This is a genomic window from Umezawaea endophytica (assembly GCF_025061645.1).
Taxonomy (GTDB): Bacteria; Actinomycetota; Actinomycetes; order Mycobacteriales; family Pseudonocardiaceae; genus Umezawaea; species Umezawaea endophytica.
In genome coordinates this window covers 189,178-244,584 of sequence record NZ_JANYMP010000016.1, presented here as the reverse complement: position 1 = coordinate 244,584, position 55,407 = coordinate 189,178, and the positions used below count along the sequence as shown (strand labels likewise).

At 71.1% G+C, this 55,407-nt stretch carries 40 protein-coding genes and 1 pseudogene (1 of these 41 only partly in view); 35 read left to right on the top strand and 6 right to left on the bottom strand.

Annotated features, from left to right (window positions below; translation table 11 throughout):
- Positions 1–566: HAMP domain-containing protein (locus NZH93_RS30225; protein WP_259626638.1), on the bottom strand; the 566-nt coding region annotated here is incomplete at its 3' end.
- 103 nt (positions 567–669) lie between these two features.
- Here NZH93_RS30225 and NZH93_RS30220 point away from each other — a divergent pair.
- Positions 670–2,139 carry a PP2C family protein-serine/threonine phosphatase gene (locus NZH93_RS30220; RefSeq protein WP_259626637.1) on the top strand — a complete coding sequence of 490 codons (1,470 nt, stop codon included), beginning with the start codon at positions 670–672 and terminating at the stop codon, positions 2,137–2,139.
- 243 nt (positions 2,140–2,382) lie between these two features.
- Here the strand turns inward: NZH93_RS30220 and NZH93_RS30215 are convergent, their stop codons facing one another.
- Positions 2,383–2,538 carry a hypothetical protein gene (locus tag NZH93_RS30215; RefSeq protein WP_259626636.1) on the bottom strand — a complete coding sequence of 52 codons (156 nt, stop codon included), beginning with the start codon at positions 2,536–2,538 and terminating at the stop codon, positions 2,383–2,385.
- A 721-nt stretch (positions 2,539–3,259) separates the two neighbouring features.
- Here NZH93_RS30215 and NZH93_RS30210 point away from each other — a divergent pair.
- The 10 genes from NZH93_RS30210 (at position 3,260) to NZH93_RS30165 (ending at position 10,658) form a co-directional block, all read left to right on the top strand.
- On the top strand, positions 3,260–3,931 hold the full coding sequence (locus NZH93_RS30210) for a hypothetical protein (protein WP_259626635.1): 672 nt from the start codon (positions 3,260–3,262) through the stop codon (positions 3,929–3,931).
- Positions 3,921–4,460 (top strand): ClpX C4-type zinc finger protein, encoded by a 540-nt coding sequence (locus tag NZH93_RS30205; protein WP_259626634.1) that lies wholly within the window; start codon positions 3,921–3,923, stop codon positions 4,458–4,460. Before NZH93_RS30210 ends, NZH93_RS30205 begins: the two co-directional genes overlap by 11 nt.
- A 133-nt stretch (positions 4,461–4,593) precedes the next feature.
- Positions 4,594–5,391, top strand: coding sequence for a CoA transferase subunit A (locus NZH93_RS30200; protein ID WP_259626633.1), 798 nt, complete (start codon positions 4,594–4,596; stop codon positions 5,389–5,391).
- 20 nt (positions 5,392–5,411) lie between these two features.
- Entirely contained in the window at positions 5,412–6,134 is a 723-nt protein-coding gene (locus NZH93_RS30195; RefSeq protein ID WP_259626649.1) for a CoA-transferase subunit beta, read from the top strand.
- Between the two features lie 10 nt (positions 6,135–6,144).
- The gene (gene pcaH, locus NZH93_RS30190; protein WP_259626632.1) at positions 6,145–6,876 is read left to right on the top strand and encodes a protocatechuate 3,4-dioxygenase subunit beta; all 732 of its coding nucleotides are present in this window, start codon (positions 6,145–6,147) and stop codon (positions 6,874–6,876) included.
- On the top strand, positions 6,869–7,429 hold the full coding sequence (gene pcaG, locus NZH93_RS30185) for a protocatechuate 3,4-dioxygenase subunit alpha (protein WP_259626631.1): 561 nt from the start codon (positions 6,869–6,871) through the stop codon (positions 7,427–7,429). The genes pcaH and pcaG overlap by 8 nt, the downstream gene beginning before the upstream one ends.
- Positions 7,404–8,756, top strand: coding sequence for a 3-carboxy-cis,cis-muconate cycloisomerase (gene pcaB, locus NZH93_RS30180; protein WP_259626630.1), 1,353 nt, complete (start codon positions 7,404–7,406; stop codon positions 8,754–8,756). Before pcaG ends, pcaB begins: the two co-directional genes overlap by 26 nt.
- Positions 8,753–9,523: a 3-oxoadipate enol-lactonase gene (gene pcaD / locus NZH93_RS30175; protein WP_259626629.1), complete on the top strand. Its 771-nt coding sequence runs from the start codon at positions 8,753–8,755 to the stop codon at positions 9,521–9,523. Before pcaB ends, pcaD begins: the two co-directional genes overlap by 4 nt.
- Complete coding sequence (gene pcaC / locus NZH93_RS30170) at positions 9,523–9,891, top strand: 4-carboxymuconolactone decarboxylase (RefSeq protein WP_259626628.1); 369 nt, start codon at positions 9,523–9,525, stop codon at positions 9,889–9,891. The genes pcaD and pcaC overlap by 1 nt, the downstream gene beginning before the upstream one ends.
- Positions 9,888–10,658: an IclR family transcriptional regulator domain-containing protein gene (locus NZH93_RS30165; RefSeq protein WP_259626627.1), complete on the top strand. Its 771-nt coding sequence runs from the start codon at positions 9,888–9,890 to the stop codon at positions 10,656–10,658. Before pcaC ends, NZH93_RS30165 begins: the two co-directional genes overlap by 4 nt.
- 146 nt (positions 10,659–10,804) lie before the next feature.
- On the opposite strand, the gene NZH93_RS30160 is transcribed toward NZH93_RS30165, so the two are convergent.
- Positions 10,805–11,344: an MOSC domain-containing protein gene (locus tag NZH93_RS30160; protein WP_259626626.1), complete on the bottom strand. Its 540-nt coding sequence runs from the start codon at positions 11,342–11,344 to the stop codon at positions 10,805–10,807.
- Positions 11,345–11,547: 203 nt separating this feature from the next.
- Between NZH93_RS30160 and NZH93_RS30155 the strand changes: the two genes are divergently transcribed.
- The 21 genes and pseudogenes from NZH93_RS30155 to NZH93_RS30055 all read left to right on the top strand — a co-directional run bounded on the left by NZH93_RS30155 (position 11,548) and on the right by NZH93_RS30055 (position 48,501).
- Complete coding sequence (locus NZH93_RS30155; RefSeq protein WP_259626625.1) at positions 11,548–12,549, top strand: LacI family DNA-binding transcriptional regulator; 1,002 nt, start codon at positions 11,548–11,550, stop codon at positions 12,547–12,549.
- A 96-nt stretch (positions 12,550–12,645) separates the two neighbouring features.
- A complete protein-coding gene (locus NZH93_RS30150; RefSeq protein ID WP_259626624.1) occupies positions 12,646–14,313 on the top strand; it encodes an ABC transporter substrate-binding protein in 1,668 nt (555 codons plus the stop codon).
- Positions 14,310–15,356 carry an ABC transporter ATP-binding protein gene (locus NZH93_RS30145; protein ID WP_259626623.1) on the top strand — a complete coding sequence of 349 codons (1,047 nt, stop codon included), beginning with the start codon at positions 14,310–14,312 and terminating at the stop codon, positions 15,354–15,356. Before NZH93_RS30150 ends, NZH93_RS30145 begins: the two co-directional genes overlap by 4 nt.
- A complete protein-coding gene (locus tag NZH93_RS30140) occupies positions 15,353–16,333 on the top strand; it encodes an ABC transporter permease (RefSeq protein WP_259626622.1) in 981 nt (326 codons plus the stop codon). The genes NZH93_RS30145 and NZH93_RS30140 overlap by 4 nt, the downstream gene beginning before the upstream one ends.
- A gap of 2 nt (positions 16,334–16,335) precedes the next feature.
- Entirely contained in the window at positions 16,336–17,229 is an 894-nt protein-coding gene (locus NZH93_RS30135; RefSeq protein WP_259626621.1) for an ABC transporter permease, read from the top strand.
- Entirely contained in the window at positions 17,226–18,254 is a 1,029-nt protein-coding gene (locus NZH93_RS30130) for an ABC transporter ATP-binding protein (protein ID WP_259626620.1), read from the top strand. The genes NZH93_RS30135 and NZH93_RS30130 overlap by 4 nt, the downstream gene beginning before the upstream one ends.
- Positions 18,251–19,618 carry a GH1 family beta-glucosidase gene (locus NZH93_RS30125; RefSeq protein WP_259626619.1) on the top strand — a complete coding sequence of 456 codons (1,368 nt, stop codon included), beginning with the start codon at positions 18,251–18,253 and terminating at the stop codon, positions 19,616–19,618. Before NZH93_RS30130 ends, NZH93_RS30125 begins: the two co-directional genes overlap by 4 nt.
- A 488-nt stretch (positions 19,619–20,106) precedes the next feature.
- Positions 20,107–20,484: pseudogene (locus NZH93_RS51305) on the top strand (GNAT family N-acetyltransferase); the annotation flags it as partial.
- 24 nt (positions 20,485–20,508) lie between these two features.
- Positions 20,509–21,228 carry a hypothetical protein gene (locus NZH93_RS30120; protein ID WP_259626618.1) on the top strand — a complete coding sequence of 240 codons (720 nt, stop codon included), beginning with the start codon at positions 20,509–20,511 and terminating at the stop codon, positions 21,226–21,228.
- A complete protein-coding gene (locus tag NZH93_RS30115) occupies positions 21,225–22,343 on the top strand; it encodes a LuxE/PaaK family acyltransferase (RefSeq protein ID WP_259626617.1) in 1,119 nt (372 codons plus the stop codon). The genes NZH93_RS30120 and NZH93_RS30115 overlap by 4 nt, the downstream gene beginning before the upstream one ends.
- Entirely contained in the window at positions 22,340–24,868 is a 2,529-nt protein-coding gene (locus NZH93_RS30110; RefSeq protein ID WP_259626616.1) for an acyl-CoA reductase, read from the top strand. The genes NZH93_RS30115 and NZH93_RS30110 overlap by 4 nt, the downstream gene beginning before the upstream one ends.
- Complete coding sequence (locus tag NZH93_RS30105) at positions 24,865–26,133, top strand: phenylacetate--CoA ligase family protein (RefSeq protein WP_259626615.1); 1,269 nt, start codon at positions 24,865–24,867, stop codon at positions 26,131–26,133. The genes NZH93_RS30110 and NZH93_RS30105 overlap by 4 nt, the downstream gene beginning before the upstream one ends.
- Before the next feature lie 118 nt (positions 26,134–26,251).
- Positions 26,252–27,598: a lysine N(6)-hydroxylase/L-ornithine N(5)-oxygenase family protein gene (locus tag NZH93_RS30100; protein ID WP_259626614.1), complete on the top strand. Its 1,347-nt coding sequence runs from the start codon at positions 26,252–26,254 to the stop codon at positions 27,596–27,598.
- Positions 27,599–27,669: 71 nt separating this feature from the next.
- A complete protein-coding gene (locus NZH93_RS30095; protein ID WP_259626613.1) occupies positions 27,670–28,701 on the top strand; it encodes an iron-siderophore ABC transporter substrate-binding protein in 1,032 nt (343 codons plus the stop codon).
- A gap of 22 nt (positions 28,702–28,723) precedes the next feature.
- Positions 28,724–43,606, top strand: a complete 14,883-nt coding sequence (locus tag NZH93_RS30085) for a non-ribosomal peptide synthetase (protein ID WP_443742667.1) — start codon at positions 28,724–28,726, stop codon at positions 43,604–43,606.
- Positions 43,603–43,812, top strand: a complete 210-nt coding sequence (locus tag NZH93_RS30080) for an MbtH family protein (protein WP_259626612.1) — start codon at positions 43,603–43,605, stop codon at positions 43,810–43,812. The genes NZH93_RS30085 and NZH93_RS30080 overlap by 4 nt, the downstream gene beginning before the upstream one ends.
- A 90-nt stretch (positions 43,813–43,902) precedes the next feature.
- Complete coding sequence (locus NZH93_RS30075; protein WP_259626611.1) at positions 43,903–44,370, top strand: pyridoxamine 5'-phosphate oxidase family protein; 468 nt, start codon at positions 43,903–43,905, stop codon at positions 44,368–44,370.
- Positions 44,371–44,589: 219 nt separating this feature from the next.
- Positions 44,590–45,351 (top strand): AAA family ATPase, encoded by a 762-nt coding sequence (locus NZH93_RS30070; protein WP_259626610.1) that lies wholly within the window; start codon positions 44,590–44,592, stop codon positions 45,349–45,351.
- A 62-nt stretch (positions 45,352–45,413) separates the two neighbouring features.
- The gene (locus NZH93_RS30065) at positions 45,414–45,878 is read left to right on the top strand and encodes a hypothetical protein (RefSeq protein WP_259626609.1); all 465 of its coding nucleotides are present in this window, start codon (positions 45,414–45,416) and stop codon (positions 45,876–45,878) included.
- Entirely contained in the window at positions 45,875–47,170 is a 1,296-nt protein-coding gene (locus NZH93_RS30060; RefSeq protein ID WP_259626608.1) for a M48 family metalloprotease, read from the top strand. Before NZH93_RS30065 ends, NZH93_RS30060 begins: the two co-directional genes overlap by 4 nt.
- Before the next feature lie 173 nt (positions 47,171–47,343).
- Positions 47,344–48,501, top strand: coding sequence for a coiled-coil domain-containing protein (locus tag NZH93_RS30055; RefSeq protein ID WP_259626607.1), 1,158 nt, complete (start codon positions 47,344–47,346; stop codon positions 48,499–48,501).
- Here NZH93_RS30055 and NZH93_RS30050 read toward each other — a convergent pair.
- Both NZH93_RS30050 and NZH93_RS30045 read right to left on the bottom strand, forming a co-directional pair.
- Positions 48,498–50,249, bottom strand: coding sequence for an ABC transporter ATP-binding protein (locus NZH93_RS30050; protein ID WP_259626647.1), 1,752 nt, complete (start codon positions 50,247–50,249; stop codon positions 48,498–48,500). The two genes, NZH93_RS30055 and NZH93_RS30050, sit on opposite strands and share 4 nt — an antisense overlap.
- 23 nt (positions 50,250–50,272) lie before the next feature.
- A complete protein-coding gene (locus NZH93_RS30045; RefSeq protein ID WP_259626606.1) occupies positions 50,273–51,964 on the bottom strand; it encodes an ABC transporter ATP-binding protein in 1,692 nt (563 codons plus the stop codon).
- A gap of 101 nt (positions 51,965–52,065) precedes the next feature.
- Between NZH93_RS30045 and NZH93_RS30040 the strand changes: the two genes are divergently transcribed.
- The 3 genes from NZH93_RS30040 to NZH93_RS30030 are packed head-to-tail and all read left to right on the top strand — an operon-like array spanning position 52,066 to position 54,976.
- Positions 52,066–53,100, top strand: a complete 1,035-nt coding sequence (locus NZH93_RS30040) for a FecCD family ABC transporter permease (RefSeq protein ID WP_259626605.1) — start codon at positions 52,066–52,068, stop codon at positions 53,098–53,100.
- Entirely contained in the window at positions 53,097–54,161 is a 1,065-nt protein-coding gene (locus NZH93_RS30035) for a FecCD family ABC transporter permease (RefSeq protein ID WP_259626604.1), read from the top strand. The genes NZH93_RS30040 and NZH93_RS30035 overlap by 4 nt, the downstream gene beginning before the upstream one ends.
- Positions 54,158–54,976 (top strand): ABC transporter ATP-binding protein, encoded by an 819-nt coding sequence (locus NZH93_RS30030; RefSeq protein ID WP_259626603.1) that lies wholly within the window; start codon positions 54,158–54,160, stop codon positions 54,974–54,976. Before NZH93_RS30035 ends, NZH93_RS30030 begins: the two co-directional genes overlap by 4 nt.
- Here the strand turns inward: NZH93_RS30030 and NZH93_RS30025 are convergent.
- Positions 54,963–55,407 carry the final stretch of an endo-beta-N-acetylglucosaminidase gene (locus tag NZH93_RS30025; protein WP_259626602.1) on the bottom strand. The gene runs 1,523 nt beyond the window's last position, so only the last 445 of its 1,968 coding nucleotides appear in the window; its start codon lies beyond the right edge, outside the window; the stop codon is at positions 54,963–54,965. The two genes, NZH93_RS30030 and NZH93_RS30025, sit on opposite strands and share 14 nt — an antisense overlap.

Sequence of the window (55,407 nt, the reverse complement as noted above, 5' to 3'; positions counted from 1 at the left end):
ACCGAGTCGGTCAGGTCCTTCCAGATGCCCGCCACGCCCGGCAGTTCCGCCTGCCCGCCCAGCCGCCCGTCGGTGCCGATCTCGCGCGCCACGCGGGTGACCTCGCCCGCGAACGTCCGCAGGGTCGCCGTCATCGAGTTGAACGTCTCGGCCAGCGCCGCCAGGTCACCGCGCGCGGTGACCTGGATCTGCTGCGACAGGTCGCCGTCCGCGACCGCGGCCAGCACCCGGCTCAGCTCGGTCGTCGGCCGCATCAGGTCTTCGAGCAGGCCGTTCACCGAGTCGACCGCCATCGCCCACCCGGCCTGACCGTCGTCCGGCGCGATCCGCTCGTCCAGCCGCCCCTCCTGCCCGACGGCCTGCCGCACCCGCACCAGCTCACCGACCAGCCACTGGTTGCGCCCGGCTATCTCGTTGAACACGGTGGCCAGCTCCGCGGCCACGCCACCGCCCGCGGGCACCAGCCTGCGGCGGAAGTTGCCGTCGCGCATGTCCCGCATCGCGGCGAGCACGCGCTCCAGCGCCGCGTCGCCCGTCACGTCGGTGTCGTCCAGCCCCGTCGTCACTACAGCCTCCGCGAGAATCGGCGATCTACCCCAAGCCTCCCACGAGCCGGTCCGATAAGTTGAAGACCCGCCACCACCGACCCCGACTCCAGGAGCGCACCCGATGGCCCAGGGGCACCGTGTGGACACGGAGGCACCGGGAATCGCGCTGCCCGCCTGGCGCCGCCTGGTCGACGGCCTCCGCGAGGCGGTGGCCATCGTGGACGAAGACGACGTGATCGCCGTCCTCAACCCGGCGGCGACGACCCTCCACCCGGCCCTCCGACCAGGCACGCCGCTGACCACCCCGGCCCGTCGCCAGGCGCTCGGCGACGGCTGGACGGCCTGCTACCTGGACACCCCGGCCGGCTGGGACCGGGCGTTCCTGGACGAGGCACTGAACCGGCTGGCCTCGGCGACGGACCGCGCCGACACCCTGAAGGCCGTCGTCGAACTGGCGCTGGCCCACCTGGCCGACCAGTGCGCCGTGATCGTCCCGGCCCCGCGCGGCAGGGTCGAGTGGTGGTACGGCGCCAAGGGCACGACGGAGGTGGTCCGCGCCCGCACGACCCGCCAGTCCGCGGGCCTGGTCACCGGCTTGCTGGACGTGCTGGACGGCGCCGTGCCGCACGCGGTGTTCGGCCGTGAATCCACTCCGGACCTCCCGGTCGACTTCGGCGAACCGGGCCACGCCCACGCCGTGCCCCTCGTCAAGGGCGGCACCTCGCTCGGCGCGCTGGTCGTGGTCCGCCGGGTGCCGGGCGGCCCGTTCACCGCCGCCGAGATCGACGCGATCCGCCGCTACGGCGACCACGCCGCCCGCGCGCTGGAAGCGGCGATCCGCCACGGCGAGCAGTCCAGAGTCGTGGACGTGCTCCGCGCGGACCTCCTGCCCAAGCCGCTGCCGGACGTCCCCGGCACCCTGCTGGCCACGGCGTACCACCCGGCGGCCAGGCGGGCGGAGGTGGGCGGCGACTTCTACGACGTCCACCTGCGGGAGGACGGCAGCGCCACCTTCGTCCTCGGCGACGTCTGCGGCAACGGCCTCGAAGCGGCCGTCCACTCGGGACGCGTGCGCAGGTCCCTGCACACCCTCCTCCTGGTGGAGCAGCGCCCGGCGCACCTCCTCTACCTGCTCAACGCCGCGCTGGTCGCCGCGGGCAGCAAGCTCTTCACCACCCTGGTCGTGGGCACCCTCGTGCAGGCCGACGACGGCGGCCTCCACCTCACCCTCGCCTCGGGCGGCCACCCACCACCGATGCTGCTGCACGCGGGTGGCACGGTGGAGGAGGTGGTGGCCAGGGGCGGCATCGTCGGCGTCCTGACCGACGTCCGCTTCCAGGAGACGACGGTCACGGTGAAACCCGGCGAAACCCTCCTGCTCTACAGCGACGGCATCACCGAGGCCCGCGCGGAGTCCAACCGCGAGGAGTTGTTCGGCGAGGAACGCCTGCAAGCGGTGCTCGCCGAGTGCACGGGCCAACGAGCGGACGCCACCATCGACACCGTCCGCCGCGCGGTCTTCGACTGGCTCGGCCCGTCCGAACACGACGACATCACCCTGTTGGCCGTCCAGGCCGTGCCGTCGGGCTGACTCGTTCGATGAGGTGAGGTGGAATACCCACTCACGACCAGGTGAATTCGTTTCGCGCCGGAAATAGCTGTGAGCTGCGGTTCTCCTGATGTGGATCACGATCGCCCTCCGGCGTGGACGAACCGGGGCTGCTACATTTGCCTTGTTGGTGAAACGAATTCCACCGGCTCCGCGATGTGCAGGTGCGGGCCGGAAGAATTTGAGAGCGGGTGGCACGCGGATCGCGTACCACCCGGTCGCGGGCTAGCTGACCAGGTCCAGGATCGCGCTCACGAACTGGATGACCTCGGTCAAGCACGACAGGACGATGACGAGCCGGCCGGAGTTGGCGCTCCAGCCGGGCTCACGTCGCGATTCCGGATCGCGCTGCTCATCGTCCCCTCTTCCAGGGGTGTCCACCGTTCACCTCGCACCGGCTGATCTTCGCGGGGGGCGCCGGTCGTCCCGACCCGATCGGAGTCGGGACGAGGAACGTGTGGCTGGTGAACAGTCCTGGTGCACCGCTCGGACCAGTGGTCCAGGCGGTCGTGATCAGCTAACCAGGTCGGGCGGAATCACGCCTCACCCCGCGACAGACCCCTTGGTCTGTGGCGAAATCCCGGAGCGTCGAGTGGCCACGGGTCTGACCTGGTCGAACGATGTGCGCCTGTGCGGTGACATGGTTGTCATCGAAAGCCGGGCCGGGATTTCAAGATCATTTCCAGGCGGCGACCGGTGGATACGGTCGGCAAGCGGTCTGCGGTGCGTCTGCTTCCTGGTGGGCAAAGTTCACCTGTCTGGATAGCGAACTACCGCTCGTCGACAACAACGGCCCGTTTGTCGTTACCTACAGTGACTTCGGTGAGTCTGGCACGCCCCGATGGTGTCGGATGTGCAGATTTCCTTGCGGTGGACCGCTTTCCGCAGAACAGCGGAAAGTTGCTGCTTCTCGCATTCGATCGAGTTATCTCGGATGGGAATGTCCACAGTGGTGTCCTTATGCGCGCTGTTGCTCTCAGTGACGTTCCAGATCTCGTGAGGCACCACGGCCGACTCGAGGACACCACCCTGCTGACCGTCTAGCACCCATAGACGCCGCCCTTTCCGTCTAGCTACGCTGGACGGTCTGGAGGTGGTCGGGATGGACCCGGACAACACCGTCGTGCGGTTGTGCGGCGAAGGCATGCGGGCCGAGGCCGCCGGGCGGCCCGAGGAGGCGAAGAGGCTCTTCCTCGAAGCGTGGGACGCGGCGGGTGACGACTACGAGGCGTGTGTCGCCGCGCACTACGTCGCGCGGCACCAGGGCACCCCCGAGGACGTCCTGCGCTGGAACGTGGTGTGCCTGGACCGAGCCGACGCGGTGGGTGACGAGCGGGTGCGCGGGTTCTACCCGTCGTTGCACCTGAACATCGCCCGTGCGCAGCGGGACCTCGGCGACCCCGACGAGGCCCGGCGGCACTACCTGGCCGCCGCCGACCGCGTCGCGGACGTGCCCGCCGGGCCCTACGGGGACGGGATCCGGTTCGCGGTTGCGGAGGGGCTGCGGTCGACCGGTCGGTCCGACCTGGCCGGGCCCGCCGACCTGGAGGTGCTGGTGGCGAAGCTGTGCGCTCGCGCCGACCTGAAGGCGTTGGGCCTGCTGCTGCCCGCGCACCTGGGCAACCTCGGTACCGCCGAGGACTGGACGCGGCTGCTCACGGCCGCGCAGATGGTGCACGCGAGCCGGTCGTTGCCCGACGACGAGCAGGACCTGCTGGGCCGCGCGGTGGGCGAGTTGACGGCGAAGGTGGTGGCCTCGACCGGTGGGGCTTGACGAGAGGTTGCTGCGGGCCGCGCGCGCGGCGGCCTCCGAGTGGTTCGAGGCGGTGGGGCGGGCCGAGGTGGTGAAGGCCGACTACCACCGGGCGGTCCGGCACCTGCACCTGGCCGGTGGGTCGATGCGGGAGATCGCCGAGGCGCTGGACGTGAGCCACCAGCGCGTGCACCAGATGATCGAGGAAGCGGGCGGCACCGAGGGGTGGAAGCCGCGGCGGAAGGTGGGGGCGGACCTCGTCTGCTCGTTCTGCGGCGCGGCCAAGACCGAGGTGAGCAGCCTGGTGGCGGGGCCGGGGGTGTTCATCTGCGACGGCTGCGTCGACCTGTGCGGTCGGGTGCTCGGCGAGGCCGACGCGGCGCACGGCCCGTCGCACGTCGACCCGGTGCCCTCCACCAGCGGGTTCAGTTGCTCGTTCTGCGGCAGGGGAGCCGCCGACTCCGCGCGGCTCGTGGCGGGACCGGGTGTCAAGATCTGCGACGCGTGCGTGCGGTTCAGCGCCGAGGTGATCGCGGCGCAGTCCGGCTGATCCGCCGACGGGTCTTCCACTGAGTGGATGGAGGTCTGGCCGACCCGACAGGCTCCGAGTATTGTTCGCTCTACGGATACATGTTCGCTGTGCGAACACGCGGGTCGTAGCGCACGCATCGAGGAGCACCCCCATGGCCACCATCGCGCCACTGGCGCAGGCCGTGTCCCAGGTCGTCCACGACGGGGACACGGTCGCCTTCGAAGGCTTCACCCACCTGATCCCCTTCGCGGCGGGCCACGAGGTGATCCGGCAGGGCAGGCGCGACCTCACGCTCGTCCGCATGACCCCCGACGTCATCTACGACCAGCTCATCGGCGCGGGCTGCGCCCGGAAGCTGGTCTTCTCCTGGGGCGGCAACCCCGGCGTCGGCTCGCTCCACCGCTTCCGGGACGCGGTCCAGAACGGTTGGCCCACCCCGCTCGAACTCGAGGAGCACAGCCACGCGGGCATGGCCAACAGGTACGTGGCGGCGGCGTCTGGCCTCCCCTTCGCCGTGCTGCGGGGCTACATGGGCACGGACCTGCCGAAGCAGACGGCCAACATCGCCCCCATCACCTGCCCGTTCACCGGCGAGGTCCTCACCGCCGTTCCCGCGCTGCGACTCGACTCGGCCGTCATCCACGCCCAGCGGGCCGACCGCAAGGGCAACGTCCAGCTCTGGGGCATCACCGGCGTGCAGAAGGAAGCCGTGCTGGCCGCCACGAGGTCGCTCGTCACCGTCGAGGAGATCGTCGACGAGCTGGAGCCGCGGCCGGGGGCGGTGGTCCTGCCGTCGTGGGTCGTCGACTACGTCGCCGAGGTCCCGAACGGCGCCCACCCGTCCTACGCCCACGACTACTCCACCCGCGACAACGACTACTACCAGCGGTGGGACGAGATCAGCAAGGACCGCGAGTCCTTCCGCACCTGGCTGGAGGGCGTCGCGTGACCGACTACACCGCTGACGAGATGATGACCGTCGCGGCGGCCCGCGCCCTCACCGACGGCTCGGTCTGCTTCGTCGGGATCGGCCTCCCCAGCACGGCCGCCAACCTGGCCAGGCGCACCCACGCCCCGGACCTGGTCCTCGTCTACGAGTCCGGCACCATCGGCTCCAAGCCCGCCACGCTCCCGCTGTCCATCGGGGACGGTGTCCTGGCGGACTCGGCGGACAGCCTCGTCAGCGTCCCGGAGATCTTCAACTACTGGCTCCAGCCGGGCCGGGTGGACGTCGGCTTCCTGGGAGCAGCCCAGCTCGACAGGTTCGGCAACATCAACACCACGGTCATCGGCGACGACTACCGCGACCCGAAGGTCCGCCTCCCCGGAGCGGGCGGCGCCCCCGAGATCGCGGCGTCCTGCCGGGAGGTCTTCATGATCGTCCGGCAGTCCCCGCGCGCCTTCGTCGAGCGCGTCGACTTCGTGACCTCCCTGGGCTTCGGCACCGGCAAGGGCGACCGCGAACGGCTCGGCCTCAAGGGCAGGGGCCCCCAGCTCGTCATCACCGACCTGGGTGTCCTCCGCCCCGACCCGGACACCTGCGAACTCACCCTCACCCAGCTCCACCCCGGCGTGGACCTGGCCACCGCCAAGGCGAAGACGGGCTGGGACCTGCGGGTCTCGCCGGACCTGGTCACCACCGAGCGGCCGACGGACCAGGAACTCGCCGCCCTACGAGACCTCACCGCCTGAAGGAGTCCCAGTGCCCGCCGAGACGGAACGCCTGGCGCACTACCGGCCCGACCCGGAATCGCACCCACCGGTGTCCTACCCGGACTACAGGTCGAACATCGCCCGCGCCCCGAAGCACCCGCTCGTCCTGCTGCCCCAACGCCTCGGTGAGATCACCGGCCCCCTGCTGGGCGAGGAGCGGGTGGGCCGCGACGACCACGACCTCACGGTCCAGCACGCCGAGGAGCCGCAGGGGCAGCGGATCGTCGTCTCCGGCAAGGTGAAGGACGGCGACGGGCGGCCGATCCCGAACACGCTCGTGGAGATCTGGCAGGCCAACGCGGGCGGCCGGTACCGGCACGACCTCGACCGCCACCCCGCTCCGCTCGACCCGAACTTCTCCGGGGTCGGCCGGGCGATGACCAACGCCGACGGCGACTACCGGTTCATCACCATCGCCCCCGGCGCGTACCCGTGGAAGAACCACCACAACGCCTGGCGTCCGGCGCACATCCACTTCTCGGTGTTCGGCACCGCGTTCACCCAGCGGCTGATCACCCAGATGTACTTCCCCGGAGATCCGCTGTTCGACCAGGACCCGATCTTCAACTCGGCCCGTCCCGCTGCTCGCAGGGCGATGGTCGCCGACTTCGACCTCGACAGCACCGTCCCCGAGTGGGCGTTGGGCTACCGCTGGGACATCGTCCTGCGCGGCAGCGACCCGACGCCGTTCGAGGACGAGGAGGACCACGACGATGAGTGACACGCAGACCACCCCGTCCCAGACCGTGGGGCCGTTCTTCGCGATCGGCCTGCCGTGGGAGGACGGCCACCTGATCGTCGACGAGGACGTGCCGGAGGCGTTCGACGTCATCGGCAAGGTGCTCGACGGCGCGGGCGAGCCGGTGCCCGACGCGCTGATCGAGGTCTGGCAGGCCGACCCCGACGGCCGCTTCGACCACCCGGCCGACCCGCGCGGAGCGGTGGCGCGCGAGGGTTTCCGCGGTTTCGGCCGGTGCCCCACCGACGAGGGCGGCCGGTTCCGCGTCCGCACGGTCAAGCCCGGCCCGCTGCCCGCCGAGGACGGCGTGCAGGCGCCGCACCTCAACGTCTCGGTGTTCTGCCGGGGGATGCTGGTCCGGCTGGTGACCCGGATCTACTTCGCCGACGAGCCGGGCAACGCCGAGGACCCGGTGCTGCTCTCGATCCCCGACCCGGCGCGGCGCCGGACCCTCATCGCGGACCCGGCCCCGTTCGGCTACCGCTTCGACATCCACCTCCAAGGCGACGATGAAACCGTCTTCTTCGACCTCTGAGCTGTTCCGCCCGCTGTTCGGCGACCCGATCGTCGACGCGGAGCTGGGCGACCGGGCGTGGCTGCGCGCCATGCTCGACTTCGAACGCGCGCTCGTCGTCGTGCAGTCGCACGCGGGGATCGTGCCGGTGGACGCCGCGCGCGCCATCGTGGCGGCGATCGACTCCGCCGTGCTCGACCCGGCGTCGCTGGGAGCCCGCGCCACGGCGTCGGGCAACCCGGTGGTGCCGCTGGTGCGCGACCTGGTCGACGTGGTGCCCGCCGACGCGCGGGCGTACGTGCACCACGGCGCGACCAGCCAGGACGTGCTCGACACCGCGGCGTCGTTGGTCGCGTTCCGGGCGCTGCGGCCGATCCTGGACGGGCTGGCCGGGGTCGCGGACGAGTGCGAGCGGCTGGCGGTCCGGCACCGCGACACGCTGATCGCCGGGCGGACGCTGGGGCAGCAGGCGGTGCCCACCACGTTCGGGCTCAAGTGCGCGGGCTGGCTGGTGGCCGTCGACGAGGCGCGCGAGCGGCTGTCCACCGTGCGCGCCGAACGCCTGGCCGTGCAGTTCGGGGGAGCGGCGGGCACGCTGGCCCCGCTCGGCACCGCAGGCGCGTCGCTGGCCGACCGGCTCGCCGACGAGCTGGGCCTGGTGGCGCCGGTGCTCCCGTGGCACACCGACCGCACCCGCTTCGCCGAGCTGGCGGGCGCGCTCGGGTCCGCGGCGGGCGTGCTGGCCAAGATCGCGCAGGACGTCCTGCTGATGGCCCAGACCGAGGTGGGCGAGGTGGAGGAGGCCGACGGCGGCACGTCGTCGGCCATGCCCCACAAGCGGAACCCGGTGCGGGCCGTGCTGGTGACCGCGGCGGCCAAGCGGGTCCCCGGACTCGTCGCGACCGTGCTGGCGTCGATGGCGCACGAGCACGAGCGCGCCGCCGGGGGCTGGCACGCCGAGTGGGAGACCTCCACCGACCTGCTCAGGCTCGTCGGCGGCGCGGTGCACGGGACGTGGGAGCTGCTGGCACGGCTGGAGGTCCACCCGGAGGTGATGCGCCGCAACCTGGACCTCACCGGTGGTCTCCCGCTCGCGGAGAACGTGTCGACGCGGCTCGCGCCCGCGCTCGGCCGGAGCGAGGCGCAGGACCTCGTCGCCGAGGTCTGCCGCGAGGCGGTGGCGACCGGGTCGAGCCTGCTGGACGCGCTGCTCGCCGACTTCAGGGTCCAAGAGCACTTGTCAGCCGACGAGATTGGTGAGGCACTGGACCCGTCGGGGTACGTCGGTAGTGCGGCCGCGTTCGTGGACCGCGCGCTGGTCGCACACCAACGAAAGGCGGAGCGGTGAGACTGCACTACGAACTGAGCGGGCCGGAGAACGCGCCCGTGCTGGTGCTGGGTAGCTCACTCGGCACGACCTCCTCGCTCTGGGAGCCGCAGCTCCCCGTGCTGCACGAGTTCTTCCGGGTGCTCCGCTACGACCACCGCGGTCACGGCGGCAGTCCTACCGCCACCGGGCCGTTCACCATCGACGACCTCGGCGACGACGTCCTCGAACTGACCGATTCCCTTGGCGTGGAACGGTTCTCGTACTGCGGCCTGTCGCTCGGCGGCATGATCGGCATGTGGCTCGCGGGCCACGCGCCGGAACGGGTCGACCGGCTGGCCCTGTGCTGCACGACCGCGTCGTTCCCGTCCCCGCAGCCGTGGCGCGACCGCGCGGCGACTGTGCGGGAGTCCGGGACGGCGGCCATCGCGGACGCGGTCGTGGGCCGGTGGTTCACCCACGCCATGGCGGACCGCGACCCCGACCTCGTGGAGGGCTACCGGGACGCGCTGGCGGGCGTCGACGCGGAGAGCTACGCCGGGATCTGCGACGCGCTCGCGGTGCTGGACCTGGAGCCGCTGCTGCCCGCGATCCAGGCGCCGACCGTGGTGATCGCGGCCGCGCAGGACGAGGCGACGCCGACCGAGTTCCTGCGGGTGATCGCCGAGGCGATCCCGGACGCCGAGCTGTACGTCGTCGGCGACGCGGCCCACCTGGCGAACGTCGAGGCGGCCGACGCCGTGTCGGTCATCCTGCACGGGCACCTGACCACCGCGGGGGCCCGCTGATGTCCTTCGAGGAGGGCATGGAGGTCCGCCGGGAAGTGCTCGGCGACGAGCACGTCGACCGGGCCGTGGAGCGCACCGACGAGTTCACGGCGGACTTCCAGCGGCTGATCACCGAGTACGCGTGGGGCGAGGTGTGGACCCGGCCGGGGCTGGACCGCAGGACGCGGTCGTGCATCACGCTGGCGATGCTCGCGACCCTGCACCACGACGACGAGCTGGCCATGCACGTCAAGGCGGCCCTGCGCAACGGCCTGACCCGCGAGGAGATCGGCGAGGTGCTGCTCCAGGTCGCCGTCTACGCCGGGGTGTCCGCCGCCAACCGGGCGTTCGCCGTGGCGCAGCGGGCGTTCGCCTCGTTGGAGCCGTGACCGGGCAGGGGCGCTCCGCCGACTTCGTGCAGTCGCTGGAGCGGGGGCTGTCGGTCATCAGGGCGTTCGACGCCGAGAACGCGGAGCTGACGCTGAGCGAGGTCGCCCGCAGCACCGGGCTGACCAGGGCCGCCGCCCGGCGGTTCCTGCGCACCCTGGTCGAGCTGGAGTACATGAGTACCGACGGGCGGCTGTTCACGTTGCGCCCCAAGGTGTTGGAGCTCGGGTACGCCTACCTGTCCGGGCTCGGGCTGCCCGAGATCGCCCTGCCGCACCTGGAGAACCTGGTCGCGACCGTCCACGAGTCGTCGTCGGTGTCCATCCTGGACGGTTCCGACGTGGTGTACGTGGCGCGGGTGCCGACCAAGCGGATCATGACCGTGTCGATCAGCGTCGGGACCCGGTTCCCCGCCTACGCCACGGCGATGGGCCGGGTGCTGCTGGCGAGCCGTCCGGGGGAGTGGCTGGAGGCCTACCTCGCGTCGGTGCGGCTGCGGCCGTTGACCCGCAACACGATCGTCGACCCGGTGCTGCTGCGCGACGAGCTGCGGCTGGTCCGGGAGCAGGGGTGGTCCCTCGTGGACGAGGAGCTGGAGGAGGGCCTGCGGTCCATCGCGGTGCCCATCCGCCGTGCCGACGGCGTTGTCGTCGCCGCGGTCAACGTGTCCGCGCACGCCGGTCGGGGCGACGCCGGGACGATTCGCGAGGACCTGCTGCCGCACTTGACTTCGACGGCCGCGGCCATTCAGGACGACCTGCGCCGGTAACGCCGTCGTCACGACCGTGACCTAACCGTGAGAGCGCTCCCATTGACCGGGGCCTGTGACCCGTGGCACCTTTCGGGGCAATCGAGTCCCACGAAAGGTGCCCCATGGACGTGGCTACCGTGAGAGCGCTCCCACCTGTGGGGGCCTCATACCGGTTCCAGTGCGCGGTGCGGCTCGGCGGGCAGTTCCACCCGGATGGCGTCGCCGGGTCGGACCGGGCCGCCGACCAGCACGACCGCCATCACCCCGGCCTTGCGAACCAGGCCGCCCTCGGCGTTCCGGTCCAGCACGGCCTTCATCAGCCCCTCGTGGAAGGCGTCGAGCTGGAGGCACGGGTTGCGCAGCCCGGTCACCTCGACGACGGCCTCCCCGCCCAGGTGGAGCAGGGTGCCGGTCGGCAGGCCGAGGAGGTCGACACCCCGCGTGGTGACGTTCTCGCCGACCGATCCGGGCTCCACCGCGAACCCGGCGGCGCGCAGCTCGTCCTGGAGCTCGCCGTGGATCAGGTGCACCTGGCGGAGGTTCGGCGCCGTCGGGTCGCGCCGGACCCGCGACCTGTGCTTGACCGTCACGCCCTGGTGGACGTCACCCTCCACGCCGAGGCCCGCGAGCAAGCGGATTTCGGTCCTGTTGGGCTTCGTGAACGTGTACTCCGAGCTGCGGCTCACCGCTTCGACACTCCCCATGGAGGCGACTCTAACCCTGTCCGCCGCAGGCCAGCGGCCGTTTGACGTAGTCGACCGTGCGTCGCCTTTTCGTTACCGACCGAGGTATTGACCCCTGGGGTTTCGGCCATGTTAACTGCACCACACCTCTCGCGGAACCGGTCTCGGTACCGGTACCGCGAAGGGTGGAGACGGTAGCGGACCGCATGACGAGGGAGTGCCAGATGCGGGTCACGATCGCCGAGGTCGCCCTCCGCGCCCAGGTGAGCAAGGCGACTGTGTCCCGCGTGCTGAACGGCAAGCCCGATGTGGACGTGACCACGGCGGAGCGGGTCCGGCAGGTGATCGACGAGATCGGCTACGTGCCCAGCGCACGGGCCGTCGGACTCGCTCGCGGCCGGGCGCGCACCGTCGGCATGCTGGCCCCGTCGCTGACCTGGCCCTGGATGGGCGAGGTGCTCCAGGGGATCGTCGACACCCTGGAGACCGAGGGCTACGGCCTGCTGCTCTACACCGTGAACCGCGGTCCGGACTCGCTCAGCCAGTTCGCCAGCCACGTCTCGGCCAACGCCTTCGACGGGCTGCTGGTGATCGAGCCGCCGGACACCCTCAACTACATCGCCACGCTCTACGCGCAGGGCCTGCCGGTCGTCATGATCGACGACCGCGGCTCGCACCCGCAGTTCCCCTCGGTTGCCACCACCAACCGCGAGGGGGCGCAGGGCGCCGCGCGCCACCTGCTCGCCGCGGGGCGGACCAAGTTCGCCGTCGTCACCGGCCCGGTGCAGTTCGGCTGCACCAGGGAGCGGCTCGACGGCTTCCGCGACGCGCTCGCCGCGGTCGGGTTGTCCGTGGACCCCCGTCTCGTCGTCGATGGTGACTTCACCACCGACGGAGGTACGGTGGCCACCGAGAAGCTGTTGTCGACGGGAATCCCGTTCGACGGCGTCTTCGCGCACAACGACCTCTCCGCGATGGGTGTCCTGCGCGCGCTGCGCAAAGCGGGCCGTGACGTGCCAGGAGACGTGTCCGTCGTCGGTTTCGACGACGTGCCGATCGCCTCGCACGCCGAGCCCTCGCTGACCACCGTCCGGCAGCCGCTCCAGGAGATGGGCGTGGCGGCCGCTCGGATGCTGCTCTCCCACTTCGGCGGCGAAGTCCTGCCGGAGAAACCACTCGTGCTGCCGACCTCGCTCGTGGTCCGACAGTCAGCTCCACAGATCTAGTCGCACACCCTGTTTTCCGCCGTGCCCGCTGTTTAGGGTGGGCCACCCGTTCTACCTTCCTGAGAGCGCTCTCTCATAACCCGCCGGGAGAATTCCATGCAAGGCATACGCCGCAGGACCACACTCGCGCTGATCGGCACCATGGCCGTCGCGCTGGTGGCCGCTGCGTGTTCATCGGGTGGTGCCACCAAGAGCGCCGCGAGCGGCGTCCTGACGGTGGGCATGCCGAACGGGCCGCAGACGAACAACAGCAACCCGTTCCTCGCCACGTCGGCGGGCGCGTCGCTGGGTTACCGCTTCATGATCTACGAGCCCCTCGTCCAGACCAACCCCATCGCGCCGTCCGAGAAGGGCACGCCGTGGTTGGCCGACAAGTGGGAGTGGGCCGACAACTACCAGAAGCTCACGGTCACGACGCGCAGCGACGTCAAGTGGAACGACGACAAGCCGTTCACCGCCGGTGACGTCGCCTACACGTTCAACCTGCTGAAGGACAAGTCCGCCCTCAACACCAACGGACTCCCGATCGCGGGCGCGAGCAAGGTCAGCGACACCTCGGCCGAGATCACCTTCAGCAAGCCCCAGTTCGTGAACGAGAACAAGATCCTCAACTCGTTCATCGTGCCGGAGCACATCTGGAAGGACGTGCCGGACCCGACGACCTTCACCAACGAGAAGCCCGTCGGCACCGGCCCGTACACGCTGAAGACCTTCACCCCGCAGACGGTCACGCTGTCCGTGCGCACCAGCTACTGGCAGGACCTCCCCAAGGTCCCGGAGATCCAGTACACGTCGTACAACGACAACAGCGCGCAGACGACCGCCCTCGCGAGCGGTGCGGCGCAGTGGTCCTACGTGTTCATGCCGAACTTCGAGACCCTGTACGTCAACAAGGACCCGAAGAACCACAAGATCTGGATGCCCGCCGGTCTCGGCATCCACGCGCTGTGGCTGAACACCGCGAAGGCGCCGTTCAACAACGTCGCGCTGCGCAAGGCGCTGAACATGGTGATCGACCGCGAGGTCATCTTCCAGCAGGGCCACTCGAAGCTGTTCCCGAAGGTCGACAACGTCACGGGCATCCCCAGCCCGGCCGGTGACCCGTTCATCGCCGCCGAGTACAAGGGCAAGACCGCCAAGGTCGACGTCGAAGGCGCCAAGAAGGTGCTCACCGAGGCCGGCTACAAGCTCGAGGGCGACGCGCTGAAGGACCCGTCCGGCGCGCCGGTCACCTTCGCGCTGACCGACCCCGCGGGCTGGTCCGACTACCTGACCGACCTCGACATCATCAAGAACGCCGTCAAGGCGCTGGGCATCACCGCCGAGGTCAAGACGCAGACCGTCGACCAGTGGACGACGGACTTCAACTCGGGTGCGTTCGACGCCACGATGCACTGGACCAACAGCGGCGCGACGCCGTTCGAGGGTTACCAGAACATCATGGACGCCGCGGCCAGCAAGCCGATCGGCGAGCCCGCCGCCAACGCGCAGGGCCGTTTCAACGACCCCGCCGCGACCGCCGCACTGGCCGCCTACGCCGCGGCGCCCGACGACGCCGCCCGCAAGACGAACCTGGACCTGCTCCAGAAGATCTTCGTCGAGCAGGTTCCGGCCATCCCGCTGGTCTCCTCGCCGGTCGGCGCGGAGTACAGCACGAAGAGCTGGATCGGCTGGCCCACGGCCGAGGACCCGTACGCGCCGCCGCAGCCGACGCAGACCAACGCGTTGCAGGTGGTTCTCCGCTTGAAGCCGGCCACCGCGTGACCGGCGAGGTCGTGCTGGCGGCACGTGGTGTCACCAAGCACTTCCCGGTCGCTCGCAAGGGCCGTCAAGTGCTCACCCGCCAGCCACGCGCGGTACACGCGGTGGACGACGTCTCGTTCGACCTGCGCAGAGGACACGTGACCGCGCTGGTCGGCGAGTCGGGCTCGGGAAAATCCACCGTGGCCAGGCTGCTCGCGCAGCTGTACCCGCTGACCTCGGGCGATATCGTTTTGAACGACGTGCCCACGAAGGTGAAGCGGGGGAAGTCGTTCCGGGCTTACTGCAAGCAGGTCCAGATGATCTTCCAGGACCCGTTCGCGTCGCTGAACCCGGTGCACACCATCCGCTACCACCTCACGAGGGCACTTCGGGTGCACCACGGGCGGGTCAAGGGAGAAGAGCTGGAGAAGGGGTTGGCCTCGCTCCTGGAGCGGGTCAACCTCACCCCTCCGGAGCGCTTCCTGGACAAGTACCCGCACGAGTTGTCGGGCGGCCAGCGCCAGCGCGTAGCCATCGCGCGGGCGCTGGGCGCCGACCCGACGGTCCTGCTGGCCGACGAACCGGTGTCGATGCTCGACGTGTCGATCCGGCTCGGCGTGCTGAACCTGCTGCGGGACCTGAAGGAACGGCTCCACCTGGCCATCCTGTACATCACCCACGACATCGCGTCGGCGCGCTACTTCGCCGACACGACGATGGTGATGTACGCGGGCCAGGTCATCGAGGGCGGTGACAGCGAGACCGTCACCCAGGAGCCCGCCCACCCGTACACGCAGTTGCTCATCAGGTCCGCTCCGGACCCGGAGCGGGCGCACAACGGGGTGCCGACGGTGACGACGGCCCCCGGTGAGCCGCCCAGCCTGATCAGCCCGCCTCCGGGCTGCCGCTTCGCCCCGCGGTGCCCGTACGCCGCGGAGAAGTGCCGCACCGCGACCCCGCCGAGGTTCGACCTCGGCGAGTCGCACTACGCGGCCTGCTGGCTGTACGACTCGAAGACGACGGACGAGCACCCGCGTCGTGACACGGTGGAGGTCGGGGCATGAGGTTCCTGCTCCGGCGGGCGTTGTTCTACCTGGTCACGGCCTGGGCCGCGATCACGATCAACTTCATGCTCCCGCGCATGCTGCCCGGTGACCCGGTGCAGGCGATGATCGCCCGGTTCCAGGGCAGGCTGAGCACGGACGCCATCGCCTCGCTGTACGTCCTCTTCGGACTGGACACCGAATCGAGCATGCTCTCGCAGTACCTGACGTACTGGGGGAATCTGTTCAAGGGTGACCTGGGCCTGTCGTTCACCTACTTCCCGACCCCCGTGTCGGAGGTGATCGCGCAGAGCATCCCGTGGACGCTCGCGCTGATGGGCGTCACCACGGTCATCAGCTTCGTGCTGGGCACCATGATCGGTGTCTACGCGGGCTGGAAGCGCGGCTCGTGGATCGACGCGCTGCTGCCGATCACCACGTTCTTCTCGGCCATCCCGTACTTCTGGCTCGGCCTCATCGCCATCTCGGTCTTCGCGGTGAGCTGGGGCGCCTTCCCGGCGGCGGGCGGCTACGAGCCCGGTCTCATCCCCGGCTTCGACTGGGAGTTCATCTCCAGCGCGCTGTACTACTCGGTGCTGCCCGCGCTGACCGTGCTCATCAGCTCGATCGCGGGCTGGATCCTGGGCATGCGCAACATGATGGTCACGGTGTCCTCCGAGGACTACGTGACGGTCGCGCACGCCAAGGGCCTGCCCGAGAAGCGCGTGATGCTCGGCTACGCCGCCCGCAACGCGGTGCTGCCCAGCATCTCCGGTTTCGCGCTGTCGCTGGGCTTCATCGTCGGCGGCACGCTGCTGGTGGAGATGGTGTTCTCCTACCCCGGCATCGGCTACGTGCTCTTCACCGGCGTCAACGCCAAGGACTACCCGCTGATGCAGGGCATCTTCCTGATCATCACGATGGCGGTGCTGGTGGCGAACCTGCTCGCCGACGTCGTGTACCTGATGCTCGACCCGCGCACCCGAAAGGCGGCCTGAGCATGAAGTCTGCCTTGAACGGCAAGACGATCGCCGGACTGTCGATCATGGGCTTCTTCGTCCTGATCGCGATCATCGGCTCGTGGATCGCGCCCTACGACCCGTCCGCGATGAGCAGCGACATCATGACGCCGCCGTCCGGAGCGCACTGGTTCGGCACGACCCAGACCGGTCAGGACATCTTCTCCCAGGTGCTCGTGGGCGCCAGGGGCGTGCTGGTCGTGGGGCTCGTGGCGGGTGCCATCGCCACGGTGCTCTCGGTGCTGATCGGCGTCACCGCGGGGTTCCTCGGCGGTGTGGCCGACGAGTTCCTCTCGGCGCTGAGCAACATCTTCCTGGTCGTCCCGGCGCTGCCGCTGATCATCATCGTCACCTCGTTCCTCCCGGACGCCGGTGACTTCCTGATCGCCTTCGTCATCAGCGCCACCGGCTGGGCCTGGGGCGCGCGCATCCTGCGCGCCCAGACCCTGTCGCTGCGCCAGCGCGACTACGTCGAGGCGGCGCGGGCGACGGGTGAGCGCACGTGGCGGCTCATCGTGTTCGAGGTCCTGCCCAACCTGACCGCGATCATCGCGTCCAGCTTCGTCGGCACGGTCATCTTCGCGGTGCTCTCGGTGATCACGCTGTCCTTCATCGGCGTCGCGAGCGTGTCGAACTGGAACTGGGGCACCATCCTGTTCTGGGCCCAGAACGCGCAGGCGCTGGCGCAGGGCGCGTGGTGGTGGTTCATCCCCGCCGGCCTGTGCATCGCGCTGCTCGGCACCGCGCTCGCGCTGATCAACTTCGGGATCGACGAGTACGTCAACCCGCGCCTGCGGACCTCCGCCGGTGGCAGCAAGGTCAAGATGCGCGTCGGTTTCACGCCCGTGCTGAGGCAGGAAGGCGGGCGGTCGTGACCCCCGTGTTGGAGATCCGCGACCTCTCGGTCGACTACGGGCAGGGCGAGGGCGCGGTGCACGCGGTCAGCTCGGTCAACCTGGTGCTCAACCGCGGCGAGGTGCTCGGCCTCGCGGGGGAGAGCGGCAGCGGCAAGTCCACGCTCGCCTACGCGATGACCCGGCTGCTCCCGCCGCCGGGGATCATCACCGGCGGCGAGGTGCTGCACCACGGCCGCGACAAGCCCGCGCCCGTCGACGTGCTCGGCCTGTCGCCGAAGCAGCTCCGGTCGTTCCGCTGGAACGACATCGCCATCGTGTTCCAGGGCGCGATGAACTCGCTCAACCCCGTCTCGACCGTGGCGTCGCAGTTGGAGGACATCTACCGGGCGCACCGCCCGGAGATGTCCCGCGCCCAGCGGACCAAGCGCAGCGCGGAACTGCTCCGGCTGGTCGGCATCTCCGCCGACCGGCTCGGCAGCTACCCGCACCAGCTCTCCGGCGGCATGCGCCAGCGCGTGATGATCGCGATGGCGCTGGCGCTGGACCCCGAGATCATCATCATGGACGAGCCGACCACCGCGCTGGACGTGGTGATGCAGCGGCAGATCCTGGAGCAGATGATGCGGCTGCGCGAGGAGCTGGGCTTCTCCGTCCTCTTCATCACCCACGACATCTCGCTGCTCGTGGAGTTCTCCGACCGGATCGCGATCATGTACGCGGGCCGGATCGTCGAACAGGCGGCCTCGGAGGACATGTACCGGGCCTCCAGCCACCCGTACAGCAAGGGCCTGCTGGGGTCGTTCCCCGCGCTGCACGGCCCGCGCCGCCCCCTGACCGGCATTCCCGGCTCGCCGCCGGACATGCGGTCGGTGCCGTCCGGTTGTCCCTTCCACCCGCGGTGCCCCAGCGCTTTCGACGTGTGCGAGCGGGAGATCCCGGTCCTCGAAAAGCTCTCCGGCACCAACGGCGACAGCAGCCGCAGCGTCGCCTGCTGGCTGAACACCCCTTCACTATCGGGACATCCAGGAGTTGGAGCGACATGACGATTGTCGGGCAACGTGCCACCGAAGCGACCGCCGAACTGCCGGCGAACTTCCTCTGGGGAGTGGCTACTTCTGCCTACCAGATCGAGGGGGCTGTCGCCGAGGACGGTCGCACACCGTCCATCTGGGACACCTTCTGCCGCGTGCCGGGAGCCGTGATCCGGCAGGAGAACGGCGACGTCGCGTGCGACCACTACCACCGGATGCCGCAGGACGTGGAGCTGATCGCCGGTCTGGGCGTGGACTCCTACCGGTTCTCCATCTCGTGGCCCCGTGTCCAGCCCGGTGGCCGTGGACCGGTGAACGTGAAGGGGCTCGACTTCTACTCCCGACTCGTGGACGAGTTGCTGGAGAAGGGGATCAAGCCGTGGGTGACGCTGTACCACTGGGACCTCCCGCAGGAGCTGGAGGACGCCGGGGGGTGGCCGGAGCGGGACACGGCCTACCGGTTCGCCGAGTACGCGTCGCTGGTGCACGCCGGTCTCGGTGACCGGGTGAAGACGTGGACGACGTTGAACGAGCCGTGGTGCTCGGCGATGCTCGGGTACGACCAGGGCAAGCACGCCCCCGGTATCCAGAACTTCTCGGCCTCCATGCGGGCCGTGCACCACCTGTTGCTGGGGCACGGGTTGGCGGGTCAGGCGCTGCGGGCGGCCGCCGCCGAGCCGATCGAGCTGGGCATCACGTTGAACATGGGGACGGCGTCGCCCGCCTCGGACCGGCCTGAGGACGTGGACGCTGCTCGTCGGGCCGACGGGCTGGGGACGCGGATCTACCTGGACCCGTTGGTGAAGGGGCAGTACCCCGAGGACGTCGTGGCGGACATCGAGGCCCGCGGGGCGTTGTTGCCGGTCGAGCCGGGCGACCTGGAGATCATCTCCACGCCGATCGACGTGCTGGGGGTGAACTACTACTCGTCGCACGTGTTCGAGGGTGGTGAGGAGCCGCACGAGCCGGTCGCGGTGTCGCAGAACCGGCCGGTCACGGCCATGGACTGGGAGATCGTGCCGGAGGGGTTCACGCAGTTGCTCGTGCGGATCTCGAAGGACTACCCCGGTCTGCCGATGGTGATCACGGAGAACGGGGCGGCGTTCGACGACGTCGCGGACGCCGATGGTCAGGTGGACGACGAGGATCGGTTGTCGTACATCAGCGAGCACATCGCCGCGGTGGGGAGTGCTGTGGCGCAGGGGGCGGATGTGCGTGGGTACTTCGCCTGGTCGTTGATGGACAACTTCGAGTGGGCTTACGGGTACGACAAGAGGTTCGGGATCGTGCGGGTTGATTACGACACGCAGGTTCGGACGTTGAAGCGGTCGGCTGAGTGGTATCGGGACACGATCGCTGGTACGCGGGAGAAGTAGGGCTGGTTGGTCGGAGCCGCCCGGTGGACCTTTGGGTCTGCCGGGCGGTTTTGTTGTGGGTGGGGGTGTGTGGGTGGGTCGTGGAGGCTCCGACACCCCGCTCGCGTAATTGTCTCGGACACTTTCCTCGATTTGTCAAGGCGGGAAAGATGCCTTGACAAATCGAGGAAAGTGCGAGGGCGCTTCGGATCGGGGTGGCGGAGGGGGTCTGTGTCGGATTGGTTGCGTGCGTCCGCTTGGGGGTGGGGTTGGGTTGGTGGGTTGGGGTGGTGGGGGTGGGTTGGGGTGCTAATGGGAAATATAGGGGTTGTGATGTGGCTCGCGACGATCATTATTGGTGCAGGTCAGAGGGTTTGAGCTGTTATTGAGGTCGGTTTGTCGGCGTTATCGTCTGGCTGGGCACTTCAACCCCAACCGCTCCACTTGGCCGGTACCGCACACCGGCTTGTTCGTCGTGCGCGGAGACCGCAGGAGGCATCTTGGATCCCGTGTTCGGGCAGGCTCGGCTTGATGATGTTGATGAGCTGCTGGCGCTCTACCGGCGGATTTATGGCGACACCTATCCGTTGCCGTTCGCCACCGATCCCGCTGCCATGTCTGCGCTGATCGGGTCGGATGAGGCTTTCTGGCTCACTGTTCGCAGTGGTGTGGCGGGGCCGTTGGTGGGGGCGATGTTGGCCACCGTCGATCCGTCCGATCGGCTCGCGAAGGTGCAGGGCATGGTCGTGGCGCCGGAGAGTCGGGGGTCCGGGATCGCCAATCGCCTGGTTGCCACGATGGCTGAGGGCCTTCTTGAGGACGGGCGTGCCGATTCGATCTACGGTACGGCTCGGACGACGTCCACCGCGCCGCAGCGGACGCACCTGCGCAATGGTTTTCACGCGTTGGGGATGTTTCCCAACCTGCACAAGACGCAGCGCGCGGAGACGATGCTGCTGGTCGCGCGGTATCGGGAGGGTGTTCTCGCGCAGCGCCATCCGGTGGAGAGGGTGCCGCGGGCGCTTCGGCGGTTGGTGGACATCATCGACAAGACGATCGGGATGCCCGCGTACCCGAGTTTCGAGGTCGAGTCCTGTGTAGATGCCGCTCCTGGTGCGGGGGTGGAGATCGTTGACGCGCCGTTGTTCGTGCTGCGGCACTTCGAGCGGGAGATCGTTGATCCGGTTCGGCGGTTCTACCCGTTCCACGACCCGAACATCCTGATCGCCGACACCGGTGGTGCCTACGAGGTGTACGCGCACCTCAACCGGGTGGACGGGTACTGCACGTTGCTCGGTGCCACGCCTGGGCCGATGTCGGTGGCGCCGCACCTGGACCGGTTGATCGACCGGTTGACCCGGATCGGTGCGCACTACGTGGAGACGCTCGTCCCGCTGCACTGCTTCGACGAGTTGTCCGCCCTGTTGGCGTGCGGGTTCCTGCCCGCTGCCCTGTACCCGGCGATGCGGGCGGGTGGTGGGTTGTTCCACGACTACGTCGTGATGGCGCGAACGTTGCAGCCGTTGGACTTCCGCGGGTTGGCGATCGACGCGGCGTTCCAGCCGTTCGTGGAGCAGTACATCGACCTGTGGAAGCAGCGCTTCCTCGACACCGAGGGGGTGTTCCGGTGAGTGCCGTTCCCGATGCCGTTCAGCGGCTCTGCGACGTGGTGGAGCCGTACCGGGCCGATGTCGACGAGCTGTTCGTGGAGGCGATGAACGCGTCCAACGCGTGGCACGTAGAGCGTTCCTGGTTCTTCGCGAGCCTGTGGAACGACCGGCCGCCGTTGGAGTCCGTCGAGGACCTGGTGCGGCAGCCGTTCGTGCACGCGAACTTCTTCAAGGCGCACGAGGTGGCGTCGGTTCCGGCGGAGAGCGTCGTGGTCACGGCGACCTCGTCGGGGACCAGCGGGCAGAAGTCGCGGATGCCGTTCGACGCGTGGACGTTGGGGGCGGGTACGCGGATGATCGAGCGGATCTTCGCGCACCACGGGTGGATCTCCGAGGAGCCCGTGCACTACCTGCTGTTCACGAACCAGCCCGCGCCGGGGCTGGTGCTGGGGAGTTCGCGGACCGGGCAGTTGCTCACGGACTTCGCGCCCGCCGCGTCCGTCGACTACGGGTTGGCCCACACCGGGAACGGGCACGAGTTCGACGCGTTCGGGTGCGTCCGGGCGCTCCAGCGCTTCGCCGAGGACGGGCTGCCGGTGCGGATCTTCGGGTTCCCGGCCTTCCTGTCGTTCACCCTGGACCGGATGCGGGCGATGGGGTTGCCGCCGCTCCGGCTCGACGAGCGGTCGCTGGTCCTGTTCGCGGGTGGGTGGAAGGGGAACGCGGACAAGCAGATCGGCAAGCCCGAGTTGTACGCGCGGATCACCGAGCAGTTGGGCATCCCGGACGAGCGGATCCGCGAGGGGTACGGGGCGGTCGAGCACTCGGTGCCCTACATCGAGTGCCGTCGGCACAACCTGCACGTGCCGACGTGGTCGAGGGTGCTCGTGCGCGACGTGCGGACGCTGGAGCCGGTGCCGTACGGGGAAGTTGGCTACCTGCACTTCGTGTCGCCGTACATCACGTCCGCGCCCGCGCAGAGCGTGCTGATGGGTGACCTGGCCACGCTGCACCGACCGGAGGAGTGCGGGTGCGGGCTGCCCACGCCGTGGTTCGTCGTGCGCGGGCGGGCGGGGCTGACCAAGAACAAGAGCTGCGCCATCGCCGCCGCTGAACTGCTGAGGGGGAAGTCGTGAACTCGCACTACTGGCAGGGTGAGTGGATCGACGAGGTCGAGGCCGGAGTGCGGCTCGACAGCCTGGAAGCCTGCACGCGGCGGGTGCTGGAAGGTCCCCGGCTCACGCCGGTCGTGGTGCTGGCCGCGGCCGACAGGGTGGCGCGGACGCTGGCCAAGCCGGACTCGCCGCTGCGGCTGGTGTTGGCCGAGCGGTTGCACGAGCGGGGTGTGTCGGCGGACGAGGTCGCGCGCACGTTCGACGACCTGTGCGCGGTGCTGGAGCGGGAGTCGTTGGAGCGCAAGGTGACGCGTGAGCTGGGCGGTGTGGACCCGGCCCGGTTGGGGCGGTACGACTTCCGCGCGCCGGTGTTCGAGGCGTGGGCGCCGGTGGGGTTGTTGGCGCACGTCGCGTCGGGCAACGCGCCCGCCGTCGGCGCGCTGAGCGTGGTGGAGGGGTTGCTGACGGGCAACCTGAACGTGGTCAAGACCTCCGGCGACGACTCGATGTTCACGGCGGAACTCCTGGCGGCGCTGGCGGAGCAGGACCCCTCCGGGCAGATCGCGGCGCGGGTGGTGGTGCTGCGGTACTCGTCGGCGAACCGGGACTGGCTGGAGCGGATGTGCGCGCCCGCCGACGCGGTCGCGGTGTGGGGTGGTGAGGAGGCGCTGGCGGGTGTGGCCGAGGTGGTGCGGCCCGGCACGCGGCTGGTCGACTGGGGCCCGAAGCTGTCCTTCGCCTACCTGACCGCCGACGCGTGGGCGGACGGCGAGGTGCTGCGCGGGGTCGCGGACGACGTGTGGCGGCTGGACCAGCGGGCGTGCTCCAGCCCGCAGGTCGTGTACCTCGACACCGACGACCACGACGTCGTGTTCGCGTTCGCGGAGCGCTTCGCCTCCGTGCTGGCCGCGTCGTCCACGGCCGCGCCCGGCACGCCGAGCGATCCGGAGTGGGCCGAGATCAGCAACACCGTGGTCGTGGCCGACCTCGAGCAGCACCTGGGGCTGACCAGGGTGCACGTGGCGGCGGACGGGTCGTGGCGGGTGCTGGCGGACACGCGGTCCGCGCTGCGCGCGTCGCCGCTGTTCCGCACGGTGTGGGTGAAACCGCTGCCGCGCGACGAGATCACCGAGACCCTGCGGCCGATGCGCCGCTACCTCCAGACCGCGGGCGTCGGCGCGACCCGGTCGGACACGGCCGTGCTGGCGCGGACGCTGATCGCGACCGGGGTCCAGCGGGTCACCGTGCCCGGCGGGATGCTGGGCGGGTACAGCGGGGAGCCGCACGACGGCGTGTACGCGTTGCAGCGGTACAGCCGTCGGGTCGACGTCCGGCTCGACGACCGGTTCCGGTCGGACGCGAGCCTGGACGACCTGGTCGACGTGCCGGTGATCGCGCCGCCCGCGGTGCCGGTGACGGTGAAGGAGGACTTCGACCTGTTCGGCACCGACCGCTCCGACGTGTACTTCCTCAGCGGCGGCAGTTCCGGCGCGCCGAAGCTGTCGGGCTTCACCTGGGCGGACTACGACGAGCAGATGCGGTTCGGCGCGGAGGCGCTGCTGGCGACCGGGTTGGACCCGAGCACGGACCGGGTGATGAACCTGTTCTTCACCGGGCACATGTACGGCGGTTTCACGAGCTACTTCTCCTCGCTGGAACGGCTGGGCGCCGTGCAGTTCCCGATGGGCGCGGAGTGGGGCCGCTACGACGAGATCGCCCGGTCCATAGTGGACAACCGGGTCAACGCGCTGGTGAGCGTTCCCAGTTTCCTGACGAAGTTGTTCACCGAGGCGGGGGATGTCCTGCGGGCGTACGGCGGCGTGAAGAAGCTGTTCTACGCCGGGGAGCACCTCGGTGAGGCCCAGGCCCGGTGGTACCGCGACGAGTTCGGGGTCGAGCTGGTCCGCTCGGCCGCCTACGGCAGCGTCGACGTGGGGCCGATGGGGTACCAGTGCGCGTCGTCCGCGCCGCGGGTGCACCACCTGTCGACGGGGTTGCACACGGTGGAGATCCTGGACACCGAGGTCGACCGGCCCGTCGCGGCCGGTGAGGTGGGGCGACTGGTCTTCACCTCGCACACCCGCCGCGGGCAGCGGTTGGACCGGTACGAGATCGGGGATCTCGGGCGGTGGTTGGCCGGGGAGTGCCCGTGCGGTCGTCGCACGCCCCGGTTCGAGCTGCTCGGCCGGGTCGGTGACGTGCTGCGGGTCGCGGGCGCGACGCTGAACTTCCGGCGCATCGTGGCGGCCGTGGAGGAGGCGTTCTCCTACAGCGGTCTGCTCCAGGTGGTGCTGGACGAGGTGGACGGGCTGGAGCGGCTCGTGCTGCGGGTGGAGGCAGGCCCCGATCCGGATGAGCTGGTCCGCGAACTGCTCGTCCGCTACCCGGAGGTCGGCGTGGCCGTCGAGCACACCGGGCTGCTGAGGCTGGGTGTGGAAGTGCTGCCGTCGCGGGACTTCGACCGCAGCGCCACGAGCGGCAAGGTGATCGCGGTCGCCGACCACCGGGCCAGGACGTCCCGACCCGGAACGGGGACCCGGCCATGAGCGATCGGCTCGCGGACCTCGTCCGCTTCGCGCGGGACAACTCGCCGTTCTACCGGGACCTCTACCGCGACGTGCCCGAGCACCCCCGGCTCGTCGACCTGCCGATCGTCGAGCAGGCCGGGTTCTGGGCCGCGAACACGGTGCGCGGCAACCAGGTGCTGACCGGGCCGCAGACCGGCGGGATCATCTTCAAGACCGGTGGCACGACCAGCGCGCCCCGCGTCTCGGTGTACACCCGCGAGGAGTGGCGCGACCTCGCCGCGACGTTCGCGAGCGGACTGGCCGACGCGGGACTGCGCCCCGGCGACCGGGTGGCGAACCTGTACCACGCGGGGGAGCTGTACTCCGGGTTCATCCTGGTGCTGAACGCGTTGCAGGAAGCCCTGGTCGACACCGTCCAGCTACCGATCGCGGGCACGGCCCCGCCGGAGTTCACGGTGCAGACGCTGCGGGACTTCAGCGCCACCGTGCTCGCCGGGTTCCCGACCTCGTTGTGCCGCTTGGCCCGGTACGTGGTCGACCAGGTGGGCGCACTGCCGGACGTGCGGCTGGTGCTGTTCAGCGGCGAGGCGTTCTACGACGACCAGCGCGGGCTGGTGGCGACCGCGTTCCCGAACGCCGACCTCCGGTCGATCGGGTACGGCAGCGTCGACGGGGGCATCCTCGCCGGGCCGGTCGCGGACCACCCCGACGTCCGGGTGCTCCGCGCCTTCCGGCCCGGCCGGGTGCTGGAGGTCGTCGACGTGGACACCGGGGAACCGATCGAGGAACCGGGCAGGCCGGGCAGGCTGCTGGTCACCGACCTGACCCGCAGGCTGCTCCCGATCCTCCGCTACCCCGTTGGGGATCTGGCCGAATGGGTGGATTTCGACGGCGGTGTGTTCCGTTTGCTGGGAAGGGCGGGCGAGGGCGCGCGGGTCGGCCACGTGACCCTGCACCACGACCAGTTGCGGACCGTGGTGGACGCGGCGACCCGTGAACACCGGTTCACCGGGTTCCAGGTGGTGCTCCGGCGGCGGGCCGCGAAGGACGAGCTGGTGCTCCGGGTGGCGTGCGACGCGACCGACCGCGCGGGGATCACGCAGGTCATCGAGTCGGGTGTGGACGAGATCAGCCCCCGGTTCGCCGATCAGGTCCGGCAGGGCGTGTGCCTGCCGCTGGCGGTCGAATGGAGTGCGCTCGTCACGAATCCGCGAACCGGGAAGTTGCTGAGGGTGATCGACGAGCGGCCCGTCCAGGCGACGAGGGGTTCCATCGTAGATTAGGGCAGGCTAGGTTAAGGAGCGGCGCAGATCACGTCACGCCGGTGGCAGGTTGAGTATCGCCTAAGTTAAGTTAGGCTAACTTTAGTCGACCTTCCTCCTGCCGCGTGATGGGACTGCTATGCCACAGGCACGAACCGACGGTGACGTTCCGGTCTACGACCTCGTCGGAGTGGGATTCGGACCCGCCAACCTGGCTCTGGCAATCGCGGTGGCCGAGCACAACGCCGGTGGCGACGACGTGGTGACGGCCCACTTCTTCGAGAAGCAGAAGACCTTCGGGTGGCACCGCGGCATGCTGCTCGACGACGCCACCATGCAGGTGTCGTTCCTCAAGGACCTCGTCACCATGCGGAACCCCAACAGCGGGTTCAGCTTCCTGTCCTACCTGAAGGACCGGGACCGGCTGGTGGACTTCATCAACCACAAGAACATGTACCCGCTGCGGGTCGAGTTCCACGACTACTTCGAGTGGGCGGCGGCGAAGGTCGACGACGTCGTGTCCTACGACCACGAGGTCGTCTCGGTCCAACCCGTCCTGCACGACGGCGTGATCACCCACTTCGACGTGAGCGCGCGCGACGCGCAGGGCGCCGTCGAGGTCCGCCGCGCCCGCAACCTCGTGCTGGCAACGGGTCTCCAGGCGAACTTCCCCGAGGGCGTCACGTCCTCGGAGCACATCTGGCACAACCGCGACTTCCTGCACCGGGTCGGCGAGCTGGACGCGGAGGCACCGCGCCGGTTCGTCGTCGTCGGCGCGGGGCAGAGCGGCGCGGAGGTCGCGGCGCACCTGCACGAGCGCTTCCCCAAGGCCGAGGTGTGCGCGGTGTTCGCGCGCTACGGCTACAGCCCGGCGGACGACAGCTCGTTCGCCAACCGCATCTTCGACCCGGCCGCCGTCGACGAGTTCTACCTGGCGCCCGAGGACGTGAAGAACAGGCTGATGGCCTACCACGGCAACACGAACTACGCGGTGGTCGACAACGACCTCATCGCCGAGCTGTACCGCCGGGTGTACCAGGAGAAGGTGCTCGGCAAGCAGCGGCTCCGCCTGATCAACGTGTCGCGGCCCGCCGAGGTCGTGGAGACCGCGAACGGCGTGCGGGTGACCGTCGAGTCGCTGACGACCGGTGAGCGCACGGAACTCGACGCCGACGCCGTCGTCTACGCCACGGGGTACCGCGAGTCCGACCCGACCGAGATGCTCGGCGGGATCGCCGAGCACTGCCGCCGTGACGAGCGCGAGCGGCTGCGCGTCGGCCGCGACTACCGGCTGGACACCGACGGGCAGGTCCTCGGGGGGATCTACCTGCAAGGTGGTACCGAGCACTCGCACGGCATCACCTCGTCGCTGCTGTCGAACCTCGCCGTGCGGGTGGGGGAGATCCTGGAGTCCGTCGTGGACCGCAGGACCCCCAGCATCCCCGCGCAGCCGGAGTACGCCGTGAGCGCGACCGTGTCGCACTGACGCACCAGAACGGGTTCGCGATCCTCCGCCCGATTTCGCCCCAGCAGGAAACCCCCGAAGGGAACACCCCGATGTTCAGCATGTCCATGCCCACGGCCCGTGCCGTGCGCCGTCCGCCGCTGGCAGCGGTGGCGCTCGTCGCCACCCTGCTGCTCGCGGCCTGCGGCGGCGGTGACACGACCGCGGGCGGATCGAGCACGCCCGCTTCCAGCGGTGGCGGCGCGTTCCCGGTCAAGGTCGACCACAAGTACGGCACGACCGAGGTCAAGGCCGAGCCCAAGCGCGTCGTCACGCTCGGGCTGTCCGACCAGGACGTCGTGCTCGCGCTGGGCACGAAGCCCGTCGGCGCCATCGACTGGTTCAAGGAGACCCCGTACGGCAAGTGGCCGTGGACCAAGTCCCTCTGGGGCGACACGCCTCCCGAGGTCGTCGGTGAGCGCGACGAGTACAACATGGAGAAGATCGCGGGCCTCAAGCCCGACCTGATCCTGGCCCAGTACTCGGGCATGAAGCAGGAGCAGTACGACACCCTGTCGAAGATCGCGCCCGTCGTCGCGCAGCCCAAGGGTTTCGAGGACTACCAGGCGCCGTGGCAGGACAGCGCCCGCCTGGCGGGCAAGGCGCTCGGCAAGTCCACCGAGGTCGACAAGCTGATCACGGACATCGACGGCAAGTTCGCCGCCGCCAAGACGGCGCACCCCGAGTTCGCGGGCAAGTCCGCGGTCGTGGCCGACGCCTACCAGCCGGGCACGTACTCGGTGTTCTCGCCGAACGACCCGAAGATGCTGTTCCTGACCCAGCTCGGTTTCGTGGTGTCGGACAAGCTCAAGGAGGCCGTCGGCACGGAGAACGTCGTGGACCTCAGCTACGAGCGCTTCGACGTGATCGACGTCGACCGCCTGGTGTGGCTGATCGCCGACCCCGCGTCGACCGATCAGATCAAGAACGAGGCGCTGTACAAGAACCTCAAGGTGGTGCAGGAGAAGCGCGACCTCTTCGTGCCCTACGACGAGCCGCCGGTCGGTGCCGCCATGTCGTTCAACACGGTGCTGAGCATCCCGTACGCGCTGGAGCAGATGCTCCCGCTGCTCTCCGCCAAGTAAGACCCAGAAAGGCGTTGTGATGATCCCGACCGGTACCTGGCCCGTGCGCGAGGTCGACGAGCTGTCGTGGCCCGCCGTCTTCGAGAGGCAGGCCGGTCGGACGCCCGACGCTGTCGCCGTGGTCTGCGAGTCCGACTCGTTGACCTACGGCGAGCTGAACGCCGCCGCGAACCGCCTGGCACGTGCACTGGCGGTTCGCGGCGTGGGCGCGGAGGACGTGGTGGGCGTGGCCCTGCCACGCTCGGTCGACCTCGTCGTGGCGCTGCTCGCGGTGCTCAAGGCGGGCGCGGCCTACCTCCCGCTCGACCTGGACCACCCGCGCGAGCGCGTGGCGTTCATGCTGACCGACGCGAGTGCCCGCGTCGTGCTGTCGGTGTCGGACCTGGCGGACGAGTTGCCCTCCGGGCACGACGTCGTGCTGCTGGACCGGGAGGTCTTCGACGGTTCTCCGGAGAACCTCGGCGTGCCGGTCGGCCTGCACCAGGCCGCGTACGTCATCTACACCTCCGGTTCGACCGGCAAGCCTAAGGGCGTCGTCGTGTCGCACGAGGGCATCGGCAGCCTGATCGCCACGGCGACTGACCGGATCGGCGTCACGGCGGAGAGCCGGGTCGTGCAGTTCGCGTCGGTCGGCTTCGACGTGGCCGTGTGGGACCTGACGATGGCGCTGGGCGTCGGCGGCCGGGTGATCGTCGTGCCGACCGAGCGCCGGGTCGCGGGCGAAGCGCTGACCGAGTACATCGCGCACCACGGCGGCACGCACATGATCCTGCCGCCGTCGCTGGTGGCGGCGCTGCCGCCGGACTGCGAACTGCCGGAGGGCGCGCTGCTCGTGGTGGGCACCGAGACGGTGCCGAGCGAGCTGATCGCCCGGTGGGCCAAGAGGTTGACCGTGGTCGCCGCCTACGGGCTGACCGAGGCGACGGTGAACTCCACGCTGTGGCGTGCCGAGGCCGACTGGGTCGGCCCGGTGCCGATCGGCGTCCCCGACCCCAACACCCGCTGCTACGTCCTGGACCCGGACCTGCGGCCGGTGGACGTCGGTGTCGAGGGTGAGCTGTACGTGGCCGGACGAGGCCTGGCCCGCGGCTACCTCGGCCGTCCGGGCCTGAGCGCGGAGCGGTTCGTCGCGGATCCCTTCGGTGAGCCGGGTTCCCGCATGTACCGGACCGGGGACCGGGCGAAGTGGCGTGCTGACGGCAACATCGACTTCCTGGGCCGCGCGGACGGCCAGGTGAAGATCCGCGGGTACCGGATCGAGCCGGGTGAGATCGAGAGCGTGCTGATGTCCCACCCGGACGTCTCGCAGGCCGCCGTGGTCGTTCGCGTGGACCACCGGCGGGTGAAGCGGCTCGTGGGCTACGTGGTCGGCGGCGACGCCGCGACCGCCCGCGCGCACGTCGCCGACACGCTGCCCGAGTACATGGTGCCGTCCGTGGTGATCGTCCACGACGGGCCGCTCCCGTTGACGCCCAACGGGAAGCTGGACCGGGCCAAGCTGCCCGAACCCGACTGGACCGCGCTGACCGGCCACGCCCCGCCGCGCACCCCGGCCGAGCGCACGCTCGTCGAGATGGTCGCCGACGTGCTGGGCCTGCCGTCCGTCGGCGTGCACGACAACTTCTTCGAACTGGGCGGCGACAGCATCGTCGCCATCGGCCTGGTCAGCCGCGCCCGTGCCGCGGGGCTGGTGATCACGCCGCGCGAGGTGTTCCGCCTCCGCACGCCCGCCGCGCTCGCCGCCGTCGCCCGGCAGGAGGCCGCGCAGACGCACGACGCGAGCACCGGCACGGTCGCCGCCACCCCGATCATCCGCTGGCTGGCCGAACTCGGCGGCGAGGTCGACGCGTTCTACCAGTCGATGCTGTTCCAGGTCCCGGCCGACCTGGACGCCACCGGCCTGGAAACCGTGCTGGGGAAGGTGATCGACCACCACGACCTGCTCCGGTCGCGGATCAACCCCGACTGGTCGCTCGACGTCGCCGCACCCGGCAGCGTGCGCGCGGCCGACGTGGTCGAGCGCGTGGACACCGGTCTCGACGTGGACACCTGGACCACCCGCGCCGCCGGACGGCTCGCGCCGCACGACGGCGGGATGCTGCGGGCCGTGTGGTTCGCGCCCGAGCGCAGGCTGCTCCTGGTGCTGCACCACGTGATCGTCGACGGCGTCTCGTGGCGCGTCCTGTCCACCGACCTCGCCAAGGCCTGGGCTGGTGGTGACCTCGCGCCCGTCGGCACGTCGTTCCAGCGGTGGGCCGCCGCGCTGCCCGAGCTGTCCCGGCGCGCCGAACTCCCGGTGTGGCAGGAGATGCTCGACGGCGTCGACACGCCGTTCACCCGCCGTCCGCTCGACCCCGCTGTCGACCTGGTGGCCACGGCGCGGCGGCTGACCGTGACGCTGCCCGCCGGGCAGACCGCGCCGCTGCTGACCACCGTCCCGGCGGCCGTGCACGGCGCCGTCAACGACGTGCTGCTCACCGCGCTGGCGCTGGCCGTCGCCAAGTGGCGCGGTGGCACCGAACTGGTGCTGGACCTCGAAGGCCACGGCCGCGAGGAGATCGTGCCCGGTGTGGACCTCGCCCGGACCCTCGGCTGGTTCACCAGCGTCTTCCCCGTTCGGCTCGACCCCGGCACGGGCGGCCTGGACGTGGCGCTGAAGCGCGTCAAGGAGCAGCTCCGCCGCATCCCGGACAACGGCATCGGCTTCGGCCTGCTGCGCTACCTGGACGCGGGCTCCGGCCTGACCGACGCGCCGGTCCCGCAGTTGCTGTTCAACTACCTGGGCCGGTTCACCGCGACCGGCGGTACGGACTGGGCGACCGCGCCGGAAGCGCCGCCGCTGGGCGAGGACCGCGACCCGCGCATGCCGTTCGGGCACGCGCTGGAGATCGACGCCGTCGTGCGCGACGACGAGGCCGGTCCGCGGCTCAGCGCCATGTTCACCTGGCCCGACGGCGTGCTGGCCGAGGACGAGGTGTCCCGGTTCGCCGTGTGCTGGCTGGAGGCGCTGGACTCGCTGGCCCGGCACGAGGGCGTCGGCGGGTACACCCCGTCGGACTTCCCGCTGGTGCCGCTCGACCAGGCGGAGCTGGACGAGCTGGCCGAGAAGTCCGGGCCCGGCCTGGTCGACGTGCTGCCGCTGTCCCCATTGCAGGAGGGGTTCTTCTTCCACTCGGTGTTCGACGAGTCCGCTGTGGACGGTTACGTCGTCGGCCAGCACCTCGAACTGGACGGCCCGGTCGACCCCGCCGCCCTCCGCCGGGCCGCGCAGGGCCTGCTGGACCGCCACGCGCCGCTGCGCGCCGGGTTCCACCAGTTCCCCGACGGCCGGGTCGTGCAGGTCGTCGCCGACGTCGAACTGCCGTGGCGCGAGCTGGACATCTCGACGCTGGACGCCGACGAGCAGACCGCCCGCGTGGCCGAGCTGGTCGCCGGGGAACGCGCCGAGCGGTTCGACCTGGGTCGTCCGCCGATGCTGCGCGCCACGCTGGTGCGCGGTGGTCCCGAGCGGCACTGGCTGCTGCTCACCGTCCACCACATCGTCGCCGACGGCTGGTCGCAGCCGATCCTGTTCCAGGAGCTGCTCGCCCTCTACGCGCCGGGCGAGGACCTGCCCGTGCTGCCCGAGGTCGCGCCCTACCGCGACTACCTGGGCTGGCTGGCCGAGCGCGACCGCCCGGCCGCGCGGGAGGCCTGGGGCGCGGTGCTCCGGGGCGTCGACGAGCCGACCCGGCTGGCGCCGGAGGCGGTTTCCGCGCCACGGCAGGAGTTCGTCCGCGTCGAGGTGCCCGCCGACGTCACCAGCGGTGTCGTGGCACGGGGTCGCGAGCACGGCCTGACGCTCGGCACGATCGTGCAAGGCGCGTGGGGCCTGGTGCTCGGCCGGTTCACCGGACGTGACGACGTGGTGTTCGGCAGCACGGTGTCCGGTCGCGAAGCCGCCGTCACGGGCATCGAGTCGATGATCGGCCTGTTCATCAACACGCTCCCGGTGCGGGTGCGCTGGAACGCGGACGAGTCCGTCGCCGATGTGTTCGCCCGCCTCCAGGACGAGCAGGCCGGACTGCTGGACCACCAGCACCTCGGGCTCGCCGACGTCCAGCGCGCGGCCGGTGTCGGCGACCTGTTCGACACCCTGGTCGTGGTGGAGAACTACCAGCTCGACCGCACGCCCACCTCGCCCGGCGGCACGCTGTCCGTGGTCGGGACCGGAACGTCGGAGACCGGCCACTACCCGGTCGAGCTGACGATCACCCCCGGCCGGACGATCAGCCTGGTCTTCGAGCACGACGCCACCCGGTTGGGCGCGGAGTTGGTGCACCAGCTCGGGGAGCACCTGGTAGGCGTCCTGGAATCGCTGGCCACCGACCCCGCGCGGCGCGTCGGCGACATCGGCGGCGAGCGGGCCCGGAAGGCGTTGGAGGCCTTGGCAGGCGAGGTGCGGGACGTCCCGCGAACGACGCTGTCCGCCGCGTTCGAAGCGCAGGTCGCCCGCACGCCGGACGCGACCGCGCTCGTGGCCGACGGCGTTTCCCTGACCTACCAGGAGGTCGACCGCCGGGCCGACGCCGTGGCCAGGACGCTCGACGTCGGCCCCGAGGACGTCGTGGCCGTCGCCGTGCCGCGCTCGGCGGACCTCGTCGTGGCGCTGCTCGGTGTGCTGAAGGCCGGTGCCGCCTACCTGCCGATCGACCTCGACCACCCGGCGGACCGGATCTCGTTCCTGCTCGCCGACTCCGGCGCGCGGACCCTGCTCACCACCGCCGACGCGGTGCTGCCCCCGGCCGACGGCGTGCGGCGGGTGCTGCTGGGCGCCGAGCCCGCGGACCGCGGCCTCCGCTCGGCGGAACCGGACCACCCGGCCTACCTGATGTACACCTCCGGTTCGACCGGACGGCCGAAGGGCGTGCTGGTCACGCACCGGGCGGTCGTCGGCCAGCTCGCGTGGCTGCGCGACCGGTTCTCGCTGGACGTCGGCGAACGCGTGCTGCACCAGTACTCCGCGAGCTTCGACCCGTCCGTGCAGGAGGTCTTCGGTCCGCTGCTCAGCGGTGGCGCGGTGGTGGTCGCGAAGCCCGGCGGGCAGCGCGATCCCGGTTACCTGGCCGAGTTGATCCGCCACGAGCGGGTCACGACCGTCGACCTCGTGCCGTCGATGTACGCGGCCCTGCTGCGCTCCGAACTGCCGTCCGGGTGGGCGTCGAGCCTGCGCCGGGCGTTCAGCGGCGGCGAGGCGCTGACCGGTGACCTCGCGGGGCGCTGGCTCGCGGCGACCGGTGTGCCGATCGTCAACGTCTACGGGCCCACCGAGGCCGTGGTGCAGGTGACGTCGTGGGAGTACGACGGGTCCGCCGACACCGCCGTGCCGATCGGGCGGCCGGTGTGGAACACCCGGCTCTACGTCCTGGACGCGGCGCTGCGGCCCGTTCCGGCCGGGGTGCCGGGGGAGCTGTACCTGGCGGGCGACCAGCTCGCCCGCGGCTACCACGGCCGTCCGGACCTGACCGCGGACCGGTTCGTCGCGGACCCCTTCGGCGCGCCCGGAAGTCGCATGTACCGCACGGGGGACCTGGTTCGCTGGGCGCAGCCGGGCGTGGTGACCTACCTCGGTCGCACAGACCACCAGGTGAAGATCCGGGGCAACCGCGTCGAACTCGGCGAGGTCGAGGCCGCGGTACGCCGCCAGTCCGGTGTCACGGACGTCCACGTCGTCGCCCGCGAGGACGAGCGCGGCGGGAAGCGGCTCGTGGCGTACGTCGTCGGAACCGTTGGGGGAGAACAGCTCCGGGCCGCGTTGATCGCGGTGCTGCCGGAGCCGATGGTGCCGAGCGCGATCGTCGTGCTGGACGCGCTGCCGTTGACGGTGGGCGGCAAGGTCGACGTGAAGGCGCTGCCGGAGCCCGTGGTCGAGCGGTCCGCGCTGACCGGGCCGCGCGACGACCGCGAACGGCGGCTCACCGACATCTTCGCGGCCGTGCTGGGCCTCGCGGAGGTCGGTGCGGACGAGGACTTCTTCGCGTTGGGCGGCGACAGCATCCTGTCCATCTCGGTGTCGAGCCGCGCCCGCAAGGACGGGCTGAGGATCAGCCCGCGCGAGGTGTTCGAGCACCGCACCCCGGCCGCGTTGGCGGCGCTCGTGCCCGTCGAGGCCGCGCCGGTCGTGGTGTCCGACGGCGTGGGCGACGTGCCGCAGTTGCCGATCGTGCACCAGTTGCGCACCGACGGCGGCTCCATCGGCCGCTTCACCCTGTCCATGCTCGTGCGGACCCCGGTCGACGCGGACGTGGACCGGCTCGCGGCCACGCTCCAGATCGTGCTGGACCACCACGACGCCCTGAGGCTCAGGCTGACCCGGATCGCGGGGGTGCTGTGGTCGCTGGAAACCCAGCCGGTGGGCGCGGTGCGCGCCGCCGACCTGCTGCGGCGGGTGGAGACCAAGGACTACGAGGCCGAGTCCGACGCGGCCATCGGCCGACTGGACCCGGACGCCGGGGTGGTGCTCCAGGCCGTGTGGTTCGACGGCGGACCCCTGGAGCAGGGCAGGCTGTTCCTCGCCGCGCACCACCTGGCCGTCGACGGCGTCTCGTGGCGGATCCTGTTCGAGGACCTGGAAGCCGCGTGGAACGGCGTGCCCCTCGAACCCGTGCGCACGTCGTTGCGCCGCTACGCCAAGGCCGTCGCGGACCAGGCGCAGAGCCCCGAACGGCTCGGCGAGCTGACCCACTGGGTCGAAACCCTCAAGCCCGGCGCGGACCTCGTGCCCGGAGCACCGCGCACCGGCACAGTCGGCACCGCGCGCCGTCGCGAGGTCCGGCTCCCCACCGCCGACACCACGCCCCTGTTGGGCGCGGAGATCACCGAGACGCTGCTGGCGGCGCTGGTCCGCGCGGCGGGCGGTGAGCTGCTGGTCGACGTGGAACGCCACGGCCGCGAGGAGATCGCGCCGGGCGTGGACCTGAACCGCACGGTCGGCTGGTTCACCAGCGTCCAGCCCGTCCGCCTGCCCGCCGACGGCGACCTGCGGACCATCAAGGAACGCCTGCGCGCCGCGCCGGACAACGGCCTCGGCTACGGGATGCTGCGCTACCTCAACCCCCAGGTCGCCCCGCTGCTGGCGACCTCGCCGCAGGCGCAGGTGCTGTTCAACTACTTCGGCCGGTTCGGCGCGGGCCAGGCGGCCGACTGGCAGCCGTCCGGTGAGACCGTGTCCGCCCGCTACGACGACGACCTCGCGCTGCCGTACCAGGTGCAGCTCGACGTCGTGTGCGAGGAGACGCCGAACGGCCCGGAGCTGGTCGCGACCTGGGTGTCACCATCCACTGTGGACGAGTCGCGGATCGACGCGCTGGTGGCGGGCTGGACGACCGCGCTGCGCGAGCTGGCGGGCACGTCCGCCGGGCTCACGCCGTCCGACCTGACCACGATCACGCTGTCCCAGGCCGAGATCGACCGGGTCGTCGAGGTCAGCCCGGTGCCGGTCGAGGACATCTGGCCGCTGGCCCCGTTGCAGGAGGGCATCTACTTCCACGCGAGCTACGACCAGGGTGAACTGGACGTCTACACCGCGCAGGACACGTTCGACTTCGACCACCGGCTCGACGTCGACCGGCTGCGGACGGCGTGCGCCGCGCTGCTGGCCAGGCACCCGAGCCTGCGCGCGGGCCTGACCAGCGACGGCCTGTCCGGGCCGGTGCAGTTCGTCGGCCGCGCGCCCGAGGTGCCGATCGAGGTGCTGGACTTCACCGGTCTGTCCGATGTGGACTCCCGGATGGAGGCGCTCAAGGCCGACGACCGCAGGCGACGGTTCGACCTCGCGCACCCGCCGCTGTGCAGGCTCAAGGTCATCCGGCTCGGACCGGACCGCGACCGGCTCATGCTGAGCCACCACCTCGTGCTGTGGGACGGCTGGTCGCAGGGCCTGTTCCTGGAGGAGCTGCTGGGGCTGTACGAGACCGGCGGTGACGCCACCGGCCTGGCGCAACCCGGCACCTACCGCGACTACCTGTCCTGGCTGGGCGAGCAGGACGTCACCGGGGCCAGGGCCGCGTGGCGGCGCGCGCTGTCCGGGCTCGACGAGCCGACGCTGGTCGGCCCGCCGAACCGCGGCGGTGAGCCCGCGATCCCGGACCGCTGCCACGTCGAGCTGTCCGCGGAGTTCGGCGACCGGCTGCGCGCCGACGCCCGGAAGCACGGCGTCACGCTGAACACCGTGCTCAACGCGGCGTGGGCGCTGGCGCTGTCGGCGGAGGTCGGCAGGCAGGACGTCGTGTTCGGCACGACGGCCGCCGGACGGCCCGCCGAGGTGCGCGACGTCGAGAACGCCATCGGCATGTTCCTCAACACCGTGCCGGTGCGGATCGCGTTCGACCCGCGCGAGTCGGTGCTGGAGCTGCTGCGGCGCGTCCAGTCTGAGCGCGCCGCGCTGATGAGCCACGAGTACCTCGGGCTCGGCGACGTGCAGCGCGAGAGCGGGCACACCACCCTGTTCGACACGCTGTACGTGTTGCAGAACTTCGCGGACGAGGACGGGTTCGGGCAGCTCAAGGAGCGGCACGGCATCACGGCCGTCGGCAGCGTCGACTCGACGCACTACCCGATGACGCTGGTCGTCACGCCGGGGCGGCGGGTGCGGATCGCGCTGGACTTCCGACCCGACCTGATCGGCGCCGACCACGCGTCCGCCACGCTGACCCGCTTCACCACGGCACTGGAACGCCTGCTGGCCGACGTCTCCGCGCCGGTCGGCACACTTGACCTGCTGACTGCCGCGGAGAACGAGCTGCTGGCCGCCGAGTGGGGCGCGAGCGCGAACCCGGTGCCGGACGAGACGATCGCCGACCTGCTGGCCGCCCAGGTCGCCCGCACACCGGACGCGGTCGCGCTGGTGTTCGGCGAGCAGCGGCTGACCTACGCGGAGCTGGACGCGCGGACCAACCAGCTCGCCCACCTGCTGATCGCCCGCGGCGCGGGTCCGGAACGGGTGGTGGCGCTGGCGCTCCCGCGGTCCACCGAGATGGTCGTGGCGCTGTTCGCGGTGCTGCGCACCGGAGCCGCGTACCTGCCGCTCGACCTGGACCACCCGCTGGACCGGCTCCAGTTGATGATCGACGACACCGACCCGGTGTGCCTGCTGTCCAAGGGCGCGGCGCTCACCGCGCCGACCGTGCTCTTGGACGATCTCGCTGTCCTGGCGGAGTACCCGACGACCCGGCCGGAGGTCTCGTTCAGCCTGGAGCACCCGGCGTACGTGATCTACACGTCCGGCTCGACCGGCAGGCCGAAGGGCGTCGTCACGCCGTACCGCGGCCTGACGAACATGCACCTCAACCACCAGGGCGCGATCTTCGCCCCGGCCATCGAGGCGGCGGGCGGGCGGAGGCTGCGCATCGCGCACACCGTGTCGTTCGCGTTCGACATGTCGTGGGAAGAGCTGCTGTGGCTGGTGGAGGGCCACGAGGTGCACGTGTGCGACGAGGAGCTGCGCCGGGACGCCGAAGCACTGGTGGCGTACTGCGACCAGCACCTGATCGACGTGGTCAACGTGACGCCGACGTACGCGCACCTGCTGATCGAGGAGGGCCTGCTGGACGGGCACGTGCCCGCCCTCGTGCTGCTCGGCGGCGAAGCCGTGTCGGACGCGGTGTGGAACCGGTTGCGCGACAAGCCCGGCACGTACGGCTACAACCTGTACGGGCCGACCGAGTACACGATCAACACCCTCGGGGCGTCCACTGAGGACAGCACCACGCCGACGGTGGGCCGGGCCATCTGGAACACCCGCGCCTACGTGCTGGACGCGAACCTGCGGCCCGCGGCGCCGGGGACCCCCGGTGAGCTGTACATCGCGGGCATCGGCCTGGCCCGCGGCTACCACGAGCGGTTCGGGCTGACGGCCGAGCGCTTCGTCGCCGACCCGTTCGGCGAGCCCGGCACCCGGATGTACCGCACGGGCGACCTGGTGAGGTCCCGCCCGGACGGCATCATCGACTTCCTCGGCCGGACCGACGACCAGGTCAAGATCCGCGGCTACCGCGTGGAACTCGGCGAGATCTCCTCGGCGCTGGGCGACCACGAGGGCGTGGCGCAGGCGGCGGTCGTGGTGGACGAGAAGAAGCGGCTCATCGGGTACGTGGTCGGCGACGCCGATCCGGCGGACCTGCGCGCGGGCCTCAAGGCGCGGCTGCCGGAGTACATGGTGCCGACCGCGATCGTGTCCGTGCCGTCGTTCCCGCTGACCGTCAACGGCAAGCTGGACGTGCGGGCGCTGCCCAAGCCGGAGATCACCACCGCCGCGGGCGGGCGCGACCCGGAGACGCGCCAGGAACGCGTGCTGTGCGAGCTGTTCGCGGACGTCCTCGGCGTACCGGGGATCGGCGTGGACGACAACTTCTTCGACCTGGGCGGGCATTCACTGCTCGCGACCCGGCTGATCAGCCGGGCCAGGACCGCGCTGGAGACCGAACTCTCGATCCGGGACCTGTTCGAGGCGCCCACGGTCGCCGAACTCGCCGTGCGCGCGGGTGGTTCCCGCGCCGCCGCCCGCCCCGCCGTCGTGGCGCTGGACCGGCCGGACGAGCTGCCGCTGTCGTTCGCGCAGCGCAGGCTGTGGTTGGTGCAGCAGCTCGAAGGCACGTCGTCGGCGTACAACTTCCCGCTGGTGCTGAGGCTCAGGGGCACGCTCGACATCGCCGCGCTGCGCGCCGCGATCGGTGACGTGATGGCCCGCCACGAAGCGCTGCGGACCGTCTTCGGCGAACGGGACGGCGTGCCGTTCCAGCGGGTCGTCCCGGTCGCGGAGCCGGTGGTGGAGGTCGTGGACGTCCTCGACGTCGAGGAGTTCGTGGCGTCCACCGTGGACCGCCCGTTCGACCTGTCCGCCGAGCTGCCGGTGCGCACCACCGTGGGCAGGCTGTCGGCGGTGGAGAACGTGGTCGTCTTGCTGCTGCACCACATCACCACCGACGAGTGGTCCGACCGGCCGTTTCTGGCGGACCTCGCCGCCGCCTACGCGGCCCGCTCCGAGGGGCGCGACCCGGAGCTGCCGCCGCCGGCGGTGCAGTACGGCGACTACGCGCTGTGGCAGCAGGAACTGCTGGGCGAGGGCGACCTCGCGACGGCGCAGCTCGACTACTGGGCCACCGCGCTGGACGGGGTGCCCGAGGAGCTGGAGCTGCCGACCGACCGGCCCCGACCGGCCCGGCCGTCGTTTCGCGGCGCGGAGCTGGAGATCGACCTCGGCCCGCTCGCCGACGACCTGCGCGGGCTGGCGCAGCGGACCGGCGCGTCGATGTTCATGGTCTTGCACGCCGCCGTCGCCACGATGCTGCACCGGCTCGGCGCGGGCGTGGACATCCCGCTCGGCGCGCCCATCGCGGGCCGCACCGACGAGGCGCTGGACGACCTGGTCGGGTTTTTCGTCAACACGCTGGTGCTGCGCACCGACCTGTCCGGCGACCCGAGCTTCACCGAGCTGGTGGCACGGGTGCGCGAGACCGACCTGGCCGCGTTCTCGCACCAGGACGTGCCGTTCGAGGCGGTCGTGGAGCGGGTCAACCCGACCCGGTCGACCGCCCGCAACCCGCTGTTCCAGGTGATGGTCGGCTACCACAACCGGTCGGGCGACTGGCTGGAGCTGCCCGGCCTCGACGTCGACTGGGAACCGGTGACCACTCGTTCCGCCAAGTTCGACCTGGTGTTCAGCTTCACCGAGCACGTCGACACCGGCGCCGTGGTGCTGGCGCTGGAGTACGCGACGGACCTGTTCGACCCGGCGACCGCCGCGCGCTTCGGCGAGCGGCTGACCGCGGTCGTCGAAGCGGTCACCGCCGCCCCGGACGCCCCGGTCAGCGCCATCGAGGTGCTGTCGGCCGACGAGCGCGCGCTGGTCGTCGACGGCTTCAACGCCACGGTCAGGGACGTGCCGGAGGAGACGTTCCCGGCCCTGTTCGCCAAGCGGGTCGCGGAGTTCGGCGAGTCCGTCGCCGTGGTCGACCGGTCGCGGTCGATCAGCTACGCGCGGATCGACGCGCTGTCCAACCGTATCGCCCGCCTGCTCGCGGATCGCGGCGTCGGCGCGGAAAGTGTGGTCGGCATCGCGGTGCCGAAGTCGATCGAGATGGTCGCCACGATCCTCGGTGTGCTCAAGCTCGGCGCGGCCTACCTGCCGCTCGACCTGTCGCACCCGGCCGACCGGATCGCGTTCATGCTGGAGGACTCCGCCGCCGTGCTGCTCGTCGGCACCTCGGACGAGGCCGCGCGGGTGCCGTCCGTCGACGGCCTGCCGCGGGTCCTGCTCGACGACCCGGCGACCGCCGCGGAACTGGCGGCGCTGGACGAGTCCGCTGTGGACGGTGGACCGGTGTCGCTCGACTCGGCGATGTACGTGATCTACACGTCCGGTTCGACCGGCAAGCCCAAGGGCGTCGTCGTGCCGCACGAGGGCATCGCGAGCCTCGCGGCGACGGCGATCGACCGGATGGACCTCAAGACCGGCAGCAGGGTGCTCCAGTTCGCGTCCGTCGGGTTCGACGTGGCGGTGTTCGAGCTGACCATGGCCCTCACCGTCGGCGGCAGGCTCGTCCTGGCGCCGGACGAGGTGCGGGTCGCGGGCCCGGCACTCACGGACTTCCTGCGGGAACGCCGGATCACGCACATGATCCTGCCGCCGTCGCTGGTCGCGGCGCTGCCCGAGGACTGCGAACTGCCCGCCGGGTCCACGATCCTGGTCGGCACCGAGACCGTGCCGCCGGACGTGATCGGCCGCTGGGCGGGCAGGCTCAACCTGTTGGCCGCGTACGGCCTGACCGAGGCGACGGTGAACTCCACGCTGTGGCGGGCTCGCGCGGGCTGGTCCGGCGCGGTGCCGATCGGCGTCCCGGACCCGAACACCACCGTCTACGTGCTGGACGACGCGTTGCGTCCCGTGCCGCCCGGTGTGGTGGGGGAGCTGTACGTCAGCGGTCGTGGGTTGGCTCGCGGGTACCTGAACCGTGCTTCCCTGACGGCGGAGCGGTTCGTGGCCTCGCCGTTCGGTGAACTCGGCGAACGGATGTACCGGACCGGGGACCGGGCAAGGTGGCGAACTGACGGTTCGCTGGACTTCCTCGGTCGGGTGGACGACCAGGTCAAGATCCGCGGGTTCCGGATCGAGCTGGGCGAGATCGAGGCCGCGCTGACCAGGCACCCGGCGGTGACCCAGGCCGCCGTGCTGGCCGACCGCGAAGGCGACATCACCCGGCTCGTCGGGTACGTCGTCGGCGACGCGGACCCGCTGGAACTGCGGGCTTTCGTGGCGGAACGGCTGCCCGAGTACATGGTCCCGGCGACCGTGCTCACCCTGGACGGCCCGCTGCCGCTCACGCCGAACGGCAAGCTGAACCGCAAGGCGCTGCCGAAGCCGGACTGGTCGGCGCTCACCGGCGACGACCGGCCCGCCACACCGGGGGAACAGGTGATCGCGGACCTGTTCGCGGCCGTCCTGGAACTGCCGTCGGTCGGCGTCCACGACGACTTCTTCGCGCTGGGCGGGCATTCCATGTCCTCCATGCGGCTGGTCGGCCAGGTGCGCGCCGCGCTGGGCGTCGAACTGTCCATCCGGGACGTGTTCGACTCGCCGACGGTCGCCGGACTGGCCGCGCGGCTCGACGGCGCGTCGGACGCCCGGTCGCCGCTGGTCCCGGTGCCGCGACCCGAGGTGCTGCCGCTGGCGCCGCCGCAGCGCTGGCAGTGGGAACGCGGCCGGGCCAACGACCACGCGCTCTCCCTGCGCTCGCCGGACGGCTTCGACGCCGACGCGCTGGCACGGGCGTGGGCGGACGTCGTGGAACGGCACGAACCGCTGCGCACCGCCTACTCCGCGACCGGGCAGCGGCAGGGGGCGAAGCCCGCGCTGGAGCTGGACGCGGTGACCGCCGACCTGGACGCGCGGCTCACGGAACTGGCGCGCGCCAACGGGTTCCCGCTCCGGGCCACCCTGGTCACCGACGGGTCGGGCGCGCAGGCGTTCCTGCTCACCGCGCACTACCTCGTGCTGGACGAGTGGTCGGTCGTGCCGCTGTTCCGCGACCTGACCACGGCCTACACCGCACGGCTCGCGGGCCGCGCGCCGACGTGGACGCCGCTGCCCGTCACCTACGCCGACTACACGACGTGGGCGGGGGACTGGCTCGACACCGTCGCGACGCCGCAGCTCGACTACTGGCGCACGGTCCTGCGCGGCGCGCCGGAGACGCTGCCGCTGCCGGTCGACCGGCCCCGCTCGGCCGCGCCGACCGGTGCCGCCGACATCGTCGGGTTCGAGCTGGACCCGGTGCTGCACAACGGGATCGACCGGCTGGCCCGCGAGACCGGGACGAGCCTGTTCATGGTCGTCCAGGCCGCGCTGGCGGTGCTGCTGACCCGGCACGGCGCCGGGGAGGACCTGCCGATCGGCACGCTGGTCGCGGGCCGGGGCGAGGAGGTGCTGGCCGACCTGGTCGGCTGCTTCTTCAACACCGTCCTGCTGCGCACCGACACGGCGGGCGACCCGAGCTTCACCGAGCTGCTCGCCCGGATCCGCGAGACCGACCTCAGCGCGTTCGACCGGCAGGACGTGCCGTTCGCGGACGTCCTGGCCGCCGGGGCGCCCCGGCCGAGCGTGATGCTGATCCACCACGAGCGCGCCCGTGCGGACGTGCTCGAAGGCGGCGTCGGCGCGTTCGACGCCGTCCCGATCACCACGACGGACGTCGACCTGACGTTCAGCCTCTACGAGCCGCAGGGCGACGGTCCGGTGCCCTGCGAACTGATCTACGCCACCGACCTGTTCGACCGGACGACGGTCGAGGCGCTGGCGGTCGAGGTGGTCGAGGTGCTGGCCGCCGCCGTGTCCGACCCGTCCCTGGCGATCGAGAGGAACAAGTCATGAGCAACCCCTTCGAGGACACCGACGGCCGCTTCCTCGTGCTGGTCAACGACGAGGAGCAGCACTCGCTGTGGCCGTCGTTCGCGGACGTGCCCGCGGGCTGGCGGCCGGTGTTCGGCGAGGACACCCGCGAGGCGTGCCTGGCCTACGTCGAGTCCACCTGGACCGACCTGCGGCCCAAGAGCCTGCGGGACGCCATGAGCGCGTGACACCCGTTCGGGCGGGAACGTGTCCCTCGAACGGGGACTAACCGGCCCGCTTCGCGGATCTCCCGAAAATCGGTGAATACCTTTCGCCGCATGACGATTCTGGAGACGACGTCCGAGGTCGAGAACCTGGTCCGCGACACCCTCGCCGCGCACCAGTCCTTCTTCCTCGCCACGGCGGGCGAACAGGGCCCCTGGGTCAACGGCGCGTACTTCGCCGAGACCGGCCTGTTCACCCTGTCGCTGGTGCTGGAGCAGCGGGGCCGCACGCTCGCCGCGATCAGGCAGGACCCGCTGGTGTCCGTGATCATCTCGACGGGCTCGCCCGCCCAGCCGTTCCTCCAGGCCCAGGCGACCGCGCGCGTCGTCGTGGGAGCCGAGGCCGACGACGTGCGCCGCGTGCTGCTCGCCAAGGTGCCGCAGGCGGAACCGTTCCTCAGCGCCCCGATCGAGGCCGTCCGGCTGAGGGTGTCCGCGTGGCGCGCCACCGACATCCCCAACGGCTGGCTGCCCGGCCGCGACCTGGTCGACGTGCCGGGCGCGCGGGAGCACACGGCGTGACGTCCGGGGGTTCAGCGGGTGGCGAACTCGAACGGCCGCTTGCCGCGGTTCACCCGCTGCCGCCCCGATCCGTGCCGCCACCTCCTCGGCGCGATCGAGGCCTTGGTGGGGAAACCACTGCCGGCGCGGTGGGCGGACGGTGACGAGGTCGTCGAAGCGCGGGAACGGGCGTCGGGCGACGTAGCATCGAGGACGTCCGGGTAGCGAGGAGGTCTGCTGGTGCGTCGTCGGCGAGGTCCTGGTCACTTCGTCCGGCAGGTGCGCGTCGAGCCCCTCGCCGACACCGGGCGCTACCCCTTCACCCTGCCCGCGGTGCGGGACCTGGTGGCGAACGGGCTGGAGTTGGCGCCGGGCGTGACGTTCCTGGTGGGGGAGAACGGGAGCGGCAAGTCCACGCTCACCGAGGCCATGGCGGTGGCGTGCGGCTTCAACCCCGAGGGCGGGAGCCAGAACTTCCGGTTCGCGACCCGCGCGTCGGAGTCCTCGCTGGGGGACGACCTGGTGCTGTCCTGGTCCGGCCGCAAACCCCGCACCGGGTACTTCCTGCGAGCCGAGTCGTACTACAACGTCGCCACCGAGATCGAGCGCCTGGACGAGGACCCCTACTCCCCGTCGCTCCTTCCCTCCTACGGTGGGATCTCCCCGCACGAGCGGTCGCACGGGGAGTCGTTCCTCGACCTGGTGAGCCACCGGTTCGGAGCGGACGGGCTGTACTTCCTGGACGAGCCGGAGGCCGCGCTGTCGGTCCGCGGCTGCCTGGCCGTCCTGGTGCGGCTCGCCGACCTCGTGGAGCAGGGCTGCCAGTTCGTGGTCGCCACCCACTCCCCGATCCTCCTGGCCCTGCCGGGAGCGGCCATCCTGGAGATCGCGGACGACGGCGCGATCACCCGCACCACGTACGACGGCGCGCTGCCGGTCCGCCTGACACGGGACTTCCTGGCGAAGCCGGAGGTCTACCTGCGGCACCTGTTCGAGGAGTGAGGACGCGCCTGCCCGCTACGGTCTCCACTACGACAGCGTCGATCTGCCAAGGGGAGCCGCCGATGACCACCGTGACCGCGCACGACCTGGCCGAACGAGTGGTCGAAGCCGTTGCCCCCGCCGAACTCCCCTCGTTCGCCCTGGTCGCCGCGCCGTACCTCGACCACCCCGCCAGGGCCGAACGCGCGTTCCGCCGCTTCCACGACGATCCCCTCGGCTTCGGTTTGGGCGACGCGGTCGAGATGATCACCCCCGTGGTCGCGCTCGTCTCGGGCAGCGTGATCACCGCGTTGTCCGACGGTGTCGGCGAAGCGGTGAAGACCGGCGCGGGCAAGGTGTTCCGCAAGCTCGTCAAGCGCCGCGCCGTCGAAGCGCCCGTTCAGGAGTGGTCTGCCGACGAACTGGCCAGAGTCCGGGCGATCGCGTTGGTGCGGGCCAAGGCACTGGGCGTCGAGGAGCGGCAGGCGGAGGCGCTGGCGGACGCGATCGTCGTGGCGCTGCTGCTCGAACGCGACGACCCGCGGTGAGTGCCTTACGCCGCGTCGAACTCCGGGGGTTCCCCTCTGACGACACGCTGCTGCTGTGCCTGCTGGCCACGATGGTCGGGCTGAACGTCGCCGCCCTGGTCGAGTGGAGCGCCGAAGGCCTGCTGTTCGACGTGGCGGGCAAGGCGATGGTCGTGTACGCGGTGGCGTTCGCCTACTGGGGTCTCCGGTTGCTGTGGCGGTCGCGCGGGTCCGTGCCGCTGGAGGAGACGTCGTTCACCGAGGCCGCCGCCGTGGTCGCGGGTCTTGTCGATCGGGAGGAGGTCGTGGTCCGCCTCGGGCCGAGGTTGGGGCGACGGGCGTTCGTCGCGGGCGGGCACGGTGTGGTGGTGCTGGTGATGGGACCCGAACTGCTCGGGCTGTGCACGGCGAGCGGGGAGGGGCGGGCGGTGTTCGAGGCGGTGGTGCGCCACGAACTCGCGCACGTGCGCGCGGGTGACCTCGATTGGTACCGGTTGGGGTCGGTGCTCCGCGCGAGCGTCGTGCCGACCGCGCTGGCGCTGCTCCTCCTGGTGTGGCTGGGCTGGTTGTCACCACCCGTCCCGCTTCAGGGGCTGCTCACGGGTTTCCTGGTCCAAGCGGTGATCACCGAGTTGGTGGCGCGGGCGTTCCTGCGGGCACGGGAGCACCAGGCGGACCTGGTCGCCGCCCGCGACGGTGCCGAGGGACTGCTGGCCGCGGTCGGCACCGCACCCGCCGTGCGCCCGTGGCTGCGCGGACATCCCGGCGGCGACACCCGAACAGCCGTGCTGGCCGATCCGGGACGACTGCTGGCCACCACCCCCGGCCTCCTGCTGCTGGGCGCGACCACCGCCGGCGCAGCACTCGGCCCCGCGCTTCTTTTGGTGAGGACGACGGGCGTCGCCCACGGCGTGGGGGCCGCAGCGGTCGCGGGCGCGCTGATCGGCGCCCCGCTGACGCTGTACGCGGCGTTCGGCGTCTGGCGCTCGACCTGGCACACCGGCTCCCACCCGTTCCGGTCCGCCGCCCTGCTGGTCACCGGTGTCGTGCTCGGCAGCCACACCGCCCCGTTCCCGGCAGCCATCCCCACGACCCCGCCGGTGCTCGCCGCTTTCGCACTCGGCTCGGTGGCGCTGTGCTTGGGGGCGGCTGCGGCGGGCCGTGCTCGACAGCGCGTCGACCCGACGGCCGGGCGGATGCGCGAGTTCCTCCGAACGGCCGCACCGGTGACGTGCGTGGCGGGCGGAGCCGTGTTCGCCGCGCTGATGTCCTTCGCGTGGCTGCGGCACCTTGCGGACCTGATGGCCGGCTAGCACTCGGCCGATCGGACCGCGCCCATTTCGGCATACCGGTCAGGCGGCGGCTGTGCTCAATTGCTGAGCGCGCGAATCTCATCGAGTCCCAGAGAGGGCACATCGACGACCTCAAGAGGCTGGAAAAGCTCCACCTCCAGCAGTTCGAGGACCTCAAAGTCCAGCGGGACAAAGTGAGCGGACTGTTGGCCCCGCTGCTCAAGATAATCTCCTGGCTGGAGCGGGATCGGCGATCCGTGCGGGGTGAACTCGAGGCGTTGGACGCCAAGCTGAAGGGCGTCGTGAACGAGAACGAGGTGCTCAGGGAGAAGTTCGACGAGTTGACCAGGTACGTGGCCGAGGTCGACGTGCAGTTCGCGCGGACGCGGGCGGCGCTGGGCGAGGTTCGCGAGGACGAGGGGTTCGTCCAGCTCATCCTCCACACGCTGAGGGCTCGGTGGTACATCTTCTACCCGGATCGGGCCGAACCGGAGGAGCCCGTGACCACTCCGACCGCGCGTGTCGAACTCACCGCGAAGCTCGACGAGGAAGCGGACCTGCTGGACCACTGCCGCCGGGTGCTCGACGAGGTGCACACCATCCAGGTCGAGGTTCGGAAGGCACTGGCCGAGCTCGCCAAGGGCGTGTTCAAGACGGATACCGCGACTGCTGAGCACGACACGGCAGCCGACTTCCCCCGGTCGACCTCCGACCTCGTGTTCCAGCGGAGGTTGGCGCGCACCGAGCAGCAGCTCCGCGAGGTCCGCATCCAGCACAAGCAGCGTGCCGCCGAGGCCGAGCGGAAGCTCCGCGAGGTCGAGACCGAGCACAAGAAGTTGCAGGATGCCGAAGCCAAGCGGATATCGCGCCAACTCCAGCAGGAGAGGACGAAGGCGACGCAGCGCGGCACGTCCTCCGGCTCGACGGACCGCCGTGTGGTGGAGACGAACGGCCTGTTCGCCGGAACCGGCTTGTTCCTGGCGGGACTGCTCGTCCGGGAGGTGCTGAGGATGCGGGAGCTGTCGGACACCCAGCAGTTGTTCCTCACCGCGCTCACATTCGTCCTGGTCGGCCTTCCCTGCTGGTCGCTCGTCAAGTGGGCGCGGTCGGCGGAGGGGCCCGCTCCCGGCACGGCAGCGCTGGCCGCTGTCCTGTGCGTCGTCGTGGGCTACTTCAGTTGGCCCGTCGCACTCGTCCCGGTGCTGCTCGCGCTCTCGGCCGTGGTGGTGACCAAGAGGGTTGGTGGTGGTTTCGTCCTGGTCGCGGTGGTGGCGGTCGTTTTCGCGGTGTCGCTGCCCCGGCTGGTGTTCTGGTCGTGGACCGGGGTCGACTGGTTCGCGTCCCTCTTCTAGCGCTGGTCCGACCAAGCCGCCCACAGTTCCGCGTACCGGCCACCGGCAGCCACCAGTTCCGCGTGCGTCCCGCTCTCCACGACCCGCCCGTGATCCAGCACGACCACCCGATCCGCGCCCGCCGCCTGCGTCAGCCGATGGGCCACCAGTAGCCCGCTGCGGCCCTCCAACGCCGCCGTGGCGGCGGTCTCCAACACCCTGGCTCCCGCGCTGCCCGCGTCGGCGGTGGCCTCGTCCAGGACGGCGATGGGGGGATCGGCCAGCACCAAGCGGGCCAGGGCCAACTGTTGGGCCTGTGCGACGGTCAGGCGGTGGCCGCCCTCGCCGACGACGGTGGCGAGTCCGTCGGGCAGTGCCCGCGCCCACGGCAGCGCGCCGACGCGGTCGAGGGCGGCGTGCACCTCGGCGTCGGTGGCGGTGGGCTTCGCGAGGCGGAGGTCGTCGGACAGCGGGCCCGAGAAGACGTGGACCTCCTGCGTGATCAGCGCGATGGTCCGTCGGGTGGTGGCCTGGTCGAGGTCGAGGACGTCCGTGCCGCCGAACGTGATCGTGCCGCGCGTCGGCTGGTGGACGCCCGCGATCAGCTTGGCCAGGGTGGTCTTGCCCGCGCCGCTCGCGCCGACCAGCGCGACCCGTTCACCGGGCGCCAGGTCGAGGGTGATGTCGTCCAGGACGTCGTGGCCGGTCTCGTAGGCGTGGCCGACTGAGGAGACCTTGACGGTCGTGTCCGTCAGCGCCGTGCCGGTGTCGTCGGACGGCACCTCGGGCCGGTCCGCCACCCCGACGAGCCGCGACAGGCTGGCGGCGGCGGACTGGGCGTCGTCGGCGAGCGACAGGGCGGCGTTGATCGGGTTGAACAGGCTGTGGAAGTACAGCGCGGCGGCCGTGGCGGTGCCGATGGTGGCGGTTCCGTTGCCCGCCAGGAAGAAACCGGTGACCAGCAGCGCCGACAGGCCGACGTACTCGGCGAGGTTCAGCCTGCTGAAGAAGCCGCCCAGCAGCCTGATGCACCGCATGGTCATCCCGACCGCGTGGCTCGACCGCTCGGTCACGCGCCGCACGTGGTCGTCGGCCAACCCGAAGGCGCGCACGGTCGACGAGCCGCCGATGGTCTCCAGGAGTTGTTGCTGCTGCTCGCCGATCGCGATCCGCTCGGCGCTGTACATGGTCTTGGCACCGCGGCCGTACCAGCGCAGCGTGAGGACCTGCACGGGCGCGGCGACGAGCACCGCCAGCGCGAACCGCCAGTCCAGCACGGCCAACGCGCCCAACGTCAGCACGATCGTCAACGCGGACCGCGCCATCAGCGGCAGCGCCTGGCGCACGGCCTCGGCGATCTTCGTGACGTCGCCGGTCACCCGTGCGGTCAGGTCACCGGATCCGGCTCGCTCGACCTGCTCCAACGGCAGGTTCAGCGCGCGGTCGATGAACCGCTCGCGCAACTGCGCCAGCATCCCCTCGCCGAGCCGGGAGATCAGCGCCGCGCCCAACGCGGTCGCGCCGCCCTGCGCGACGGCGACCAGCGCGAGCAGCACGACCGGGGTGGTGATGGCGCTCGACGGCTGCCGCGTGGCGACCAGGTCGACGATGTCGCCCAGCAGCGGGGCGGTGGCCAGGCCCACGCCGGTGCCCGCGAGCAGCACGGCGATCGTCGAGGCGGCGAGCAGGCGGCGCTCGCGCAGCATCACCCGCACGGCCGCCCAGGTCTGCGCGGCGCTCGCGGTGGGGAGGAGTTCGCGGGTGGACATGGCTTCCTCCTCGGATCCGGTCGTCACGACAGCACCGCCGCGCGGTAGTCGGCGTGCGCCACGAGGGACGCGTGCGTGCCCTCCGCGGTCAGCAGGCCATCGGTCAGGACGACGACCCGGTCCGCCACCGCGAGCAGAGCCGGACTGGTCGCCACGACGATCGTGGTCCGGCCGAGGCGCATCTCGCGGATGCCCCGCGCCAGCGCCATCTCGGTGACGGCGTCGATGGCGGTCGTCGGGTCGTGCACCACCAGCACCGGGGGAGCGGCGGCCAGCGCGCGGGCGAGCGCGACCCGTTGGCGCTGCCCGCCGGACAGCGACCTGCCGCGTTCGGCGACGATCGTGTCGGCGCCCTGCGGCAGGGCTTCGGCGACGTCGTCCACGGCCGCCGCGGTCATCGCCAGGTCGACGTCCGACTGCTTCGCCGACACGGCGCGGATGTTGTCCACCACGCTGTCGGAGAACAGGTCGGCCTCGTGGGCGGCCACGAGGATCGCGGCCCGCACCCGAGCCGGGTCCACTGTGGACAGCGCGACGCCGTCCAGCTCCACGGACCCCGAAGCCGGGTCGACCTCGCGGGCCAGGCAGTGCAGCAGCGCCGTCGCGTCCGCCGGGTCGGCCGCCACGACGCCGACCAGTTCGCCCGGCGCGATGTCGAGGTCGACGCCGCGCAGCGTGCCGTGGGTGAGGCCGCGCAGGCGGATACCGCCCGCGACCGGCGTGGCCACGTCGGCGGACCCGGCCCCCAGCGCGGAGGGCGCGGAGAGGACCGAGGCGATCCGGTCGGCCGACGCGCGGCCCATCGCGAACGCGCCGTTGACCCACGAGATGACGTTCAGCGGCCACAGCAGGAACTGGGCGAGGCCGACGGCGGCGACCAGTTCGCCGATCGTGATCGAGCCGTCGGCGGCGAGCGTGCCGCCGACCAGCGCGATCAGCGCCAGCAGCAGCCCGGTGACCGCGAGCATCGAACCGTCCAGGAACGCCTGCGCGGTGGCGGACCGGATGGCCGCGTCCTTCGAGCCCTGGCTGGTGCCGCGGTAGCGGTCGACGGCGGCGCGCTCGGCGCCGATGCCCTTGAGCGAGCGCAGGCCCGCGACCAGGTCGGCCGCGATGCCGGACGCGTTCGCGGCCCGTTCCTGCTCGGCTTCGCTGCGCCGTTCGAGCGGCTTGCCGAGCAGGTGCGCGAGGCCGAGCAGCAGGGGGGTGGCGACCAGCACGACCAGCCCGAGGACCACGGAAACCCGCAGCAGCGCGACGGCGCCGACCAGCAGGCCAGTGCCCGCCGCGACGGCCGTGGGCAGGGCGCGGTTGACGTGGCCGACGCGCAGCGCGTCGCTGGTCGCGATGGTGACCAGACCACCGGCGAGCCTGCCCGTCTTGGCCCCGCCGCGGTGGTCGAGCACCCGCTCGGTCAACCGCAGCCGCAACGCGTGCGCGGCCTTCTCGGAGGCCAGCTCCCCGGCCTGGAGGCTGACGCGGAAGCTGAACGACAGCACCGCGAACACCACGCCGAGCGCCACCAGCCACCAGACCAGTTCGACGGTCGCGCCGGTCGACACCGCGCGGTCGATCACCACGCCGATGATCACCGGCACGAGCGCCTCGCCCGCCTGGTGCCCCGCTCCGGCTATCGACGCCGCGGTGACGTTGCGCCACTGGCCCTTGATCGCGGACCTCAGGACGTCGCGACCCGTAGGTTCTCCGGCGCGCACTAACCCACCCCATGCATTCGGACGGCCAAACGGGACGGTAGGTAAGGCTACGCTAATCTGGTCGATGGTCAGGAGGTCGGCTTCGACACAGGGGAGATGCGGTGGGCGCCGCGGTGCAGGTCCGGCCACGAGGTGGCACCAGCCACGCGGTCCGCGCGGTGGGTCTGCTGATCGCCGTCGGGGTGCTGGTGTTCGTGTTCATCCTTAGCCTGTGGGTCGGCACGCGGAACATCCCGTTCGGCGACACCTGGCAGGTCCTGCTGCACAACGACGGCTCCACCGAAGCCGTGATCATCCACGACCTGCGCGTCCCGCGCGGCGTGATGGGCGTGCTCGTCGGCGGGGCGCTGGGCTTGGCGGGCGCGCTGATGCAGGCGCTGACCCGCAACCCGCTCGCCGACCCCGGCCTGCTGGGCGTCGAGATGGGCGCGTCGGCCGCCGTGGTGGTCGCCATCGCGTTCACCGGCATCACGACCGTCACCGGCTACATCTGGTTCGCCTTCGCGGGCGCCGCCGCGGCCTCGGTCGTCGTCTACGTCCTGGGCTCGTCCGGCCGGTCGGCCGCCACCCCGGAACGGCTCGTGCTCGCGGGAGCGGCGATCACCGCCGTGCTGGTGGCGTTCGTCTCCGCGGTGCTGGTGCTGGACACCCAGGCGTTCAACGCCTTCCGCTTCTGGGACGTCGGCGCGCTGGCGGGCCGCAAGATGGACGCCGTCACGCAGGTCGCGCCGTTCATCCTGGTGGGCGTCGGCCTCGCGCTCGGCCTCGCCAGGTCGCTCAACGTGCTGGCGCTCGGCGACCAGACCGGCAAGGCGCTGGGCGCGAACCTCGGCCGCACCCGCGCGATCGGAGCGCTCGCCGTCACGCTGCTGTGCGGTGCGGCCACGGCCGCCGCGGGCCCCATCGCGTTCATCGGCCTGACCATCCCGCACGTGGCGAGGATGATCGTCGGGCCGGACCAGCGGTGGGTGCTGCCGTACTCGCTGGTGCTGGCGCCGATCCTGCTGATCGGCGCGGACGTCGTGGGCCGCGTGGTCATCGCGCCCTCGGAACTCCAGGTGGGCATCGTCACCGCGTTCCTCGGCGCCCCCGTCTTCATCGCCCTGTGCCGCCGCCGCAAGCTGGCGGAGCTGTGAGCGCGCCCGCGCGGGACCGGCGAGCGGTCCGCGGCCGGGTCGTCCGGACCGGGTTCGTCTCCTTCCGGTTCGCCGAGCGCGCGGTCGTGGTGGGCCTCGCGCTGCTGGCCGCGCTCGTCGGGCTGAGCCTGGTCACGATGACCAGCGGCGACTTCGAGCTGACCGTCTCGGAGGTGGTCAGGTCCCTGATCGGCCATGGCGACGGCGCGTCGGACTTCATCGTGCTCACGCTGCGGCTGCCCCGGCTCGTGACCGGAGTCCTGGTCGGGGCCGCGCTCGCGGTCAGCGGCGGCATCCTCCAGAGCCTGTCCGGCAACCCGCTCGCGAGCCCGGACATCATCGGGTTCACCCAGGGCGCGGCGACCGGCGCGATCCTGGTGATCGTCCTGGTCGACGGCAGCATGGTCCAGGTCGGCGCGGGCGCGCTCGTCGGCGGCGTGGCGACGGCGGTCGTGGTCTACCTGCTGGCGTTCAAACGGGGCGTGCAGGGATTCCGGCTGATCCTCATCGGCATCGGGGTCAGCTTCATCATGCTGTCGCTGAACAAGTACCTGATCACCCGCGCGTCGCTGACCGACGCCATCGCCGCGCAGGCGTGGCAGGTCGGCGGGCTCAACGGCCGCGGCTGGGACCACGTTCAGGTCGTCGGCGTCGCCGTCGCCGTGCTGCTGCCACTGGCCCTGTACTTCGGGCGGCGCCTGGCGCTGATGGAGATGGGCGACGCCACGGCCAAGGGCCTCGGCGTCGACTCCGAGCGCACCCGGCTCGTGCTGATCGCGATCAGCGTCGGGCTGGCCGCCGTGGCGACCGCCGCCGCCGGTCCCGTGTCGTTCCTCGCGCTGGCCGCGCCGCAGTTGGCCCGCAGGCTCACCGGGTCCGCGGGCGCGGGCCTGGTCCCGACCGCGCTCATGGGCGCCCTGCTGCTCGTCGCGGGCGACTTCGCTGTGCAACGGCTGTTCTCGCCCGCCCAGCTCCCGGTCGGCATCGCGACCGGCGCGCTCGGCGGGCTCTACCTGGTCTGGCTGCTGGCGCACGAATGGCGGAGGGGGATCGCACGATGACGCGACTGCGTGCGGAGGACCTCACGCTCGCCTACGACGAGCGCACGGTCGCCGAGGGGCTCGGCGTCGTCATCCCCGACGGGTCGTTCACGGTCATCGTCGGCCCGAACGCGTGCGGCAAGTCGACGCTGCTGAAGGCGTTGGCGCGCATGCTGAAGCCGAAGCTGGGCGCGGTGTACCTGGACGGCGAGGTCATCACGACCTACCGGTCGAAGGAGGTCGCGCGCAGGCTCGGCCTGCTGCCGCAGACGTCCATCGCGCCCGGCGGGATCACCGTGGGCGAGCTGGTGGCGCGCGGCCGGTACCCGCACCAGCGGCTGCTCAAGCAGTGGTCCGAGCAGGACGAGTCCGTGGTCACCGAGGCGATGCGGCTGACGAACGTGCTGGACCTGTCCGACCGGATGCTCGACGAACTGTCCGGCGGCCAGCGGCAGCGGGTCTGGCTCGCGATGGTGCTGGCGCAGGAGACCTCGATCCTGCTGCTGGACGAGCCGACGACGTTCCTCGACATCGCGCACCAGGTCGAGGTGCTCGACCTGTGCGCCGACCTGCACGAGCACGGCGGCCACACGCTGGTGGCCGTGCTGCACGACCTCAACCAGGCGTGCCGCTACGCGACCCACCTGATCGCGATGAAGCCCGGCGAGGGCATCGTGGCGCAGGGGAACCCGACCGAGATCGTGACGGCCGAGCTGGTCGAGGACGTGTTCGGCCTGCCGTGCCGGGTGGTGCCCGACCCGGAGACCGGGACGCCGCTGATCGTGCCGCTGAGGCGGCAGCGGGTCCCGGTCGCCGAGACCCTCACGGCACGGTGACCCCACTGGCCGTGGAGGTGGCGAACGCCTCGCTCACGGCGACCACCTCCACGGTGATCGCCTCACCCGCGGCCTTCGCGACCGCCGGGACGTAGTAGGCGTCGTTCGGGGTGCCGCCGAGGAACGCCCGCGTCCCGTCGGCGTTCCGCTGGTACACGCGGTACTGCCGGACGGCGCCGGTCGACCGGACCCAGCTCAGCCGCAGCGCGGCGGTGGTCGCGTCGACCTGGGCGACCTGCTCGACCGTGACCGCGCCCGGAGCCGCGACCGGGTCCGGCGTGCAGCTCGCGTGGACGCCGAGCCTGCCGACGTACCCGGTGAACTCCGCCCCCGCCGTGACGCGCAGGGAGATCCCGACCAGCTCGCGGCCCGCGTGGGCGGTCAGCGTGAACGTCTTGCGCTGCCAGCCGCCCGCGGACGTGCCGATGTCC

What these genes read in the sequence shown, in the direction of transcription:
- NZH93_RS30195 (WP_259626649.1), top strand. Translation starts at nt 5,412, where the DNA reads ATGATGACCGTCGCGGCGGCCCGCGCCCTCACCGACGGCTCGGTCTGC.
- NZH93_RS30105 (WP_259626615.1), top strand. Translation starts at nt 24,865, where the DNA reads ATGAGCGATCGGCTCGCGGACCTCGTCCGCTTCGCGCGGGACAACTCG.
- NZH93_RS30135 (WP_259626621.1), top strand. Translation starts at nt 16,336, where the DNA reads ATGAAGTCTGCCTTGAACGGCAAGACGATCGCCGGACTGTCGATCATG.
- NZH93_RS30155 (WP_259626625.1), top strand. Translation starts at nt 11,548, where the DNA reads ATGCGGGTCACGATCGCCGAGGTCGCCCTCCGCGCCCAGGTGAGCAAG.
- NZH93_RS30160 (WP_259626626.1), bottom strand. Translation starts at nt 11,344, where the DNA reads ATGGGGAGTGTCGAAGCGGTGAGCCGCAGCTCGGAGTACACGTTCACG.
- NZH93_RS30065 (WP_259626609.1), top strand. Translation starts at nt 45,414, where the DNA reads ATGACCACCGTGACCGCGCACGACCTGGCCGAACGAGTGGTCGAAGCC.
- NZH93_RS30200 (WP_259626633.1), top strand. Translation starts at nt 4,594, where the DNA reads ATGGCCACCATCGCGCCACTGGCGCAGGCCGTGTCCCAGGTCGTCCAC.
- NZH93_RS30030 (WP_259626603.1), top strand. Translation starts at nt 54,158, where the DNA reads ATGACGCGACTGCGTGCGGAGGACCTCACGCTCGCCTACGACGAGCGC.
- NZH93_RS30125 (WP_259626619.1), top strand. Translation starts at nt 18,251, where the DNA reads ATGACGATTGTCGGGCAACGTGCCACCGAAGCGACCGCCGAACTGCCG.
- pcaG (WP_259626631.1), top strand. Translation starts at nt 6,869, where the DNA reads ATGAGTGACACGCAGACCACCCCGTCCCAGACCGTGGGGCCGTTCTTC.
- NZH93_RS30210 (WP_259626635.1), top strand. Translation starts at nt 3,260, where the DNA reads ATGGACCCGGACAACACCGTCGTGCGGTTGTGCGGCGAAGGCATGCGG.
- NZH93_RS30220 (WP_259626637.1), top strand. Translation starts at nt 670, where the DNA reads ATGGCCCAGGGGCACCGTGTGGACACGGAGGCACCGGGAATCGCGCTG.
- NZH93_RS30100 (WP_259626614.1), top strand. Translation starts at nt 26,252, where the DNA reads ATGCCACAGGCACGAACCGACGGTGACGTTCCGGTCTACGACCTCGTC.
- NZH93_RS30050 (WP_259626647.1), bottom strand. Translation starts at nt 50,249, where the DNA reads ATGTCCACCCGCGAACTCCTCCCCACCGCGAGCGCCGCGCAGACCTGG.
- pcaC (WP_259626628.1), top strand. Translation starts at nt 9,523, where the DNA reads ATGTCCTTCGAGGAGGGCATGGAGGTCCGCCGGGAAGTGCTCGGCGAC.
- NZH93_RS30075 (WP_259626611.1), top strand. Translation starts at nt 43,903, where the DNA reads ATGACGATTCTGGAGACGACGTCCGAGGTCGAGAACCTGGTCCGCGAC.
- NZH93_RS30080 (WP_259626612.1), top strand. Translation starts at nt 43,603, where the DNA reads ATGAGCAACCCCTTCGAGGACACCGACGGCCGCTTCCTCGTGCTGGTC.
- NZH93_RS30140 (WP_259626622.1), top strand. Translation starts at nt 15,353, where the DNA reads ATGAGGTTCCTGCTCCGGCGGGCGTTGTTCTACCTGGTCACGGCCTGG.
- pcaB (WP_259626630.1), top strand. Translation starts at nt 7,404, where the DNA reads ATGAAACCGTCTTCTTCGACCTCTGAGCTGTTCCGCCCGCTGTTCGGC.
- NZH93_RS30120 (WP_259626618.1), top strand. Translation starts at nt 20,509, where the DNA reads ATGTTTCCCAACCTGCACAAGACGCAGCGCGCGGAGACGATGCTGCTG.
- NZH93_RS30150 (WP_259626624.1), top strand. Translation starts at nt 12,646, where the DNA reads ATGCAAGGCATACGCCGCAGGACCACACTCGCGCTGATCGGCACCATG.
- NZH93_RS30095 (WP_259626613.1), top strand. Translation starts at nt 27,670, where the DNA reads ATGTTCAGCATGTCCATGCCCACGGCCCGTGCCGTGCGCCGTCCGCCG.